Raw genomic sequence first — 57,671 nt, forward strand, 5'->3', positions numbered from 1 at the left:
CCTTGATCATTCCAATAATCTGTTCGTCTGAAAATCTGCGTTTCATGGTCCATCCTTTTCTTGGACGGATTACTAACACCTCGATGGCCTGATTTCAGGGGGTTGGGTCACATCCATAGAGTGCAAGCGCCCGAGTTTGATCGAACCCGGCGGCCTTGAGATACTTGGTAAGGCGTTCTTGTGAGATAATATTTGTGACCAATGACTTACTGCTCCGCGCGGTCCTTATTGGGTCTAGACCGTTTTACTTGACATGTGCCCGTGAGCCACCCTATATAAAGGGCAATCGAAGGCAAAGTTAGGTCTTCAATTTCCAGATGCCCGCGACAGCCTTAACCGGTCCTCGCGGGTTTTCGCTTTTTGATATATATGATCGCGATAATTGGGGCAAAGGCACACACGTCACTTACGATAGCCTTCGGTGCTCATGACCCCCGGCGTACCTTTGGTAGCTCCCTTTGTAGCGCAGCTCGGCAAAAACGATCAGTGCGATCAGTTCGCGAGCATACAAGATGCTATCCCATAGGTTTTCGCCGTCCAGTGCTTTACCTCGATGGGTAATCGAATTGCGCTGCTTGTTCACCCGCCGGATCATGTCGTCATCAAAGTCGCTGGGTGAGAGACCGTACTTTTCTATCAAAGCTTTGAGTTTTCGAGATATTGGCACTCGGTTGATCCCTTTGATACTGCCTTCGAAGACACTTTTTTCTTCGTCGCTAAGGTCGAATTCGCCCAAGGTTTGAATGAGAGCTTCCCGGATCGGTTTGAACTTTCCCTTCGGGATCAAAGTCGAGGGGGCGTCCGGAACAAGGCTGTCCAGAACCGTTTCAATTGCGGTCATGAGCGTCAGGTAGCGTATTTCGTCGATAGTGGTATCGCTGTTCAGCCAGCCAACCGCCTGCCAGACATCATCTGGGAAAGGGTCATCACTTTCAAATCGTGCAACAAGCGCAGCAATGAATTCGGACTGGTCCAAAAAATGGATGGATGACAGGTGGGCAGGACGGCCAGATCCGCTGTAGAATGTTGCAACTACCTCGTCTGATCGAAACTCCTCGATCAATGGCACGTGCAGCCGCCCTCCATGTCCAAACTGAAGTCCGCTCCAGATGAATTTCGCAAGGGATAGCGCTTGTTCATGCCAGTGTTCGCCAGGTTGACCGTCGTTGTTTTGAATGACGATGGTACCGCTCACATCGTCGGGTGCTACGTTTTTGTGTGCACCTTGAACTGTGACTCGGCCAAGCTGCGCATTTACCGGATTAGGCCGAAAGCTCTGGAATCCACGCAACGATAAACGCAATCCCAATTCAGCGTCACCGGCCGTCGTTTCCCGAGGCAGTGTGATAGACGCCTCGCCAGTCGTAAGCTGAACGTGGTGACCATCCGTGCCAGATCTCGAGCCTCGAACTTCCATGTGCTCGGAATAAAATCTGGTCCCGTCGCTGGACGTTCCGGTCAGGTGAATGGATTCCCCGTGCCCGCCGGGTTCGCCCCTAGCCTTGCTCAAAGCCACATAGGTAGATCCAGCTACATTTAGCGGATCGACAACAAGGCGGTGGTCATTACCAGCATGTGCCACGAAGGTAATGGGCTCGTTCAAATCCCCAACAGAAATTCTTCCATCAAAACTTGTTGCCTTGAAGGCCCAACCGCCCCGAACGTGCACAGATGGGGGTTATGAGGAACACAAGGAGAACGCACGATGCAGTGACCATTCGCTGCGCGTTGCTTGAACAGGTAGGATGCGGGACAATCCTGCCGTTAGCTCATCTTCAGTTGTAAAGTCGATCAGGTCGCACCGATCATCACCCTAGCCGGTGTGCTTTCTCCCGCCCTGTACGTCATCTGAATAGAACCAGTCGTCGGGATATGGATACCACCAGTCCGCCTCCTTCGCCTTCGGATCAATCACGACCATCTTGGGTCGTCTGAAAGCCTCGAGGCCTTGAAGGCCTAGCGTACGCCCAAGCCCAGAATTCTTGACGCCGCCAAAAGGCAAGGCATCGTTGTCCACGAGCGGGTTGTTGACCCAGACCATCCCCACCTGTAGCTTGTTCACCCCTTGAAATGCCTCGTCCAAGTCGCCGGTAAACAGGCATCCGCCAAGACCGAATTGTGACGCGTTTGCCAGTTCAAGCGCTTGGTCAAAGTCGCTCACCCGAATGACCGAGGCGACTGGCCCAAAAACCTCTTCCTGAGTTAGCGCCATGTCCGTCGTCACGCCGGTCAGGATCGTTGGTTCGAAAAACCAACCCGGCCCGACGTGATCCGGGGTACCGCCTCCTACCTCAACCACCGCGCCTTTCTCAGTTGCATCGCGCACCAGACGCTCGACCTTGTCGCGTGCCTCCTTGGAGGCCAAAGGTCCGATTTCCGCCACCCCCATTCCGTCGCCGATGCGCAGTTTCCGGGTTCGGGTCACGAATTCATCGACAAAATCGTCGTACACGTCATCCACTACAAAAATCCGTTCAGACGATGTGCAAACCTGGCCCGACTGCAAAAATGCAGCGGTAACCGCCCCGGCAGCAGCGACCGCGATGTCGGCGTGTTTACTGACGATCAGTGGATCGCTTCCCCCAGCCTCGATCACTGCGGGTTTCAGGTTCTCCGCTGCGGCCACTGCGACTGCACGACCTGTCGGCACGGACCCTGTAAAAGCGACCACATGGGTTTTGGGGCTGGCAATCAGCTGTTTGCCCACGTCTGCACCACCCGGCAGGCAAGCAATCAGGTCTTGGGGCAACGCCCGAAAAAACTCCATGAACGCCATCGTGCACAAAGTTCCTGCAGGTGAGGCTTTCAACACTACACCGTTACCTGCCGCAAGTGATGCGGCCATCGACCAGCAACCAAGAATGAGGGGGAAATTGTACGGAACCACATGCACGGACACGCCGTAGGGCTCGTATGTCTGATACTGAAAAGATCCAGTTTGCATCGTGCCGGCAATCTTGCCCGCGTCATTGCGCGCCATCTCGGCATAGTAGCGGAAAACCGGCGGGATGTTCGCAATCTCGCCGATCGATTCAGGGTAAGGTTTGCCCGTTTCCAATGTCATCAAGCGGGCGATCTCAGTCATGTCGCCGCTTTCGATGTCGTTGGCGATCTGGTGCAATACCCGCGCGCGAGATTTGCAGTCCATCGCGGACCACCTCCTTTGCGCCGCATTTACCCGGTCCAGGACCTGGTTCACGATCTGCGGCGACGGCTCACCAAAAACCCCGACGGGCTGCAAGGTAGACGGGTTGACCAGAGTGGTCCCACCACCCTCCAATGGCACATGCTTGGGGTTGAGGTAGTAGGTAGATTTGAACGGGTCACGCATTGGGCAGCCCCCTTGTTTGACAGGCATTGCGCCGTTAGCGGATCATGTACACTTTCTTGACCGTCTCGTGGACAGTGCAAACGCCTTTCCAGTCCTGCGGAAAAAAGGCCGCCGTATCGGGCGTAATCTCAATTACCTCGCCGCTTTCATGGATATAGGTACAGCGGCCTTCCAGAAAGTGGCAGAACTCGTCCTTGGTGACGTGACATTCCCACTTACCGGGAGTGCAGACCCAAAGGCCGCATTCGGACTGGCCGTCAGGCCCCTTGTGGATCAGCTTTCCCGAGGTGCGGGATTGCCCTTCAATCATCGTCGGGATTACCCCCCAATCGACAAGATCAGTCTGCTGGAGCGGGTTTTGCATACGTGGCGTGGTCATGTTTCAGGTTCGCGATCCGTTAGGTAGTAGGTGTTGCGCAATGTTTCCTCGACCGTGCATTCCCCTACCCAACCGGCGAGGAATAGTACGGCCGTTCCGGGCGTAACTTCGATGCTTTCGCCTGCATCCGACCGATAGACCGCGCGGCCCTGCACAAAATAGCAGAACTCGTCACGCGGTATCGTTAGGCGCCAGCGGCCTGGAGTGCAGACCCATGCGCCGATCTCCGGCCGGTTGTCAGGACCCTTGTGAACCAGCATACCCGATGAATGCGACTGGCCTTCAATCATGTCCGGCTGTAGCCCCCAGTCCGTGAGGTCGGTGCGGGTCGAGATTTCCGAAAGATGCGGGGCGCTGCTCATTCCGCGGCTTTCAGGATTTCGTCGAGAATGCCAGCTGCCTTGGTCGGGCCATGCCGTGACTGCATGTGAGCAGAGGTTGCCGCCATCTTCGCCTGCATTCCTGGATCGTTGATACATTTGTCGAGGGCAATAGCCAATTCATCATCGGTCCAGTCGTATCGGTGAAACCCGAACCCGTGGCCGGTTTCCTGAACACGGGTGGCGTTATCGTGGCCGTCCCAGACATAGGGCATAATGATTGCTGTTTTGCCGAAATATAGGCACTCTGTGAACGAGTTGTTACCGCCATGATGTATCACCGCGTCAACCTGCGGAATTACCGAAGGCTGGGGATACCAGCTCTGTATGTGCACGTTGTCGGGAATGTCTGTGTATTCGTCAATGTAATCCCCGACATTTACGAGCGCCCGGTAGGGCAACCTGGAAATGGTCGAAATGATCCTCTTTAGCAGGTCGGTGTCGCCTGCGCCAAGCGACCCGAAAGATACATAGAGAAGTGGTTTGTCATTGTTGGACTTAAACGTTGGCACCTCAAAGGGTTCTTCTTCGCGCACGCAACCTTCAAGATACTGAAACCGGTTTGGGTCCAGTGGGTTCTGCCGTTCGTACTTTGCCGGCTCGGGATAAAGCAGAAGGTTCATTGTGGGCGACGCTTCGAAAAACTCTCCAATCGGATAGGGGTCTTCGTTGCATCTGGCTAGGAACGCATTGTAGTCGTCGTGGATCGGCTTGATCACATCGTGGAGCTTTGCCTCATAGGCCTCCATGCCCTCGCGGTCATCCACCCGACAGCCCGATAAGTGCGGCGGCACAATCGGGTCCGGGATTTCGTTTTCGGAACATGAGATGATCCGCACCCACGGTACGCCGAACTGCTTGATGGCTGGGAACATAATGACATTATCCACGCAGATCATATCTGGTTTGATTTTTGCCAATACCTCGGGCAGATCTTTTTGCGCCCATTTTGCGCTGTCGACGATCGCCTCCCAGCAATCCTTGACGTAGTTATCGATTTGGTCAATCGGGGCTTTGCGAAAATTTGGGATGTGACCGTTGATGAAATCCTCCCAGAACTTTGCCATCGCCTCGGGTTCCATCGGCTCGGACAGGGCAACAGGATGCGCCTCAAACCCATAACCTTCATATACCTCGACAAAGCCGGGATCGCTTAGAAATACAGCCTTATGGCCCAGTTTCTCGCAGGCCTGCGCGATGCCAACCGAATTCAGCGCAGGGCCAAAGGCAGCTTCGGGGAAGAAGGCGATGGTTTTCTGTGACATTGTAGGTCTCCGGTTAGATTTGGCTTAGCAGTTGGGAAGGATGCGGGAATGTTTCGCGTCCCATACGCAGTGGACATCCTGACCCGGCTGGATATTTTCACGGTCGGCTTGGCTGGCGGGAACGCGGGCGGAAAGGGTGCTCCTCCCACCGCGAACGCGCACATGCACACCCAGGTCTGATCCGTGATAGGCGACTTCTTCGACAGTGCCTGGAAGGCAGTTGCGCCCATCTCGAGGGGCGGTCTGCATCAGGCTGACCCGTTCCGGGCGCACAGCAATCGTGGCAGCACCGCGCAGCTCGGAAACGCCCCTCAGCATTCCCGCCCCGTGGACATCGACACCGCCGTCGACGGCGTTACCATCCAGAAAGTTCATCACGCCTATAAAATCTGCAACAAAGCGCGATCCGGGGTGTTCGTAGAGCTCGTGAGGAGTACCGACCTGCGCCAGCTTACCATCATGCAAGACCGCGATCCGGTCGGCCATGACCAAGGCCTCTTCCTGGTCATGGGTCACAATTAGAAATGTAATCCCCACCTCGTGTTGCAACCGTTTGAGCTCCAGCTGCATCTCTTCTCGTAGTTTCTTGTCCAGAGCTGAAAGGGGCTCATCCAGCAACAGGACTTTTGGCCTTTTGACCAGCGCGCGCGCCAAAGCAACCCGCTGTCGCTGCCCACCAGAAAGCTGATCCGGCTTGCGCCCGGCAAATCCCGAAAGTTTCGCACTTTCCAGAACCTCGGCCACTCTCGTGGCAATTTCGTCCTTAGGCAATTTCTCCATTTCTAACCCATAGGCGATGTTTTTTTCGACGCTCATGTGCGGAAACAAGGCATAGGATTGGAACATCAGGTTCAGGGGCCGCCTGCTGGGACGTATGTTTGTCACGTTCTGCCCGGCAACGATTACCTGTCCTTCCTGTGGCGTTTCGAATCCCGCCAGCGTCCGCAATAGTGTGGTCTTGCCGCAGCCCGATGGGCCCAAAAGTGCAAAGAACTCGTTATCGCGAATATCCAGTGAAACATTGTCGATCGCGGTCACCAAACCGTATCGCTTGGTTATATTCCTGAGTTGAACCCCTTGGTTCATCGGCTGAAAACCTCTTTGTCGGTACGCTGTGCGAAGAAGACCAGCGTGAATGAAACGAACATGACGATGGTAGCCATCGCATTGATTTCCGGCGTGACGCCAAATCGGATCATTGCGTAAATCTGCATCGGCAACGTGGTCGAGGATTGCCCAGCACCGGCGGTAAAGAAGGCAATAATGAATTCGTCCACAGACAGGGTGAAAGACAACAGCGCCCCGGCGATAACCCCCGGCGCGATGGCGGGCAGCAGGATGCGGCGAAAGGTGGTGAATTCGCTGGCCCCAAGATCGGCACTGGCCTCAAGTATCGAATGGTCGAAATTGCGCATCCGCGTACGCACCACGGCGACAACAAAGGCTATGTTAAATACGACATGGCTGAGGATGATCGAATGAAGCCCCAACGTCATGTTGAGTAGGGTGAAAAAGGACAAGAGCGCGATGGCCAGAACTATGTCGGGGATGATCATCGGTGCGAACAGAACCGCGTCTAGAACTGAAGAATTACGCCGTGTCTCGACACCGACCGCCAAAAGCGTGCCGATTATTGTCGCCAGAACGGTCGAGATTAAGGCCACGATTAGCGTGTTGCGCGCCGCCGACAGTATTGGATCCGCGGTAAACAACTTGCCGTACCATTCCAACGAAAACCCGGTCCATACAGTTGGAAGTCCGGCCCGGTTAAAGCTTAACGCCATGAGCACAAGGATCGGCACATAGAGAAAGGTGTAAAACAAAACCAGGTGCAGCTTCAGGCCCATGTTGGATCGGTCCCGCATCAGTCCTGCCCTCTCTGTCCCGCTGCGCGATTGGCCAATACCGCCTGTGCGAACAAAAGCCCCATCATAATCGCAATCAGGAACATCGACAGCGTTGCTCCGAATGGCCAGTCGCGGGCGCTCAGGAACTGGTCATAGATCAGGTTTCCAACCATCTGAAGTCGCCCGCCGCCAAGCAAATCGGGCGTAATGAAATTGCCGATCGACAATACAAAAACAAAGACACCACCTGCCGCAATCCCGGGAACGGTCTGTGGCAGTATCACCCGGTAGAAAGTGGTCCAAGCGGGCGCTCCAAGATCTTCCGAGGCTTCTATGGTTTCGACATTTATGCGGTTCAGCGACGAATAGATCGCCAGAACCACAAAGGGGGTGTAGTTGTAGACAAGCCCAACGATCACCGCGAAATTGTTATAAAGCAGAGACAGCGGCTCATCGATCAAGCCTGCCCCCTGGAGAGTATTATTGATCAAGCCCTCGCGGTTAAGCATCACGATCCAGGCGTAAGTGCGGATTAGGTAGTTGGACCAGAACGGCAAGATCACCAAGATCAGCAAACCGGTCTGCCAACGGCGCGGCGCCAGCGTGATGGCATAGGCCGCCGGATAGGCGATCAGGATCGCGATTATCGTGGCCAGAAACGCGATCTTGGCCGAGCGTAAGAAGATCCCGAGGTAAAGAGGATCGGCGGCCCGCACAAAATTTTCAAACGTAAAGACGTGGTCGATGCCGCCATAGATACCGCGTTCAAAGAACGCATAGGTAAAAATAAGGCCACACGGCACCACCATAAGAAGCGCAAGCCAGCCCAGGCCCGGCCCCAGCAAGATCACCGATTTCAGTCGATTGGTCATATACTTGGCAATCTGTGGAGTGATGTCGTACAGGCCCGACCCTTTGTTCGGGTCGGGTTTTGCTCAGGGTTTGATCACTTACTGTGCGGCCATGATTTCGGTCACGGTCCGTGCAAAGGGTTTCTGGCCATTGCCGAGATCGCGCAACTGCTCGTACTTGGTAAGGTCTGCAGGCGACATTCCCATGTTCGGGAAGGTTTCGATCAAGGACGGGTCCAGCGCCTCCATCGCAGCCTTGTTCGGCGTTTTGTAAAGGATATTGCTGGCAACCCAGACACCGACGTCCGCGCCCAAGACATAGTTCACAAAGGCATGCGCCGCATCTTTGTTTTCAGATGCATCCGCGATGACTAGCGCATCTACCCACAGATCCGATCCTTCTGATGGTATCGTGTACTTGATGTCCGCGTTTTCACCGATGCCGTAGTTGCACCAGCCATCCCAGGCGTGAACCATCGTTGCCTCGCCCGATACCAACTTCAGATAAAAAGTTGCGTCATCGTAGGCCAGCAGATCCTGCTTCGCCGCAACCAGCAGGTCCTTTGCAGCCGCCAACGTCTCATCCGACGTATCGTTAAGCGACTTTCCGAGGGCTAGCGCAGCAGCCCCCATCAGCCAGCGATCCGTCGAGAGCATTGTCACTTTGCCTTTAAGGTCTTCAGAGGGTTTGAGCAGATCGTTCCACGAAGTTGGCTCTGCCATCAGGTCAGACCGGTAGCATAAGCCCGTCGTGCCCCAAGCGTATGGCATTGAATAGTTGTTGCCCGGATCATGGGCTAGTTCTTTAGCTTCGTCATACAGGTTAGAGGCATTCGGAACCTTGTCGTGGTCGATTGCAGCCACCAGCCCCAGGTTGTTTAACGCCTCGGCAAAAGGCGACGAGACGAAAAGAACGTCGTAGCCCTTGCCTCCACCGGCTACGACCTTGCCCATGATTTCTTCGTTAGTGCCATGCACCGAGAGCTCGGCCTCGATACCTGTTTCCTTGGTGAAATTCTCCAGCAGGTCCGGCGGCATGTAGCCGTCCCAGTTCGAGATCACGATTTTTTCTGCTTGGGCCGCTCCGGCGAATAAGCTGAGTGCGCAGGCCGCCCCGGTGGTGAGCCAAGCAAATGGCAAACGGAACGAATTGGTGAACTTGTTGGTCATGTCTTCCTCCCTTGACATCCGCGCTCGCTTCTGGGGCGAGATATATGATGCAATCACGGTATTTTTTGATGAAATAAAACTCAACATTTTTTTGAATCATTTTTGTATGGCCCGGAGAAGCCATTTAAGATACCGTTTTTATTGTATATTAACTAGGTATGACGAAAGCCGTCTTCTTATGCCACCAAGCAAATACTTGAAACTTGCTCAAAAAATACTGGATGTTGCGATGGATCTCGATTTGCATCAGGGCGACAGACTGGTGGAAAAAACCCTTGCTGATTCGTGCAGCGTCTCTCGCACTCCGGTTAGATCCGCATTGAGGCTGCTGGAAAAGGAGGGGATGGCACGCAAAGCGGCAGAAGGCGGGTTTGTCCTAGAATGCGAACCCGAAAAGGGGCATTCGATACTCAACCAGCATGCGGTCGGAGCAGGTGTGGATCTCGCTGGTGCCATCCTACGAGATCGCGGCGCCCGACGCCTGGACGGTGCCATCAATGTCACAGACCTGATCCGCAGATATTCGGTTTCCCGCAGCGCTGCACAGCGTGCGCTCGAAGCCCTCCTGGCCCAAGGCGTGATTCAGAAAGCCGAAGGTCAATCCTGGGTTTTCACGCGCATGCCGGGAGACCGCTCCGGACGAATAGAGAGCTACGAATTTCGTCTGATACTGGAACCGCAGGCCATTCTGTCCGACGGTTTCAAGTTGGACACCAAGCGCGCCGATCTGGTCCGCAGCCAGACCGAAGCGCTTCTGGCGCAGTCGGAAAACTCTTTCAATAGCCAGGATTTTCAAGACGCGGATCTTGCCTTTCACAAGCTCATCGCTCGATCGTCCGGAAACCAGTATCTAGCTTCTGCTCTCATGGCCCATCATGGGTTGCGCCACCTGCCGGGCGGATCATTCGGTATGATCGACTTTCGGATGAGGCAGGCGCTCGATGAACATCTGCGTATACTTGATTTCATCGAACAAGATCATTTCGATCTTGCGGCGGATCAGATGAGGGTGCACTTGCGGCTTTCAATGCACCAAAGGCCCAGCGTCGCCAATCGTGGTGCTCCGGCGCTAGTCCAAGCAACCTGCGGGTCAATCCGGTGAGTGAATGATGAACCGCAAGGAAGCACCCGTAATCGCGTTTTTCCCCGAAGCTAGTTTTGGGGCTGCACTGAATTGTGTGGGGATCGCTCAGGAACTTCGCGCAATGGGTGCACACCCCGTTTTCCTGACCCACGGTGGCTTTGGTGGCGTATTCGCAGATTACGGTTTTGACGAGTTCGCCGTCCCTGTTCAATCAGAGTTGACAGAAGAGGAAACCCAGACCTACTGGCAGGAATTCCTGAGCCATCATCTGCCGCATTTTAACATGCATCCAACTGACCAACTGACCACCTATGTAGAGCCCGTTTGGAACGCAATCGTCGAGACAGCGGAATCGGTCGAACAGGGGTTGGAAACGGCGCTAGAGCGGACCAACCCAGATGTCGTCGTCCTCGACAACGTCATCATGTTCCCGGCCATCGTACGATCCGAGCGCCCATGGGTCAGGGTTATTTCTTGCGCGGAAACCGAGTTGCCAGACAACTGCCTACCGCCGTACCTGTCCGGTCTGCCGGCATCTGACGCCGCCGGGTGTGCGGCATTCCGAGACCAGTACCTGGAGACCCTTGGCCCAATTCATGCTCGCTACAACAAATTTCGCCTGGATAAGGGGCTTGAGCTATTGCCTGAAGGTGAGTTCCTAGAAACATCACCGCATCAAAACCTTCTTTTAGCGCCATCTATCATTCGCCATGATCGTGATCAGGTACTGGACTCTGGACAATTCACCTTTCTCGAAGGCTGCGTTCGCCAGGAAGGTCCTTACCGTGTACCTCAAATGCCCCGTAACGACGGGCCTCTGGTGTACGTGAGTTTTGGCAGTCTGGGTGCCATGGATGTCCCATTCTTTGAGAGCCTGTTCGACGTATTCAAGACAATGGACATGAGGTTTCTGGTCAATGTCGGGGCCCAAATCGACGCCTATTCCAGAGTCCCAGACAATGTTCATCTGCAGGAATGGTTCCCGCAGCCTTCCGTGGTTGAACAATGCGATCTGTTTATTCACCACGGCGGCAACAACAGCTTTTGCGAAGCGCTGTATTTCGGGGTCCCGTCGCTGATCCTTCCCTATTGCTGGGACGGACACGATAACGCCCAGCGGGCAGTTGAGACCAGTGTCGGACTCAGGGTAAATCGATGGGATTGGACACCGGAGCAGTTGGATAATTCGATTAACCAACTCCTTGGGGACGCGGAGATGAAGGCCCGGCTGGCTGCGAACTCAGAGATCATGCAGTTGAGAAAGTCGGTTCAGTTAGCTGCTCAGAAAATTCTGGATTGTGTAAATCCTAACCGAATCTAGGTTATTCCCGTCGGTCATCCGTTTTGTCATGAAGGATGGAAGGGTGCATCGCAATGACCTCTAAATCACTGAACCTAAAGTGTCGGTTTGGGCTCGAGACAGACGCTCGCTGAAATGTCGCGAGCGGCAGCAATACGGGCAAAGCGGTCTATGGTTCTCCAAACAAATCGGCCATCCTTGGGTTTACAGTACACGGTTGTGGAGAGTGAGAAGGACTAGTAGTCTTCACTTTCGGAAGTATAGGGTCTCAATTGGCACCCTCATTGCATGCTGAGCAGTCCTTTATGGCTCACGAGCGTCTAGATACCCTCCGGTTAAGCCCTTTTGGGTGTCAGACGGTATCGTCCGCAAAATTTGGTTGTTGGTTGCTCGGGTGCGTCACCCAGAGCCAGCAGCAAAAGGATAGCCAAAAGGGGTGATCCAACCAAACCGATCAGGAACCAGATAAAACTAGATCGGTTGCGCCGTCCCGCCATCGTGATCGGCAGGATATAAAGCCAGATCACGACAACCAGCAAGATGAACATAAAAATCAACTGGATAACTGGTGCGTCCATGAAATTTTGCCTTTCGAATCTTGACGCCATTTTTAAAACGGCTGATCCGGTTAGATAGACAATGGCCCGAAAGCGTTCCCGGGTATTAATTTAGCCCGACACGGGTCCCGGGCGTCCCAATCCTCTCACTTTGGGTTCCTTGGCTATCAGACAGTGCCGTCCAAATGTTTGGTGCTTTCCGGGTCACAAGGTAGCAAGGTCGGCAAAACGGATAAAGTGGGTGTTCAAGGAACCTTTTAAAGAGCCTTTTCAATGAACTTTGAAAAAAGCTCACCCTGCGAGTTGATCCTAAGTTTCGCGTAAATGTTGCGTCTGTGGATGCGGACTGTGCCTGGAGAGATGCCGAGAATTGTGCCAACAGCTTCTGCCGAATGGCCCTTCAATGTGAACTCAACGACTTCTCGTTCTCGTGGCGTCAGAACGCCATCGCCAAATGCCTGGAATGCTAGATCAACGCGACGACTAACGCCATTCGCTGCGGCGCCGCGGGCCATCGTTGGAAAGTCACTCCAATGTTTGCAACAGGCTGCCCGAACGAGCGGCCATAGAGCGTGCAAATGACGAATTTCCTTGGCTGAAAAAGGCTTCGCTGATCGCATGAGCGAGACCACAACCATCCCAGTGCTTGGGATATCGATAAAGTAGCCAATCTCCTCTGCTAACCCAGTCCTTTTGTAATAGCTGCGATAGTATTCGCCCTGATAGAACCTGTCCGGTGCGATATCGCGCATGCGGTACAGACCCGGTGTTATCGGTTTTGTCGCGGCCAAAAAAAATGGATCAAGTACGTAGGGCCCTGCTTGGTAATCCTCAACAAAAATACGCCGTTTGCTTTTGGGAAAATCGTCGTGAAGGTCTATTGGTGCTTCGGTTCCGACATGGCCAAACACCACCGTAAAATCAAATGGTGCGACCTGCCGTAAGCCATCTGCCAAAGCACATGGAAATTCTGGGGTTCCGATCTTCTCTACGACCCTGCCGGCCTCTTCCATCCAATCGTACACACGCCGCTCCAGATTTTCGAAAAGCACCTCTATACCCCAATTGTGGTATATACAGTTAATCCGAGTTATTGTTACTTTTTCCTTGTTTGAGTGGTATGCCAGCAAATGCCAAAAAATCAAGCAAAAGGAAAACAGCAGTATATGAGCTTTGACATGAGCGTCACCATGCAGACGATTGCGGAACTCAGAGGAGTGACCAAGACCTTCGGGAATGTGGTCGCCGCCAAAGACCTGAATCTTTCCATTGGGAAAGGAGAGTTCCTGTCGTTCTTAGGCCCATCTGGTTGCGGCAAAACCACTGCACTTAGGATGCTGGCGGGTTTCGAGAAACCAACCGAAGGTCAGGTGTTGCTCGATGGCGAAGTCGTCAACGACTTGGATGCGCACCATCGCCCAGTCAACATGGTGTTTCAGCACTACGCTCTTTTTCCTCACCTAAGCGTGTTCGACAACATCGCGTACGGCCTGCGCCAACGACGACCACGCGTAGACAAACAAACAATCGCGACAAAGGTTGAGCAAGCGCTGGAAACTGTCCGTCTTGGTGGGTTTGGCCCACGTCGCATCTGGGAGATGTCTGGTGGTCAGCAGCAACGCGTCGCTTTGGCGCGTGCGATCGTAAACGAGCCCAAGCTTTTGCTGCTTGATGAACCAATGGCTGCTCTGGATCGAAAGCTTCGAAAAGAAATGCAGTTTGAACTGCAGAACCTGCAACGACAACTGGGAATAACTTTTGTCCTCGTCACGCACGACCAAGAAGAAGCGCTTTCAATGTCCGACCGAATTTGTGTGATGGAAGGCGGCAGTATTGTGCAGGTTGGCAGCCCACGCGAACTCTATGACATGCCCCGCAGCCGCTACGTGGCTGGATTTGTAGGCACCTCAAATTTCTTTGATGCAACTGTAACTGACGCAGTAGCCGACCAAATCACTGTGCGTTTAGCGAGTGGCCAAAAGGTGCACGGAACTCCGGAGATTCCAATAGATGCAGGGCAGGAAGTTTGCGTCAGTATCCGTCCTGAACAGATCACGCTGACCCGCGCGCTGCCCGCAGCTGAAATTGCTTTGCCAGTTACCATTCAAAATCGGATCTTCCTTGGGGAGCACACAGAATACCTTGCGCGCAACGAAGCACTGGGTGATTTCCACGTACTTGTGCCAAGGCAAGCGGAATTGAACGAGGGGACGTTCAATGCAGGAGAACAGGCCTTTGTTTCATGGGGCGAAGGCGCACTGCTGATCCTGGAAAATTAACAGATCCCGCAATCCAACAACAGAGAGGTTCACAATGACTAAGGATAATGGGACTATTTCCAAGCAAAAGTTCATGGAAGAGCTTCGCCGGTACCAAAAGGGTTCGGTCACACGGCGACATTTTTTGGGCGTGACAGGTCTTGGGATGGCAACGGCCGTTCTGGGCACGGCTATGCCTGGGTTGCGTCCACGCCCGGCATTTGCTGCCGGAGACATTGGCGACCGAGTGATCCTCGCCACGTGGCCGAACTACCATGACGAGATGAACTTCGAAGCCTTCACGGAAGCCACTGGCGCCCACGTTCAGGTCAATGTTTTTGGCTCGAACGAAGAGATGTTGGCAAAACTGCAAGCCGGAGGGTCTGGCTGGGACGTGTTCGTTCCAACCAATTACACGATCACTACGTATGTGGGCGAAGATCTGATCATCCCGCTCGATACGTCCAAACTGCCAAACTACGACGCAGGTTCATTCGAACAGCGCTTTTCAGATGCCGGCTCTGTCGATGGCCAGCTTTACGCGGTGCCGAAAAACTGGGGCACGACCGGCTTTGCAGTGAATACTAGTAAGCTTGACGGCGCTCCGACTCCAACCACTTGGAAAGAGTTCTGGGACCTTACTATGGAAGGTTACTCAGGTCGGACAATCGTGCATGATTACCAACTCACCACCATCGGTAATGCCCTGAAATACTTCGGCTACTCCTTCAACTCGGTCGATGAGAAGGAACTGGCGGATGCCGAGAAATTGTTGCTGGATGCTAAACCGCATCTGTTTGCAATCTCGTCGGATTATCAGCCACCGATGCGTAACGGTGACGCGTGGATGACGATGTGCTGGACAGGTGACGGCAAGCAGATGAATGTCGACATGCCTGAAATCGCCTACGTTCTGGGAGCCGAGGGCGGTGAACTCTGGTCCGACTACTACGCTATTCCTAAGGGCGCACCCCATATGGATGCCGCTTATGCCTTGATCGACTTCCTGCTGAACCCGGAAGTTAATGCGAAAGAAGTCCTCGCTCATGGCTATCCATCGGCTGATGCTCGCACCAATGCGTTGCTGCCGAAGGAATTGCTGGAAGATCCGATCCTTTATCCGGCAGCTGACCTTCTGAATGCGCTCGAGTTTGGCGCGGCGGCTACGCTAACCGATCCAAACCGTGCCGAGTTGCTCGCCCGCTTCAAGTCGGCCTAAGCGGCAAGGCCGCAATATCGGAAAAGACGAGGACAATATGACCGAACGAGGCAGAAAAGCACTGTTGCTGGCACCGGCAGGAATATGGCTTTTGGTAATGCTTGCCCTTCCACTACTGGTCGTCTTCGTCTTTTCCTTTGGCGAACGGGGTGCCGCCGGAGGCTATGTTCCAGCGTTCACTTTGGAACAATATGCCAACCTTCCTGCGCGATGGACGGCGTTTAAGAACACTTTGATCCTTGCACCTCTGGGGACTATCGCTGCGTTGGTAATTGCCTACCCGCTCGCCTACTTTCTTGCGGTGCGTTGTTCACCAAAGTGGAGAACTTCGCTGTTGATCCTGGTGATCGTGCCGTTCTGGACATCGATCCTGATCCGATCATACGCATGGATTTTCATCCTTGGGGGGCGTGGCTTGCCCGCTTTACTAGAGTCGATCGGCATCGATGATGTCCGCCTGATAAATACGCCGTTCTCTGTGCTTGTGGGGATTGTCTATGGGTATCTACCGTTGATGGTTTTCCCAATTTTTGTAAGCTTGGACAAACTGGATAAACGCCTTCTGGAAGCCTCAGCGGATCTCGGCTCTACTCCGTGGCGTACGTTCCGTCAGGTAACACTTCCTCTGTCAATACCAGGTATCGCAACTGGCTGCATGCTGGTCTTCATCCTACTCATGGGCGAATTTCTGATCCCAGCGATCTTAGGTGGCGGAAAAGTGTTTTTCGTCGGAAATGCGCTGGTGGACCTGTTCCTGCAGTCTCGAAACTGGGCGTACGGATCGGCGGTCGCAATGACGCTGGTTGTCGTAATGCTTGTCACTGTCTCAATTTACATGAAATTCATCTCGCGCCTGGGTGGCCAGCGCGAAGATGTCTCGCTGATGTGAGGGTCCGATGCGCTTATACGCGATTTGCGTCTACCTTTTTCTCTATATTCCAATCGGCATCATCGCGCTTTTCAGCTTTAATGCCGGACGACACGCAAGCCAGTTCATGGGGTTCTCGACCCGATGGTATGGCAAAGCGCTCAACAACCCATTTGTTATGGACGCGCTCGAGACCAGTCTGCTTGCGGCATTCATAACTGCTTGCCTCGCATCCACACTCGGAACCATGGCGGCCATCGCTTTACAAGGGGTTAAGGGATGGCTCCGAACTTTATTCGATGCGATGATTTATATTGCGATAATGATACCAGGTATCGTCATCGGTATCGCGACACTCATTGCCCTGGTCACCGTATTTGGCTGGCTAAACCCGCTTCTTGCGAGCCTATGGCCCGATGGAGCAAATCCCCCGCAACTTTCCATGGGGATGCCCACGCTTGTCGCCGCACACACCATGTTCACAATGGCGCTGGTCATAATCATCGTACGTGCAAGGCTATCGGGTATGGACCGTGCCCTCATGGAAGCATCGGCTGACCTCTTTGCGACGCCCTGGGGCACCTTTCGGCAGGTGACCCTGCCGTTGATAGCACCGGCAATTTTGGCGGGCTTCCTGCTCAGCTTCACTTTCTCATTTGATGATTTCATCATAGCGTTCTTCGTAGCTGGCTCAGAAACAACCCTGCCTATCTACATATTCTCATCCATCCGGCGCGGCGTAACGCCCGAGATCAATGCCATCGGCACTATGGTTATGGGCGCGTCGCTCTTGTTGCTCGTTGCAGCGCAACTGCTTTTGCGCCGAGGCGCCTCAAAATCGAATAGTTAAATAAAGGAGCCAAGTGAAATGCGGCTTGCAGGTAAAGTCGCGCTCGTGACGGGCGCGGGATCAGGAATTGGTCGGGCGGGTTCAATGGCAATGGCACAAGAGGGTGCGCATGTTGTGGTAACGGATCGCGATGCAACACTTGCTGAAGCCACTGTGGCCGCGATCGTTGCGCAGGGGAATCAAGCATCTGCCATACAGCTTGATGTGACCGATGACGATGCCCTTACCAAAGCCATAGACGAAGCAGTAAAAAACTTCGGTCGGCTTGACGTGTTGCACTCTCATGCTGGGTTGCAGATCGAAGGAACGCTGGAAGAAGTGGAACCAGATGGAATGGATGCTTCTTGGGCATTGAATGTCCGCGCTCACTTCATTGCCGCGCGCGCAGCCGTCCCCCATATGAAATCACAAGGTGGAGGCAGCGTGATCGTCACGGCCTCCAATTCTGGGGTTCAATACGACCGGGGCATGATCGCCTATGCGACTACAAAGCACGCAGCTGTTGCGATGGTCCGGCAGATGGCAGCCGACTACGCTGTCCATGCAATCCGTTTCAATGCCCTTTGTCCAGGATTTGTAGACACCCCCTTCAATGCAGGCTTCGAAAAGCAGATGGGTGGCCGTGCCAAACTGGAAAGCTACATCGAGCAGGCGATCCCTATGAGTCGGTGGGCGACAGTTGAAGAGATTGGCCATGGGATCGTCTATTTAGCTTCAGATGAATCCGCTTTTATGACGGGGCAAGCCTTGGTTATCGATGGCGGTGAATGCATTTAGTGATGGGTTAGACCGCTCAAGAGAATGTCTATCGCCGCACTTCATTTTTGGTGAGCACATTTCAGTCCGCTTTGGGCTCAGTGTTGCCGTTCTCCGCAGCAAGCATGATTGGCTGGTCCCAGCCTGAAGCAGGCATTCACAATCACGCTTTTCAGTTTTGCACCAAGCCATTGACTAGGACATGCGCGACGTTAAGGAAATCATGTTGTCTGCTGTAAACGACTGAATTGGGCTCGGTGCCATCGTTGTCTGCTGTTAGCATGATTGGCCGCACGTAGCCCGAAGCGGACCTTCGCAACCAAGCTTTGCTAACTCCGAAATACACAACGAAACGGCCAGTTGCAGAGGTTGTATCGGCGGTGGCAACCAACCATTCATGTCGTCGACTAACCTGTTCAACGTCGCACTACAACTTCTCCGAACTGATCCCACGAGGACCTAATCTTCGAAGCGTTCATTTGGCTCGACCACATTTACTTGCTTCGGAACTTGGTCGGTGTCATTCCGGTCTGACCTCGGAAAAAGCGAGTGAAATGGGACTTGTCAGAATAGCCGAGCATCAGTCCGATCTCTGCAATTGTCATCTGGTTTTGTTTGAGGTGCTCCTTGGCGACATCGATACGCAGCCGTTTGATTTCGCGCGGTAGCGTTGTGCCTTGTTTTTGAAGCGCTTTCAGAAACCGTTCCGGTTGTATTCCCAGCATTCCAGCCACCATCTCTGGTCCCAAATCGGTTTCATCCAGTTTGTCGCGTAAGACAGATCGCAAAGCTGCCACCACGGTTACTTCTTCATCTTGTCGAAGTGATGCTATGGGCTTGGCAGAACCCTCAGAGACGTGGTGCAAAAACAACCATTCCACAGGAAAACTAATTTGCATTCCGGGATCAGTCCCAAGGCCAACCTCGATCCCTTTGTAGTCGATAGGCAGCCCATTGATGTATCTGCTTTCCCATCGCACACGGGAAGAGTCCCAGGACTCTCCGACGACGGTCTGCAATAGGCGTACATAGATTGCGGCACCAAAACCGGTCACCTGAATGGGTGGGACGGTTGGTTCCTGTTGCCTCTCGATACGATAAGTCGCTTTGTCTGCTTCAATGACAAGGCTGTGCCGCACAGAATTGGACTCCTGCGGCACGAGCTCAACAAAGCGGGTAAAAAACTCGAACAGCGTTTTTGTAGATTGCAAGGCTTGAGCGAAGGGCGGCCATCCTTGTAGGTCAAACGCTTCCCCTACATTCAGTCCTAGGTATCGATCCCCTGATACTTCTGAGAAAGCATTTACCAAGCCGTAAACCAACTCGGAGTGAACGAACACGGATGGGTTAGTCATCAGTTCAGCTTTCAAGCCGACCTGATCCAATGCTGGTTGCGGATTGATCTTACGTTCGGTGAGATATTGCAGAAAGGGAGCGGCTAAAGAGAGGCGAACAAAGCCCTCGCTATGCTCTCGGGAGGTGGAGTTGAAAGGCAAGCTCATAACCCTTGTTGGATTAGCTTTAAGAAGTGGCCATTTTTGCAGTCACATTCGTACATCCTAATTCAAAAGGGGCAACCGAGCCAATGAATTCCAGACTATAGTTGGCAAAACATGAATATGAAGGGAGTACTTATGTCCGGCTTACGAATGTCTCTTTGCTCGACGGCAATTGTCGCGGCAGTTCTTTCTTTTTCGGCGACCGCGCAGGCTCAGGATCAAGAAGAACCCCAAACGCTGTTTACCAACGTGCATGTCTTCGACGGTGTGAATGAGCAACGCATTGAAAGTGCCAGTGTTCTGGTCGAGGGCAATCTGATCAAGTCCGTCTCAACCGATGCCATTGATGCGCCGAGCGCGACGGTTATCGACGGCGGTGGGCGCACTCTGACACCGGGCTTTATAGAGAATCACGCGCACCTGATGCTCATGGGGCCATCGATTGCCGAGATGGAAACCAACTCGACCTGGGAGGATTTCGCCATCCACGGGACCCGCATGGCCGAAATGTACCTGATGCAGGGCTTCACGACCGTTCGCGATGCCGGGGGCGCTGGCGGCGGGCTGCGGCGCGCAATTGACGCCGGCCAGATCGTCGGCCCCCGCTTTTATCCTTCCGGGGCATTTCTCGGAACACGTGGTGGTCACGCCGATTTCGCATCCTTCACATCTCCGCCGGGTGGGGTGACCAACTTTGGGACTCTGAATATGGCCCAACAGGTCAACGGTGTTGACGAAATTTACATGTATGGCCGCAACAACCTGCGCATGGGTGCCACGCAATTGAAGTTCATGCAATCAGGTGGGGTGATTTCGGCATTCGATCCATGGCAGTTGCTCGCCGGTTCGAAAGAAGAGATCGAGGCCGCTGTTCAGGTTGCCAACGAGTACGGCACCTATGTCATGGCACATTCCTACCGCAAAGAAGCGATCATCAATGCCCTGAATGCAGGGGTCAGAACCATTGAACACGGATTTCACTTTGACTGCGAGATTTCTGCTTTGATGAAAGAAAAAGGAGCGTACATCACGACGAACATCACAGCATTTGATCCAGGCCTACTTGATGTTCCTTCCGTGAAAAACAACCCCAACAGTTTGAGGAAGGCCAAATCGGCCTCGGCGACCTTCGAAGCCTACATTCCAAGTATGAAGGAATGCCCGGCGCCGCGCGGTTTCCAAACCGATTGCGTCGGCTCGGTCGAAGCGTGCAACATCCAGATCGCCTACGAGAAACATCTGAATAACCATTTCTTCGGCCCCTATGCGTCGATGGTAACCCTAACTTCGGTAGGTGGCGAGATCGCGGCACTTAGCGGTGATTTCATGAACCCCTATCCGGAAGGCAAACTGGGTGTGATCGAAGAAGGCGCCTATGCCGACATCCTGCTGATAGACGGCAACCCCCTCGAAGACTTCTCTGTCGTTGGAACAGGCGATCAGTGGTTCGGTGCGGACCCGAGGCCGGACAGCCCGGAAACAATCCGCCTGATCATGAAGGACGGTGTGATCTACAAAAACACACTGGATTGACCAGATAAAGCAGCCGGAGAGCATTCATGCGAAATTGGTTTTGCTCCGCAGTATTCGCAGGGTTGGTTATGTGCGGTTATGATGCTGCGGCGACGCCTGGAACCGCGTTGGACTGGGCAGATCTGCCAGATCCGTCTGCGCAGGTCTTTGATGACCCCTATCGTGAACTCAGCCCCGAACAGTTCGACGATGTTCTTTTCGTTGTGCGTATACGCGGCAGGTTGCAGCAGGAGGTTGGCAGCGCCGAAGAACGGCAGAAATGGCAATTGCTTTTAGCAGAGACCGAAGACGCCTTGGTGTCAGACGGAATTGACGTCGACTGGTTACTCGATCAGCGCGAGGTTGTGACTGAACGTCGAAGAAAGGCTGGAACGAGCGGAAACCCGCAATTCGACGGCAGAACAATCACACTCGCGGGCTTTGCCATTCCTGCTCCAAGCGATCCGGACGGCCGGCCTGTGGCGTATTTGGTGCCAGAAAGAGGGATGTGCAGCCACATGCCTCCACCTCCGCCTAACCAGATGATCCGTGTGCGGTTGAACGGGGACTGGGCGCCTAGCTATTTCCACGAACCCGTTCGGCTGACAGGCACGCTGACTATCGATCCTTCCGTTCATAATATGATGGTTGTGGATGGCCTCATGCCTATGAATGCGACTTTCCAGCTAGAGGCGGAACGTGTCGAAACTCTGGAAACCGAGGCAGACAGGTTGGAATGGAAGCAGCGTGCTGCTGATCGCATCCGCGCGACAGGAAATCGCAAGACCGGTGGGGCACAGGCGTCAAAATGATAAGACTTCTGGTTGCCGCATTGAGCATTGCATTTGCTGGCGCAGCGTCGGCTCAGGGACTATCCGGGCCATCTTCAGTCGAAGCCGATCTTGCGCCCGGAGACGGGCTCACCGATCCGCAATATCGTTCCGATTTTCCACGCAACATCGCACCGGGTTGGTTTCAGCGGAAAGACCGACTGGCTGAGGGTGGTTTTCGGTTCAACATTGACTACCTGGCATTGGGCCAAACCACGGATGCTGATCTGGGAACCGGCGAAGCAGCCAGCGGAATTGCGCGGTTCTACGGCAGTTGGCAGGCAACTGAACGGGGGTCTCTGACATTCAAGATCGAAGACAGGCACAGTTATACTGACGTTGCTCCGCAATTTCTCGGGCTGGATGGCGGAGCCCTTTCAATCACGGGAACAGCCTTCAATGACAACGGTTTGCTTCTGACCAATTTGTTCTGGACCCAAAGGGCTGAGAATGGGTCGTGGGCGCTGCAAGTCGGCCAGATTGATGTAACGGACTTTGTGGATATCTACGGGTTGGTAAGCCCCTACAGTGGTTTTCAAAACCTGTCTTTCAATACCAACCCGACAATCAACACGCCCAACCAAGGCCTTGGTATTGCCGGTGGGGTAAAGCTGAGCGAGAACCTCTACGCCGTTGCCAGCGTATCAGACGCAAACGCCGACCCGTCCGATCCAAACTTTGATGTGTTTAGCGACGGCAATCTCTTCAAGTCGCTCGAACTTGGGTACACGTCCGGCTTTGATCGCATCTACTTCGACAATATCCATCTGACCCTCTGGCATGCGGATGCGGCTGACGATGGCAGTCGAGCAGAAGATTACGGCGCAGCGTTTTCCGCCGCATGGTTTGTTGACAATAAATGGATGCCGTTCTTCCGTGCAGGGGCCTCGAAGGGAACCGCAGCGCTTTATGAACGGTCGATTTCTGCCGGTCTCGGTTACTATGGTCGCAACACCGATTTGGCCGGTCTGGGCCTAAACTGGGCCGAAGCAAGAGGCATAGATGGCGATCAGTTCACGCTTGAAGCTTTCTACCGCTTTTCAATCTCACCCGGACTGCAGATCACGCCATCGGTACAATTCATTTCCGACCCGCTTCTAAATCCCGATCAGGACCGGATTACCCTGTTCGGTCTAAGAACCCGGATCGTTTTCTAATGCGGGGTGAAGGCAGTCACTAAGGGGTGTGCCAAAGGGCAACTAAGAGAGATCAAGCGCGTGCCGGAATTTTCAACGCCGGTCGAATGAAGTTGGGAAGCAAAGGAACAATCTATGAAGATTGCATACGGAATTCTTGCAGCCTTAGCAGTTGTGTTTTTCATCCTTGGAGGCAGCGATGCCCATGCCAAAGACAACAAGGGTAAAAAGCCGAACAAGGGGGGCAAGAACGGTGATGTCAGCATTCAGATAGAAGACAAACCCGGCAAAGGCCCAAAAGCTGTACCACCTGGACAGATCAAGCGCTACACGCGCGGTGCCAAGCTCCCATCTGACCTGGAGTTCGAGGATATTGGGGACCTTTCCAAATGGAAGCTTGGGGAGCCGGGCAAAGGAAACCGCTACATTCTGGTCGATGACGAAGTCCTCGAAGTTACGAATGACCTGTCTACCGTGGTCGATGCCGTCGGCATCGTCGGTGATCTTCTAAATTAGGCGAAAGTACGATGTTTCAGGGCAAGAACTACCTCGTTTGCCCTGACGCTGGCCGGGGCGATCATTTGTGAACCCCGGCCCAAGTTCAAAACCCGGATCCGAGGCGCTACGATGATAAAGGCCCTTCTTGTTCTTTTTGCGCTTGCTACCTTTTCGTCAGCACGCGCCCTACTCGCTCAGGAAAACGGTGCAACTGAAGTCCCGCAAACAATACGCTTTGAGGGCTATGTATAGCCCAGTCGCGAAGCAGAACTGTCGCCTTTGGTGGACAATGTGGTCAACCGGACTTTGCAAAGTCTGCTTTCTGCGCATCGCTGACCTTAAAGCGCGTTGAAGCATTTTGTATTTTGGGCTCTATTGAGACCTTAGCCGCAGCGTTGATGAAGGACCGCTATTCAGATTGGGTCAGAAATGCTTGACGTTTGGGTCAGAATTGAATGACGCGATTTGCAGAATTGTTGAGGTTTTGGCTGTCGATTGAGTCAAATATCAGTGACGTTCCACATTTCCCTAAAAGGCGACATTGGTTCTGCACTGGCGACAGAACTTTTCCAATTTCGCCTCGCGTCCTTGATCCAGCACCTAGACCGATTCCGACTTTACTCAGCGCCGTGAAATTGTCGTATCAAAGAAAATGCAGCATCAAACCGACCCTGATTGGAATGTACGGTTTCACCACTGGTGAATTCCTGCGAAAAGTTCTGAGTGAGCGAGAATGGCACAACTCTGGTTTTTCCAAACAGGTATCCCACGTTTCCTGAGATCCGCAGTTTTCCGCTGTCAGACAGCGATGCGCGAAACTTTTGCGGACGCGACGCATCGGTTCCAGTATTGTCTTGAGCGCTAATAAGTTGAAACCCGGTGGCTGATTTGCGGTACGCCACTCGCAGCGTTTTTTAGGCTTTTCGTCGGCAAGTTCGCCGCCATTGTAACGTGGGTCCGGTCGTCTTTTGAGTTCGATAACATAGTCACCATGGACGGCGTTTTGGGCGCTCTCGTTTGGGGGCGAGTTGGGCAATGCCACCAGTATATGGGGATCTGTTTGTTGGTCGCTCTGCGCGGATGGTTATGGTTTTGCTACATTTTTCAGAACCGCAAAACTTTGTGCTGTGAGGTATCCGGTTCTTTCCGAGCCATTTTGCCCCTGAAACTTTTTCAGAGCTTCACGGGACCGAGGCCCGAAGATCCCATCCACCGGCCCAACTGAAAATCCAAGCGCGTTCAGGCCGCGTTGAATGCTCCGGTAATCGTTTCGGTTCAGATTCAGACTGGCCTCGATGTCCGAATTCGAGCGTGGCAACGGTGCAGGCGCGTCAAGGCGGTTTTCGGTTCCAGAGGGTGAAATCGTCGTTTTCGGGGTGACGAGTGTGGCAATCTTCCGTTTTGTGCGTCCGACCACATCCGTAACCTGTTGAGAATATTGCCCCGCGCGGGTGTCTGGATAAAGCTGCGCGATCAGTTTCAAAGCGCCCTGCTTTGCACTTTCGTCTTCCAGTTGCATGGCCTCGCCCAGAAGACGTTGTGCCGACCGCTCGCGCTCATCGACAGGGCGAACGGCTTTGGCAGCATCTATGGTGGCATCGTTACTATTGATTGGCTCTTTGAGTGCTGCTGGGACAAGGAAAATGTCATGACCGGGCAAAGACCCATAGGTGAATGGCTCCTGATACCCATCTGTCAGTTCGTAAACCGTATCCCGCACCTTCCGGAACATTTTCCCAAGCTCCAGCCCGGGTACCTCGATATGTTCCAAAAAGGCCTCTGCATACGGGCTGTTGCGACCGTCACCATCCAGCGCCAACGTCCCGCCTCGCGCTGAATACCCGACAAGAACCCCACTGGGGTCGATGCGGCCCAACCCTTGACCGATTGATCGGGTTGCAGTGGTTCGAACCATATCGCTCACAAACGGGTTGTTCCGACAGGCATCCACTATGACCAGCTTCAAACCTTTCGCAGTCGAAACGGCGTTGAGCACCGTCTCCAGGCGGATTGCCTCGAATTCTACGTCCTTGTCACTTCTGAGTTCGGCATTGGTCGGTATCAGGTAATTTGTATTGTCGATTTCGATCCCGTGACCTGCAAAATAGACTAACACCATATCGGCATCGACCACATCCTCAGAGAAGTCTCTTAAGGTCAGGCGCAATTCTCGGTAGTCGAGGTTTTGTTTGGAGGTGACATGAAAGCCAATCCTCTTGAGGGCGGCAGAGATATCCTGGGCGTCATTGGCTGAGTTTGGGATATTTGACACATGCTCATATCGTGCATTTCCAATTACCAAAGCCACACGTTTTGCATGAGGTGTTTCCGCCAATGCGGCATTCAATCCGAACATCAAAACGAAGCTCAGACATACCCACGATCCAAAGAAGCCTTGGCGTAATTGGCGCGTTAACATGGCAAAATCGTCCACTGAAACCGGATCTAGTATAGCATAGATGGAGTTGTTGGGCGATGTTGTTGTCAAACCAACTGCTTCACTTGGGCTTTGATGGCCCGTTTTGGCACGCTGTTGAATCTCAACTGGCCAGGCGCAAAAAATGCGCTGGGCCCTATTTGTCTCAGGGCCCAGCCTAAGTTTGAATGGTGAAAAGCTGCTGGTTGAGGGTCAGGCGAGCTTTTGTGAGTTGAGCTTGGTTGGGCTTTCCAGTGTGTCAGGCTGAACGCATCGCTCAGCCTGCCGCCTGACAACATATATTACTCTACAGACACGCCTAACTTCTTAGCTGCTTCGATGTTTGCATTCAGGTGATGTTCGAATGCCGGCAAGACCGCTTCGAAGTGAGCCTTCAATTCGGGCGCATCGGTCTCTGGGATCAGCGCGTCATTCACAGCATCAATTGCGGCGCGGTGAAACGCGATTTCATGCTTGAGGTAAAGAGCGTCGAATTCGGCTGGGTCGGCTTCCCGCAGGGCTGTTGTGACCTTGTCGTGATCCATTGCGGCTTGGATCCGGGATGGCGGAAGAACCGGGACAATTCCCAGGTTCGAGGCAATTTCATGGACTGTCGCACGCACGCCCGAATGATCACCCGATACCATCCTGCCAAGCGCGCGAACCTCTTCGGACTGTCCGCGCAACTCACCCAATAGAGCCGTTTCTATGTCGAAGCTGTTCACCTGCGCGTAAATGCCGATGACTTCGGCATCGCTCAATCCACCTGCGAGGGCATTCGTGGAACTGATCGCCAAGGCGGTTACGATCAAGGGGGCTTCCAATCTTCCAAAGGCCATTTTTGATTTCTCCTGTTTGGAACCAAAGGATGATTTAGGGCTAGCATCGGTCGCATAAATACAGAAATTAGAATAAAAAATGAGATACATGCATGTTTCAAATATATAGGGTGAACTGACTGCCGTTGACCACAAGACCCGCAAAATGCGCCGTTGCCAGACCGTATTCAGTTTTTCGCACTTGGTTGTCGTACCAAGTAAGGGAAAAAGGCCATTCTCTGGCTGCAACCTTTTCAGATGCTTTTCGGAAAACACGCAATCAGCCTGACGAACTGACCTTATGAAGGCTTCCCGAACCTCTGCCAGTGCCCGTTAAATACGGCCCTTCACCAGGTGTGGTACACGTCGCTGCATATGGTCATGAAACTTTGAGATATGTGGGGTAAGCGCCAGGTCTGGTTTCCAAACCCAGTGAAACTCGAATACTGCCGATGATCCGTCATGCGCGATCAAACGATGTGCATGCTCGACCGAGGTGGTCAGCTTGGCGCGCGGCAAAACGCCAGCACCGATCCCGATACTGGCCCATTGCTCGATCACGGGATAGCTGATCGCTGCACCTGGATAAGGTGTGAAATTCTCGGCGTTCTGGGCAAAGAGTATTTCCAATGACCGGTTCAACCCGCAACCGCCGCCAGTCATGATGATTGGGCTCTCTGGCAGCATCGAAATCTCGATTACACCTTTTTCGGGTAGATCAACCCCATCGCTCGGGATGTAGTAAAGAGGATCGCTGTACAGTTTTAGATGGCTCCACCCTGGCTCGATCATGTCGCGGGGAACGATGGCGATATCGACCGATCCATTCGAAAGCCTGCCCGACAGATCATCCAGAAGGCATTCCTTGAAGTAGATGGTCACTTCGGGATTCTCTGCGCGGTAGGGTTGGATCACGTCGTTCAGCAGCTTCATATCGACCAGGGGTGACAAACCGATGCGTAAAACTTTGTGCTCTGGGTAGAGATAGCTTTCGCAAACCTTGCTCATCTCGTCACGGGCGTCGAGGATCGCCTCGAGATAGGGAAGGATATAGGCGCCAAAAGGGGTCAGGTCGACGGCCCGGGTTGTCCGGTGGAAAATCTTCGCCCCGAGCTCTTCTTCAAGCTGCACAAGTGCGTTCGATAAAGTGGGTTGCGTTGCATTACAGATTTCAGCCGCATGGCTGAAGGACTTCGTTCTGGCAATCTCGCGGGCAAACTCTAGATGGCGCAGCTTCACTGGTTATTCCAATTCTTTATCAGTGTCATTTACGATACTTATTTCAAAATAAATATAATCCCTCCTATTTATTTCATCAAGGAAGGAGTGCGACCATGACCCTTACATCCAGTGTCACCCTGCCGACTCTTATCGTCGGGTTTCTGTTAGGGGTTGCAGCCCTTGGGCTTGTTGCCAATGAGCTTGGCAAACGCGCCAATCTGGCGATCCCGTCCCGCTTGCTGCTTTCAGGCGGGCTTGGGATGGGTGTGCTCGCCATCGGCATCAAGGTCGTTATCATGACGGTGCTTTCGCTCACGGACAGCCACGCGATGGCTGCCACCGGAAACGCCATGCGTGATACAACTAAGGAGTTCTTCACCTTTTCAGGAGATGCCTCGGATAAACTCGCCGTCCCGGCAAACCCATCAGGTTTTCGCACTTGGCGTGCGCTGCCCGCAAAACCACATGATCCATCGGGGAATCGGACAACCCCCGAGAAAGTCGCGCTTGGCCGTATCCTGTTCAATGACAAGAACCTGTCGCTTGCGCGCGATCTGTCTTGCGCCTCTTGCCACTCGCTTGCAGATGGCGGCGACGACAATGCCCCTTATTCGACGGGGCATCTTGGTCAAACCGGGGATCGGAATGCGCCTACGGTTTACAACGCCGCGTTTCTGAGCCGCCTGTTCTGGGATGGGCGCGCATCCTCGCTCGAAGATCAGGCCGAAGGCCCATTCGTCAACCCGGTCGAGATGTCGATGCCCACCCTCAGCGCAGTTGAAGAGCGGGTCAAAGAGGACCCACGTTACGAACCGCTTTTTGACGCAGCATTTCGGAGCGAAAACTCGATTACCATCCGCAATATCACCCGCGCGATCGCGGCTTACGAACGTACACTTGTCACGCCCGATACGCCTTATGATCGCTTTGTGAAAGGCGAGGATGAGGCGCTCTCCCAGGCAGCTTTGCGTGGTCTGGTGCTTTTCGACAAGATCGGTTGCCGAAATTGTCATGTCGATCCGATGTTCTCTGCGGCGGGCACTGAAAAGCCACTTGGGATTTACCGAGCATTCCCGGTGTTTTGGGACGGCAATCCCTATCTGGATAAATACGATCTGGTTCTTGATGAGCGTCCCGGCAGGTTTCGCGTGCCCTCCCTGCGCAATGTCGCGCTGACCGCGCCCTATTTCCACAATGGCTCGGTAAGCGATCTGGAAGAGGCGATCAGAGTTATGGCCGTATCTCAGTTGGGACGCACCCTGAGCGATGACCCTTTGGCAGACATTCGCATTGTAGCCGCGAGCGTTGAAGGCACGATTCCAGGGCGGAATACTGACATGTTCACCAATCGCGCGGTAAGCCGACAAGAGGTGTCTGACATTGCCGAATTCCTGCGGTCACTCACGGCGGCCACGCTTCCCGATTAGGTCTTTTGCGTGAAGAAGACCCCTGAAGAGGTGTTAGATCAATCAATCGACTTTGCCGGTTTCGATTGTAGGGGTCGCGATGCCCACCGCTCAGGGTAAACGACAAGAAGGCTACATCCGTGGAGTACGCTCCGAGACGATATTCTCGATCGCATCGGCAAGGTGGACGTCAGCAATCGCAAGATCACCGCGTTCAACGCGTAGCCTGTGCGCTTCGGCCAGAACGTCACCGTGAGTCGCACCTTCAGGTGGCTCAAAGCGGTAACTCGCAAGTTCGATCCTCAATCCCAAGGGGTCGTGGAAATAGATCGAGTTCATGAATCCCCGATCTTTGATTGGTGTATGCTTGATACCCCTCTCGTCGAGCCGTTCCTCGACCTGCATGAGAACTGAACGGGACACCGCGAAGGCCAGATGATGAACCGCGCCAACCTGATCCCTGAGCAAACTGCCGGACGGTTTCCGATCTTCATTGGTGAACACCGTGATCGTCTGACCGTTACCCGCGGCAAAGTACAGGTGACCCTGTGAATGATCGTCCAGGTTGGGTTGATCGAAGATAAGCGAAAACCCGAGAAGACCCTCCCAGAAGTCTATTGACGTTTGCCGGTCTGCACCAGTCAGGGTGATGTGGTGAATGCCCTGTGCCTGCAACTTGCGCATGTTGAGTTCCCTCCCGTTTATTAAGTTTGCATCTCGCCCAGCTAGTTGAAGGTGAGAAGAAAACAAGCGCCTTGATTGCTTGGTACAACACTGAGTTGCCCACCGATTGCTTCCATGGTCGCTTTGACAATATTCAGGCCCATACCCGTGCCACCGGCCTCTCTTTTTGTTGTAAAGAAGGGCTGCAAAATCTTGTCCTTGTTCCCTTCACTGATACCGGGGCCATTATCCGCAATTCTTAGACAGACGACACCGTCGTTTTGATAGGCTGTCAGCACGGCATTCTGCGCGCCGTGTTGCTGAGCGTTCTCGAGCATATGTGTCAATATGATGTGCAGGGTGGGTGCCGCGACGGGCAAGGGCAGGTGATCGTTCTCAGTCTTGATCGCAAGCGCGGGGAAAGTCTGGACGACCTGATCAGTGATGTCGTTCAGACAGCATGTACCGTTAATGGCGCTCTGATCGGCCAGGCTGAAGGCGCGCATGTTGGCCAGCAGATCCTCCATCCGCTTTCCGCCCTTGTCCACAGTGTCCAGCAGGCGGTGTTTCTGCGCTGGTGACAAATCATCGTCGCGCAGCAGCTCTGCCGCGCCTTTCAAGGCGGTGAGGGGTGACTTCAGCTCGTGGGTGACATGGGCGGTGTACGTTTTCAATCCGTCCTGCTTGTCCTGCAAGCGTTCCGTCAGCGATTGAAAACTCTGGCTCAGATCCGCAATTTCCCGCGTGCCAAGCTGGTCTGGTGGTTCCCATGCCTGACCACCATGGCCCGCCATCTGGCTGCGCTGGATCAACAGGTGGATCGGCCGGGTGATGAACCGCCAGAACACGTACCCGATTAGCGCCGCGGACAAAGCAACAAATGCCGCGGCTTTGGCAAGGTTGAAACGTTCGCCGTACAGAAAGCGGAAAATATGGTTCGGGGTACGGCTCAGGTAAACCGCCCCGATAAGGGTCTGATCCACGAACACTGGCATCGCCACGAAAACGCGCACGCGGGCACCGCGGCTGAGGGTATAAAGTGCAGGCGTTGCATCCTCTCGCACGCGGGTGCGCGCGACCGAGACGGTTTTCCCTGAAAGGGCCTCGCGAACCTCGTCAACATGGCCCAGCTTTTGGCCGATTTCCGCAGTACCGGCAAACACGTTCCCATCGAGGTCCAGCATCCGGTAACCCGCAAGGGTTTGCGCCTGTGCGGCGTTGGCGATGCGGTTTAGCGGGGCGGCGATGGCCTGATAAACCGAACCGGGTCGAACGGTTGCCGGTCGCGCGTCCGGGCGCGGCGGCAGAACCGTTTCGCGATTGACCGACAGCGATGGAAACACCGCGTGCTCGGTTGAGATTGCACTCGGGCGGGGCGGCTTGATCCCGGCTGCATCTGCATAAAGCTCGGCATACGCCGCTGACATGACCGCAGCCTGTGTCAGCAGGCTTTCTTCGGTCTGTTGCACCAGTTGACTGTCGTAAAAACGGAACAGGATCAGCCCGGCAAAGGGCAGGCACAGGACAATGCCCAGCACCAGCAGAACGATGGTCCACAATCTGGGGCGCCATTTGCGGTTCAGCCGGGCGTGCATGCACCCATCCTGAGGCCGACACCGTGAATGGTCACGATCCCTTCGGCACAGCCGGCCTGGGCCAGCTTGGCACGGACATTGCGTATATGGCTGTCAATGGTGCGGTCCGAGACGTGGATGTTGTAGCCGTAAAGCGCATCGATCAGCTGCGCCCTTGACAGAACACGGTCGGGACGGGCCATCAGAGTTGCCAGCAGCCGAAATTCCGAACCGGTCAGCGTCACGGGCGTTGAAGCGAACCTGCACAGGTGACGCTCTGCATCCAGGTGCAGGCTGCCTTGCGACAACACCGGATCGGGCTGGGCAGGTGTCGGAGCGCTGCGTTTCAGAATGGCCTTGATCCGGGCCACCAATTCGCGTGGGGAAAAGGGTTTCGTCAGATAATCATCGGCGCCCAGCTCCAGCCCGACGATACGGTCGACCTCGTCATCGCGGGCGGTCAGGAACAGGATCGGCACGTCCGAGGATTTGCGGATGTCCCTGCATACTTCCAGACCATCCTTTTCGGGCAACCCGATATCCAGCACGATCAGATCGGGGCTTTCCTGACGGTTTGTATCAAGCGCGGTCAGGCCGTCGCTGGCCAGAAGTGGCGCATAGCCTGCCTTTTCAATCGCGAACCTTGTTACCTCAAGGATATCCGGATCATCGTCGACAACAAGAATGCGTGCAGGCATCAAATGGGGTCCTTCAACTCTGCTGCCGATAATAGGCTTGGATTCGCCATCTCCGAAAGCCCCATTCGCGCCAGTTGGTGATTGCATCCTTTTTCAGATCATATCGCATCCATACGTCACAGACTTGCTGTCCGGTTCTGGTTTCATGATCGCGGATAGCGGGGTAAGCATCAGCACCAAGGCTGCATATGTAATCGGTATCCTGTTGCGTCAGAGCGCTGCCGTGGCTCAGATTGTAGCTGGCAATGACTGATGCGAAATTCACAAAGTTGCAGATATACAAGACCACCAGAAGCGCTGCAAAACAACGCCGCAGAAGCCAGATTGTACCAAAGCCGCGTTGGATTTGCACCACGATCAGCAGCAAACCGGTGAAAACCAGCGCCATCCATATGAAGGCGGCCACCCGCAAATAGGTAAGCGCATAGGCGTCGACGTAATGATGCAGCCGGATGGCAGCTGTCAGCACCAGGAACACGTTTTGCGCCAACCACATATAGATCAGAATGCGCAACGTCCGGTCCGCGCCGATCATGCTGTGAGTGACCAGAGTGAATACGCCCGCCATCAGGGCCGTCGCCACCAGCGGATAAGCGCCCCGATGGGCATAAGCGGCATAGCTCATCCCTTGAGGCAGGGATACACCGCCGGTCAGGATACCAAGGTCCATCACGGTTTGTACAAGGAACATCAGGTTGAACAGCAACAGCGAATTGCGCACCGAGATTGGATTGATCAGAAATGCAGCCCGGCTTGGGCCTGTCTTCGGCATGGTGGCTGGGCGGGCAATGCCGCCCAGCCATGGATCGCTGAGGTTTAGGAACGGCCACAGCAGCGAGGCCATAACACCCCAGAACAGAAGCCGCAGCCAAAAGTACCCTTCGAACAGAAGACTTGGGTCCAGCTCTGCCAGAAGATCTTCCAGCACCGGATTGGCGGCGGCCAGTAAGGCAAGGAAGACCGTACCCAATAGCAGCGGCAAGGCCAGCGAGGCTGCGTGGCGGCGGCTGTCGGACCCAAGATCGGCGGCCACTGCGGTGCGACATGTGTCGCGCAGCAAAAGCGTCGCGCCGATGGAAGGCAGGCGCAGGGCGGAGCGCAGCAGCAGACGTTCGTTTACGGCCTGACCGAATAGCGCCCAGGTGGCCAGACTGACCAAACCAGCAAGGCTGAACAATAACGATAGAAGCTGCAAATCGATGGCCACCGGCAGGTTGGTGAACAAGGCAAATGCGGCGGCTATGAGCCATTCCGTTGCAGTCGCCCGCCGGGGTTTCATCGCCATGATCGCGGCGGACAAGACCAGCGCGAAGACTGAGACAGAAATGCCTAGCGGTTGTTCCCAAAACAACCAATCAGCAAGCGCTACCAGCGATGCAAGAAGCGGGATCGCATGGCGCATTTTCAGCGTGGACATCAGAGAGCCACTCTGCTGTCGTCTGTTGCCTCTCCATCGGGGGACTTCGTCCATCTTTCCCAGCCACCACGCGTCCAGCACGATGCTGTCCGGCACGCCGCGAATTGTCAGTTCCTGCCTCATGTCCTGTCTCCTGCTTGCAGGTTTCCTTTCCCGGCAGATTGCCTGCGGCGCTTGCATCTTTGGCGCGACGTATCCGCAGCCTTCATGGGGCTTTCGTGCAGAAAATGTGCAGAGGCGGTGAAAGGCATTACCCACCACGGGTTCCGAGCTGCAACTCGCGCCGGGCAATAAAAGCGACGCGATCAGGCATTGAACTGCAAGCAAAAGCGCAGTGTGACACAGTTGAACCTTCCCCTAAGAAGCGGTTCGCCGTTATGGCTGGGGAAACGGAGGATCGAACATGGCTAACCCTCTCTATGATGATTTGTTTGGCATTCACGCCGACAAAGATACGGCTTTCCTGCACCTGACAGACGGGACGACCGTCACCTATCGAAACTTTCTGAGTACAGCCGCCCGGATCGCCCATGTGGCCACGCAACTGGGCCTAAAACCCGGGGACCGGGTTGCGGCTCAGGTCGATAAATCGCCTGAGGCGCTGGCGCTATACGCGGCATGCGCGCAGGCAGGCCTGGTTTTCCTGCCGCTGAACACCGCCTATACCGTGGACGAACTGACGTATTTCATCGAAAACAGCGGCGCGTCACTTGTTGTCTGCGATGGCCGAAGCAAAGACCAACTGACCCTGATTGCCGTGCGTTTTGGGGGCAGGGTGGAAACGCTGAATGCGGATGGCTCGGGCTCGCTGATGGATCTGGCGGTTGCAATGCCAGACAGCTTTGCGACCGTGGATCGGGACGGTGAGGATCTGGCGGCGTTTCTTTACACGTCGGGCACCACCGGACGTTCAAAAGGCGCGATGCTGACCCAGAACAACCTGTTGTCCAATGCGCGGACACTGGTCAAAGAGTGGCGGTTCACGTCGGAAGACGTTCTGTTGCACGCGCTGCCGATCTTTCACACGCATGGGCTGTTTGTGGCCACCAATATCATTTTGGCTGTCGGCGGAAGCATGATCTGGCTGCCAAAATTCGACCCGGATCAGATCATTGACAGGATGCCTGACGCCACGTCGATGATGGGCGTGCCGACCTTCTACACGCGCCTGCTGGCAGACGCGCGTTTTACCAGCGAGCTGACCAAACATATGCGCTTGTTCGTATCGGGTTCAGCCCCATTGCTGGCGGATACCCATACACAATTCCAGGAGCGTACCGGGCATCGTATCCTAGAGCGCTATGGCATGACTGAAACCAATATGAACACCTCGAACCCCTATGACGGCGAACGTCGCGCGGGCACGGTCGGGTTTCCCTTGCCGGGGGTCGAACTGAAGATATGCGATGCAGACGGTAACCCTTTGCCGCAGGGTGAAATCGGTGAGATCGAAGTGCGTGGCCCGAACGTGTTCAAGGGATATTGGCAGATGCCGGAAAAGACGGCCGCCGAGCTGCGCGAAAACGGGTTCTTCATCACCGGTGATCTGGGACGGGTCGACGAAGATGGGTATGTCCATATCGTCGGGCGCAACAAGGACCTGATCATCTCGGGTGGCTACAATATCTACCCCAAGGAAATTGAGCTGGTTCTGGACAGCCACCCCGGTGTTCTGGAGAGCGCAGTGATCGGCGTGCCGCATCCCGACTTCGGTGAAACCGTGCTGGGCCTGATTGTAGCGGAACCCGGGCAGTCTCCGGATCTCGACGCGGTCATGGTTGCAGTGCGCGACAGCCTGGCGCGGTTCAAACATCCCCGCACGCTTATTCAACTGGGTGAATTGCCCCGCAATACAATGGGAAAAGTCCAAAAGAACATTTTGCGCGACCAGTACAGGGATATGTTCAAAGCTGGGTCATAAGCACATAATGGCAGAGCCTAGATAAGCGTCGGAAACTTGATATAGTCCTCAAAACCAATGGGGACAGAAGAATATGAACAATCGTTTGCGCAAAATCACCATCGTAGGTGGCGGCACGGCAGGTTGGATGACCGCGTTGATCCTGGACATGGTGTTTTCACGCACTTCAGCAACAAAAGACCGACCACATATCTGCCTGATCGAAAGCCCCAACATTTCGACCGTGGGTGTGGGTGAGGCTACGGTGCCACGCATGCCGGTCACGCTCCGTCAGGCGGGCATTTCCGAACGGGATTTTTTCCGCGAGACAAACGCGTCCTTCAAGCTGGGTGTGAAGTTCTGCAACTGGAACAAAGACCCCAAAGGAAAACGCATCGATTACGTGAACCCCTTTGCCCATGGCCAGATGCTGGAAGGGTTGGACGCCGCCGAGTATTTCCTGCGCTTTGGCAATGGAGAGAGGGACTTTACACAGTCCATCTCGCCCCACGATCATCTGGGACGTCTGTGCAAAGGCGCGCGGCAGCTGGGTCAGCCCGAGTTTGAACAGCGTTTTGGCTATGCCTATCATCTGGATGCGGTGAAGTTTGCGGGTATGCTTACCACGGTCTGCACAAAGCGCGGCGTCGAGCATATCCAGGACGAGGTACAGAAGGTCGAGCTGGATGAACAAGGCAACGTCAGCCATCTGATGCTGGAGCGGGCAGGACGTCATGACATCGAAATGGTCATCGATTGCACAGGGTTCCGCGGCCTGATCATCAATCAGGCACTGGGCGAGCCGTTTTTGGATTATTCGGACTATTTGCCCAATGACCGCGCCATGGCGTTGCAGGTTGAACACCGCAATCCCAATAAAATCGAAAGCCTCACGCGGTCGACCGCGCTGGGCGCGGGGTGGACGTGGCGGGTGCCGCTCTACAATCGAGTGGGTACGGGCTATGTGTTCTCCTCGGCGCATCGAACGGATGATCAGGCGGCCGACGAATATCTTGAATGGCTGGGTGACAGCGGCAAGGGTTTGACGCCGCGGATCATCCCGATGCGCGTCGGGCGCGTGCGCAACGCCTGGGTCAAGAATTGTGTGGCAATCGGTCTGTCAGGCGGGTTTATCGAGCCGTTGGAAAGTACCGCGATCCACATGATTGACCACGCAGTACGCTGGTTTGCAGAACACTTGCCGACGCGCGACGTCGCCTCGTCACTGCGGGCAAGATACAACCGGCAGATGGACAAGCTGTATAACGAGGTTCTGGAATTCATCTGTCTGCACTACCGATTGGGCAACCGAAAGGATGATCCCTATTGGATCGACGCGCGGACAGAGATGAAGATACCGGATCGGCTGGCCGAGAATCTGGAGTTGTGGCAGCACCGTCTGCCGATGGATCACGATGTGGAATTTGCCACGCTGTTTGACCATCGCGTTTATCAGACGGTTCTGTTGGGCAAACAGGTCTATGATACGGGTTACGGTACCGGCATACGAGATCGTTTGCGGCCGTTGAAGAAAGTGATCTGGTTCCAAGGCATGCAGCGCGCGAAAGAGGATCTTGCGCAGATAGTCAAAGTGATGCCGGATCATAAAACGCTGCTGCGCGATATCCGGGGTGAGCTGGAAAAACCGGTCTTTGGAATGGCGAACGTGGCGAAACCGACGGTTGCGATGCCGGGCACGAAACCCGCACCTGTTACGATCCAGAACATGCCGAACTTTGCTGAAATCCAAAGCGGCGCGAAGGATTTGCAACTGTTCTAACGGTTCTCTGCCCTTACGAAGGAATTCAATAAACTGAAGGGCGAGGCATTCAGGCCCCGGCCTTCAGGGCGGTTTAGCGCCAGTTTATACCCCGATCAGACAAGTGTCTTTGAACCCGACCCGGATAATCAGAAACAATGGCATCCACACGCAGGTCGATCATCTTGGCAATATCTTCAGGGTCATTGACCGTCCAGACCGCAACGCAAAGGCCCAAATCTTTGGCCAGTTCGACGTTTTCGGCAGTTACATCCGCATAATACGGGCACCACAGTGAGCCGCCCGCTTGCTTGACCAATCGCGGAATATCGCCCTCGCAGCTGCGAAAATCCGGGCAGACTGCTTTGGAAGAATCCTCCCCAACATCCTCGGCGTTTTCGGGAAGTTGGGTCAGATAAGAAGAAGGCATATCCGGTGCTTGCCGCTGACATTCTTCCAACAGATTCCAGTCGAAACTGTGAAGCACCGCGCGTGACGACAGGGCCTTGGAACGAACTTCTTGCAGGACAAGACTGACAAACGTCTCTCTGTAGCACGCGTCATGGGCCAAATCGGGGTCCGATTTGAGCTCGAGCATCAGACAGGCATCGCTATGTTGGGGGTCACTCACCAGATCCAGCAGGTCAAGCAGCCTTGGAACGCGAACGCCATCCATTAGCGCCTGATCTGGAAATCGCCGACCATAGGCAGAATTCCCATCCAACCGCCCGATATCGAACTTCTGAATCTGCTCAAACGTCAGAGTTGAAACCTTCGGCTCTTCCCCGGTCAAGAACTGGCCGTCAGCATCGCGAAAACTGGGGGCGTGCAGCCGGTTATTATGGGTTATGACGGGGATGTCGTCAGCCGTGAGGACAACATCAAACTCCAGAAGCGGCACACCAATGGACAGCGAAAAGTCGAAGCCAATCATGCTGTTTTCAGGCAACACACCTCGCGCACCCCGGTGGCCTACGATGCGGATCAGGTTGTAGCCGCCCCGGAAAGCCTCGACCTGAGGGAATGCCATCAGCCTTCCAGCCTTTCACCGGTGGAGCGGTCAAACAGATGTATATGGTTTGAGGACACAGAAAACCGCATGTTCGGATGCCGTCCTTCGATCGGATGCACACCCGGAAGGCTGATCGTGATCGAATCGCCCGAGCCGGTCAGTTGACCGTGCAACAACGTGTTTGCCCCCAGTGGCTCGGCCATCTGAATCGTGGCCTCAATCGGGCCATTGTCATCCAGCAAAAGATGTTCGGGTCGTACCCCCAGCTTGAAGGCAGTACCAGGGCCCTGTGACGAACCAACCGCGACCTCACCAATCATGACGGTTCCGTTTTCACGTCGGGCCTCAAAGACATTCATCGCGGGGCTGCCGATGAACTGCGCCGCAAACAGGGTTCTTGGTGTTTCGTATACCTCTAGCGGTGTGCCTACCTGTTCGGCGATACCGCCGTTCATGACGATCATCCTGTCGGCCATTGTCATGGCTTCAACCTGATCGTGGGTTACATAAAGCGACGTGATCCCCAGTTTTTCCTGAAGCTCACGAATCTCAAGCCGCATCTGCACGCGAAGCTTGGCATCCAGGTTCGAAAGAGGCTCGTCAAACAGGAAAACCGCAGGTTCGCGGACAATCGCGCGACCCATAGCCACTCTCTGACGTTGGCCGCCTGACAATTGTCTGGGTTTGCGATCCAGCAATGGTTCAAGCTGCAATAGCCTGGCCGCCTCGGTCACTTTTTGATCAATCTGGGCTTTGGGCAACCCTGCGATCTTCAGGCCATAGCCCATGTTCTGCCGGACCGACATATGCGGGTAGAGCGCATAGTTCTGGAACACCATGGCAATGTCGCGATCCATCGGTTCTTTTTCGTTGGCCCGTTCCTCGCCAATCCGGATTTCACCCGAAGTCACGGTCTCAAGCCCTGCCACCATCCGCAACAGCGTGGATTTTCCGCAGCCCGAAGGGCCGACGATGACAATGAACTCACCATCTTCAATGTGGATGTCGATGCCATGTATGACATCTGTCGGGCCAAAACTCTTTTTGACATTCTCCAGGGTTACTGTTGCCATTTCTTACTTCTCGCTATCGACAAGGCCGCGGACAAAAAGCTTTTGCATCGACACCACCACGATGACCGGTGGGATCATCGCCAGAATGGACGTCGCCATAATGACGGGCCAATCAGCCACATCATCGCCAGACGGGAACATCTGCTTGATGCCCATCACAATGGTGTTCATTTCAGGGTCGGTGGTGATAAGCAGCGGCCACAGATACTGGTTCCACCCATAGATAAACAGGATGACGAACAGTGCCGCGATGTTTGTCCGGCTCATCGGTACGACGATGTCGATGAAAAACCGCATCGGCCGGGCACCATCCACACGCGCAGCTTCGGCCAGCTCGTCCGGGATTGTCAGAAAGAACTGACGGAACAGGAAGGTCGCCGTGGCCGAGGCGATCAGCGGAAAGATCAGTCCGTAATAGCTGTTGAGCATGCCGAACCCGGCGACAACTTCGAACGTCGGAACGATTCGCACTTCAACCGGCAGCATCAGGGTCAGGAAGATCAGCCAAAAGAACGTTGTTCGACCGGGAAAGCGGAAATAGACGATTGCAAAAGCCGAAAGCAGTGAAATGATGATCTTGCCCACTGCAATCCCGATGGCCATCACAAGGCTGTTGAACAGCATCGTTGCGACGGGGACATTCACGCCGGAAAACAGGGCTGCCTTGTAGTTCTCCCAGAACTGATCACCCGGCAAAAGCGGCATGGGTGGTGATACAACTTCCGGCTGGGTAACGGTTGAGGCGACAAATGCCAGCCAAATCGGAAAGAAGATGACCAGGACGCCAAGGATCATCAGGGCATGTGTCAGCCAGATACCCGCTCCACGCTTTTCGACCATTCCGTGCTGTTGGGCTGCCATCAGTAATGCACCCTCTTTTCCACGTACTTGAACTGAATGACGGTCAGAAGGCCGACGACAATCAGCAAAATGACCGATTGCGCCGAAGACGAGCCTAGATCCTGACCGACGAACCCGTCTGAAAAGACTTTGTAGACCAGAATGGTCGTGGCCTGCTGCGGTCCACCACCGGTGATTGTGTGGATTACGCCGAAAGTTTCAAAGAACGCATAGACCACATTCACTACAAGCAGGAAAAACGCTGTCGGTGACAGCAACGGCAGGACAATCGTGAAAAACCTGCGCCAGAACCGTGCGCCATCGATCGCGGCGGCCTCGATGACCGACCGCGGAACCGACTGAAGTGCGGCGAAGAAGAACAAAAAGTTATAACTGATGCGCCCCCAGGCCGAAGCGACAACCACAAGCCCCATCGCCTCGGTGCCATTCAAGACGTGGTTCCAGTCATAGCCCAGCTGTCCAAGATACCACGACACGACACCGACGCGCGTGTTGAACATGAACAGCCAGAGCACACCTGCAACCGCGGGAGCGACTGCATAAGGCCAAATCAGCAGCGTCCGATAAGCTCCGGATCCTTTGATCAGCCGATCTGCAATGACTGCCAGAAACAGGGCCGGGATCATGGAGCAGAGCGTAACAAGCGTCGAAAACACCGCCGTGGTTACGAAGGATGCGCGATAAAACTTGTCGCTTAGCAGAAATTCAAAATTGCCCAGACCGACGAACTTGGACGACAACCCGAACGGATCTGGGATGAACAGCGACTGCCATACAGCTTGGGCAGCGGGATAGAAGAAGAATACGGCAGAAATGACGACCTGTGGGGCGATCAGCGCCAATGGCAACAGCCAGCCGCGGAATGTGACGCGTTTTTCCATCCTGATGACCCGCCGAGAAAAGTGGATGCGGGCTCTGCCGAGCCCGCACCGGATTTCAGAGGTTTATTGATTTGCCGATTCGAACCTGCGCAGAAGCGCGTCACCGCGTTCTTTTGCGCTGTCCATAGCTTCCTGGGCGGATTTCTCGCTGGACCAGATGGCCTCAAGCTCCTCATCGATGATACCGCGGATTTGATCGAACGATCCCAGACGCAGACCTTTCGAGTTTGCTGTCGGCTCTTTCGCGGTCATCTGGATCACAGCGATATCGGTGCCCGGGTTTTCATCATAGAAACCGGCCGCACGGGTCGCTTCACCGGCTTCTGCGGTAATCGGAAGATAGCCGGTATTCTGGTGCCATGCCGCCTGAACGTCGGACGAGGACAAGAAGCTCAGGAACTCACCAACGCCTTTATATTCTTCGGGATCATGACCTTCCATAACCCAAAGGGATGCACCGCCGATGATGGTGTTTTGAGGCTCGCTTGTGACCGCTTCCCAATACGGCAGCGGACGCACATCAAAGTCGAACGCGGCCTCGGCTTTGATCCCGGCATACCCGGCCGAGCTTTCGGTGAACAAGGCACACTCACCCGCCCGGAAGTTTGCGCCGCCTTCATTTCTGCGACCGGTATAGATGAATTTACCATCCTTAGCCCAGTCGCCCATGGCGCTCAGGTGCGCGACCTGTACCGGGCCATTCAGCATCAGTTCTGTGTCCAGACCGGCAAAACCATTGTCCTGCGATGCAAATGGTACGTTGTGATAGGCAGACAGGTTTTCCAGGTGTATCCAGCTTTGCCATGCCGTCACCAGCGGGCAGTCCTCGCCTCCGGCTTTGAGTTGCTCCAGAACGTCGCCAACCTTTTCCCAAGTCGACAGGTCGGTGTCGGGATCAACGCCTGCTGCCTGCATGGCATCTCGGTTGACCCACAAGACCGGCGTGGAAGAGTTGAACGGCAGCGACAACATATCTCCGTCGGTGGTGGTGTAGTAACCTTTCACCGCACCGATATACGCGTCGGGATCAAAAGACGCGCCACTTTCAGCCATGACTTCGTAGACCGGCTTGATCGCGCCTTTTGCCGACATCATCGTTGCGGTGCCAACTTCGAAAACCATCAGGATGTGTGGCTGTTCGCCGGCACGGAACGCGGCAATGCCAGCGTTCAGGGTTTCCGAATAGTTGCCCTTGTGGCTTTCGACCACGACAAACTCATCCTGACTGGCGTTGAACTCTTCAACCTGCGCTTTGACAAGTTCGCCAAGGCGACCGGTGAAGGCATGCCAGAATTGAACTTCGGTTTGCGCCATTGCCGCCAAGGGTGACAAGGCAGTTGTAACGGCAAGAGCGCCAAGCAAATTCTTTTTCATGATTCCTCCCATGCATCAGGTTTGATGCTTCGTTGAGTGACGACCGCAACGCGTATTCGACACACATGACGATTTCACGACGTTACCGTTACAGAAATATAATTCAAGCCCTACTTATTGGCAAAAAACATAATGCAATGTTATAGACGTGAATGAAAAAGCGGAACTGGGTCTGCAATGAGACAAACTTTGAGAATTCGGCAACTGGAAGCGCTTATGGCGGTGACCACCAATGGTTCGGTCACAGCAGCGGCCGCCGATTTGGGGGTGAGCCAACCAGCTGTCAGCAGGTTGCTGTCGGATCTTGAAAAATCGTTTGGCTTTCAACTTTTTGATCGCCGCAAGGGCCGATTGGTTCCGACACAGGAAGTTCGCTATCTGCAACCCAGCGTGGACCGAGTTCTGGAATTGATGAAGCAGATATCAGACGCCAGTCAGAATATCACGCAGCGAAAAGCCGGGCATATCCGCGTCGCCTGCCTTCCCGGTTTTGCCACCAGCCATCTGCCGGATGTTGTGGCAAGTTTTCTGAAAGACCGGCCAGGTGTCACCATGACGATCGAACCGGACAGGCCGGAACGGATATTGGAATGGATGGTAGGCGAACAATATGACTTTGGAATCACTGATGGTTTTAACGGTCATCCGGGGGTCGAAAGCAGAAATGTCGATGTGCGCACGGTTTGCGTATTCCCGAAAAATCACGCGCTTGAGAACCTCTCGGAGGTGACGCCATCCGATCTTGCAGATGAGAACATCATACATACGCGGCGCGACAGCGACTTTTTCGGACGGCTTTCGAAGGCATTTCAGCAGGCCAATGTTACACTCAACTCTCATATCGAAGTCCGGCAATTCACGGCGGCATGTGAATTGGCCATAAAAGGCGTTGGTGTCTCAATCGTCAGCGAACTGGACGCTGTCCATTACACAGACCGGGGGCTAAGCTACAGGCCATTCAAGCCGTTTTTGCCGCATACACTTTCGCTGGTACGCCCGGTTCTGAAGCAGCCGTCTTTGATAACACTGGAGTTCATCGAGCATTTCAGCGAAAGTCTGAATGCGTTCAGAACACTTGCGTGAGGCTGCGGTCACCGGGACGAAGGATACCTGCCCGCGTTTCCAGCCAACACTCTCCAGAAAAAGCAGGAGCCAAGGGATCGAATACGCCCAAAGTCGTCGTTATTGTGAGGCTCCGCGTATCTGTTCAATGGCTCGGGCGGCAAATCTACCCGACAAAGACCCGTCTGCGGCTGCTTCCAATGCAGGCAAAGCGGGGGATGCTTTCCCGCCGATTTCACCCAATGCGTTGGCGGCTTCTTTTCTGACAAAAACCGAAGGGCTGCCCAACAGCATGATCAGTTCCGGAACGGCTGGGGCTGCGTCAGCTCCAAAGAGCGCCAAAGACTGAGCCGCGTCACGTTGTTCCTTGGCATCTCCGCGCATCAGATCAGCTTTGAGGCTTGCAACTGTGGTGCTCGGCGGAAGCGCGGCCAATTGAAGGCCGTTTTTCAAGCGGTTGTTTAAGTGCTGATGCACGCCGATCCATCGCACGATAAAGAAATACTCTCGTACAACTTCATCCAGAACACTCTCATTCTCTCCTTTCTGCCATCGTTCGATCATTGCCCTTGCGGCATTTCGGTCGCCGTTTAAGGCCAAGATCGAGGCCGCAAATGGCATCAACTCAACTGCCTGCGGGTTTCTATCCAGCTCAGACATAATGACCGCCTCTGAGCCTGTCAGATCATTCATGGCAAACAGCGCGGCACCTTGAAATAACGCATAGTGACTGGGGTATTCCGGGTCGAGGCGCATCGCAGCCTGCACAAACGCCAGCCCTTCCTCTGGCTCGCCACCCGCGATCAAAGCCCATCCCATTGTCAAATGCGATTCTGGGTCGCTTGGTTGCAGGGCGATGGCCTTTGCGGCTTCTTGTCTCGCTTCTTCCGTTCCCCGACTTACACCCTCGGCACTGTCCCAATCCGGAAGGTTGAGAGCGACAATTGCCCTGATGACGTGGATGAGCGAGGTGTCCTGATGCGTCAGTTCGCGGTAATATTTATAGAACAGCCCAATATGCATCTGTTCGTCAGCATTCGCAAAGCCTGACCAGTGGTGGAAGATGTGCGGTCGCAAATGTACCATAGCTAACATCGCCCAGGCTCGCGCGTAATTCGGGTCCAGTTCGACCGCGCGCTCAAAATGCGGAATTGCAGCCTGATTGTCCTGTTCATTGAAGCGTGAATAAAGCTCCCACCCGCGCTGGAACGCTTCGCGCGCCTCGATCTTTTCAGTTTCTATGTTTTCGATAGCAATCCGGCTTTCTGTGTCCAGTGGAACATCCAACTCGTGCGCAATCGCCAGTACAATGTTGTTTTGCAGATCAAAGACCTCATCGATTTCACCGTCGAAACGTTCCGCCCAGATCAATCTGCCGTTCAACGTGTCCGTCAGGCGGATGTTGACCCGAAAACCCTCTCCGCTACGTCTAAGACTCCCATCGACGACATAGCGAACGCCCAGTTTCTCGGCAAAACCTGCCACATCAATGTCGCGGTCCCGAAATGCAAAGGAAGTGTTTCCGGCGATGACAAATAACCCAGATATGCGGGACAAATCCGTTATAAGATCCTCGGAAACACCATCTATCAACATCTTGTTGGACGCGTCGCTGGTGAAATTCGTCAACGGAAGCACGGCGATCGAAGGCAGATCCGGCAGAGGATAGGCCATCTGCGCCTCAGAAGCGCGCAGCTGACCCTTTTCCCATATCTTCACTCCGAAAAATCCTGTCGCGCCTATTGCGACGATTACAGCCAGAACTATGAAATGAGGAACTTTCTTGGTTTTGTGCTTTACAGCCGGGGTCAACGCATCTGTTTCGACGCGGAACGCCTCAATAGGGTCCGCAATATTCTTGACCGATTGCGGACCAATTGGCGTAAAGGCGAAGGGCACCTTGTTGCGCGCGTATCCGACAATCGCTTGCGAGGCGATAATCCCACCTGGTTCTGCCAGCGCCTCAAGCCGTGCGGCCACGTTGACACCATCACCCAGGATGTCGTCGGCGTTCGAGACGACATCGCCAACATTCAAACCGATCCGAAAAACGATTGCGCGGTCAGGTTCGGTATCCGAGTTTCTTTTCAACAGTTCGGTCTGTATCTCGACGGCGGCGCGAACCGCATCGACTGCGCTGGGGAATTCGATCAGAAAACTGTCACCCGCTGTGTTCGCAATGCGCCCTGAATACCCGGCGATCAAGGGCTCGATAACTTCAGCGCGGATCCGGCGCAGCTTGTCGATGGTGCCTTCTTCATCCAAGCCAACCAATCTTGAATAGCCTGCGATATCGGCGGCTAAGATGGCTGCTAATCGACGATTTGGCCGGCTTTCCATAGTCTCGCAGCCTACCATTTAGCCATTTTTCTGGGAACCGGTTTTCAAGGTACCGGTTTTGCTCCGGTTTTTGAAATCCCCCGACCTGTTATCTGGATGGCAATGGAAGCCCGGACTGCTGGGTTTTCAGACAAAAGCGGTCTGGGCAATCTGTCGGCTCTGCGTGTTGTCGGATTTGCATGGCGTCGCGCGTCCTTGCACAATGCGACCAACGCATGGAGGCGAAAATGATCTACGCAATCACAATTTATGGGGAACCGGGCGTGTTCGAGGCATTGCCGAAAGATCGCCAGGACGAAGTGATGTCAGGCCATCGCGCCCTGCAAGCGGTTTTGTCGGAACGCGGAGAGTTTGTGTCGATAAAACTGATGCCGCCAACGTCAGCGGTAATGGTCGAACCGGCGGCGTCCGAAGGTGCTGCCCCCCTGATCACCGATGGCCCGTTTTCCGAGACCAAGGAAAACTTCCTTGGGTTTTACGCCGCTGATTTCAAAGATCTTGAAGAAGCGTTGGAACATGCAAAACTGATCTCTTCACCGGTCGCGCGGCTGGAAGTTCGGCCTGTGGCCTGGGCCGGGGGTGCCATATCGTCGGAATAGATCATGTCAGTCTGGCTGGAGGCCACATTTGCTGAACAACGCCCGCGCGCCATTGCTGCCCTGACGCGGGCTTTTCGGGATTTGGACACCGCAGAGGAGGCCTTTGCCGACGCCTGCCTGAAAGCCTTGGCGGTTTGGCCCCAGGATGGGGCACCTCGTGATCCATTGGCATGGCTTCTGGCCACGGCCCGGAATTCGGGTCTGGATGATTTACGCAAATCCCGGCGGCGCGCGGCAATCCTGTCGCGCCACGCAGAAGAGTTTCAACCGATGCCGGCGGAAACACCCGACCCTGACGAGATGCGGGACGATGTCCTGCGCTTGCTGTTCATCTGCTGTCACCCGGAACTGGATCGGCGGGATCAGATCGCCATCGCCTTGCGGGTGGTCGTGGGGCTGAGCGTCGATGAGATTGCCAGCGGATTTCTGGTCAAATCCAAGACCATGGAGCAGCGTATTACTCGCGCCAAAAAGAAGATAGCAAATAACCCGGTCGCCTTTGAAACGCCAAGCCCGGCTGAAAGGCAAGCCCGGTTGGGCGAAGTCTCGACAATGGTTTACCTGATGTTCAGCGAAGGGTGGTCGACCTCGGCCGGGCCGCAGCAAATCAAACTCACGCTGTGCAAAGAAGCGATCCGGCTTGCCCGTCTTCTAGTTGCATTGTTCCCTGCAATGGGCGAGCAGGCCGCACTGCTGGCGTTATTGTTGTTTCAACACGCCCGGCGCCGGGCCCGTATTGACGAGGAAGGCAAGCTTGTCGCTCTCGACGATCAGAACCGTGACCTTTGGGATCGTTCGAATATCGCCGAGGCTACATCGCTGTTGCAAAAAGCCCAACGAACTGGCCACCGCGGGGTCTATATCATCCAGGCTGCAATCGCAGCGGCTCATGCCTGTTCTGCCTCATCCAAAGAAACCAACTGGGCGTTAATAGAAAGCCACTACGCCGCCCTTTACGCATTACAGCCGACACCCGTGATCCGGCTCAACCAGATTGCCGCACAGGCCAAGCTATTCGGCCCACAATATGCGCTAAAGGCGATGGGCCCGCTGTCACAGGAGTTGCCCAACTATCGTTGGTTTCACGCGATGCGAGGTGGCCTTTTGCAAGAAGCGGGGGATCATAAAGCCGCCATTTCCGCCTTTGAAACCGTGTTGGCGCTTTCTCCCACCGCGTTGGAGTGCGACGTGATCAACGAAAAAATCAAAATCAGTCAAAAAGAATTGGAGGGCCTGTAGGAACACACACTCCTCGTACGTCCTTGGGTCAGACCCGCATGTGGCGGGCGTAACCAACGGAGGTACCCATGAGTATACTTGAGATGACGGCTGTCGGAAATTCAGGATGGATCGGGCATTCTGGGCCGGATCAGAGCAAGGCCAAATCCTTTTATCAGGATGTCCTGGGCTGGACGATCAGCGATATGCCGATGCAGGATGGGTCCAGTTATTCAGCCGCAGTTGTGGGCGAGACCGCTATCGGAGGCTTTTCACCAATGCCGGAGGAGCGTGGAAGCTGGACGATCTTCTTCACAGTACCCGATGTGGATGCCAGTGTTGCAAAGGCCGAAGCCAAAGGCGCCACAGTTCTTCAACCCGCGATGGATATGCCGGGGGTCGGGCGCATGGCCACGCTGAACGACCCGCAAGGTGCCCGATTTGCATTGATCACCTATGAAAGCATGAGACCCTGAGAACTGTCTGAAAGGAGGGCTCAGATGGAACAATATTCGCACATCGTGCAGGTTTTTGCAGCGTTATTAGTCTGGGTGTGCATTCCACTGGCGATTGCTTTTGACCTGCGTCGATTCAGGGCGGGTGCCCATCCTCTATGGGATGGGGGCGACAGGCTCTTGCGCGTGATGTGGCCCCACGGAAACTTCGTCGATTATGTTCCGTTCGCGCCTTCGATCCACCGGCAACTTGAGGCATCCAGCTGATGCCGGTGGATGAGACCCTCAACGCCCGCATTCGCGACGCTTTGGCCGCGCATGTGGGCATATCCGAAAAGCGCATGATGGGTGGTAATTGCTTTTTCTTGAACGGCAACATGCTGTGCGGGGCACGGCGGCATAACGACGGGCTGGGCCGGTTCATGTTCCGGGTGGGCAAGGACAACGAAAGCATGGCGCTGGCGGATCCCACGGCCCAAGAAGTGATCCACGGTACACGCAAACTGAGTGGCTTTATCCGCGTGGATGAGAGTGATTGCGATGACGCCGCTTTGCTGCGCTGGTTACACCTTTGTCTCGAACACGCCGCGGCCCTTCCCGCGAAAGACTGAACGGAGAAAGCAATGGCTCAGTTTGAAAGTTTCTCACCCGAAGCGCTTGGTTTTCTCAGGGATTTGCGGGCCAATAACACGAAGGAATGGTTTGCAGCCAACAAATCAACTTACGAGACCCATTTGAAGCAGGCAGGCACGCAGTTCGCGAATGACATTGCGGATGCCTTGCGTGATCTGACCGGCCAGACCCATAGCAGCAAGATTTTTCGTATTCATCGGGATGTCCGATTTTCCAAGGACAAAACACCTTACAACGCACACCTGCATATTGCGTTTATTCCAGACGGGAGTGCGGATCAGCCGCCGATGTGGTTCTTTGGGCTCTCGCCCGACGATCTGGCGCTTGGCTGCGGAGTGTTTCAGTATGACAAGGAAGCGTTGGGTGCCTTCCGAACTGAGATGGCAGGCCCAAAAGGGGCTGAGTTGACCAAGCTAACCGCTGAGATGCGAAAGCGTGGATTCCGGGTCGGGGATCCTGAATTGAAACGTGTCCCCTCCGGTTATGACAAAGATCATCCAAACGAAGAGGCATTACGCCGGAAAGGCTTTACCGTCTGGACGGATTTAGGCAATCCTGCCTTTGCTATCGAACCGAACCTCATTGAACGAACTATAGAATTGTTCGAGGACCTCTTACCTGTTTTTCTGCTGCTTTCTCGGGTCGAGTAACCCATCTTTCCGAGAGTCAGGAATGGAGATTTGATGGCCTGCACAAAATTGTCGTTCCTTTCCAAATTTGTGTTCCATATATGATCGGAGGCCGTGCATCCGGTCACACATGAATAAATCACTCATCCCAGCGACATTGTGAAATCGCCCTTGAGTATTAATCAGAACTGGTTTGGTTCAATTACTCAACAGACCTCCGAAAGAGGATCAGGCTTGTTGCCAGCAGGACAGCGCCCAGCAAAGCCATCCAGATGAACTCTGGCCAAACTGTTTCGAGACCGGCGCCCTTGAAAACAATCGCCTGACTGGCGGCCATATAGTGACGAGATGGTAATAGCAGCGTCCCGACCTGCAACCAGTCTGGCTGCCCTTCAACCGGCGTCTCTCCTCCGGACAGCATCAGCATGGGAAGGACGATCAGCATGACCAAAAGCGCAAACTGCGCCATCGAACGCGCAATCGTTGCCAGAAAAACCCCGAGTGCGGTCGCGGTGAACAGAAACAGGGCGGTGCCAAACAGGAACAGTCCTTTTGATCCCGAGATTTCAATTCCCAGCGCACCCTGCATGACAAAGGTTAGCGACAGGCTGGCAGCAATCAGGACAATTGCTGCATTGGCCCAGATCTTGGCTGCTGCAATGTCAAACGGGGTCAGTGGCATTGCCAGCAGATGCTCAATCGTCCCGTGCTCTCTTTCTCGGATCATGGCAGCGCCGGTCAGAATGGTGGTAAGCCACATGATCTGTCCGATCAGGGCAACGATCCCGGCAAAACGCACGGTATCACGGTTGGGGTTGAAAGCGCTTCTTAGGATGACATCGACCAGAGGTGGATCGACAAGATCGACACCGATTGCAAAGCGGCGAATTTCCGCGCCCAAAATATTGGTGATATAGCTGGCACCGATCCCGGCCTGCTCCATCGCCGTGGCGTCGATCAGAACTTGGATTTCAGGCTTGCGCCTTGCCCTCAGGTCTTTTTCGAATCCCGGTGGAACAACAACTATGAAGATGAATTCTCCGGCGTCCATTTGCGCTGGACCGCTACCTGGTTCGATTTGCACGACCGGCTGGAACTCGGGCGGAAAAAATGCTGTGGCAAGCGCTCGGGACAGTGGAGAATTGTCCTCATCAGAGAATGCAATCGACGCGTTGTTGACCGAGGTCGCTACGCCGGTTGCCTCCATCATGGGCGCCAGCGTGAAAGACCAGACCAACAGCGCCATCATCACCCAGTCCCGGCGCAGGCTCATCACTTCTTTCAGGCCAAGCCAGAATATGCAGGACAATCGCTGCATTCATTTCTCCTGCGCGCGAAGGCAAAGCGCGGCGATCAGTGTCAATGCCGGCCCGAAGCAGGCAAGTGCCAAAATGTCCGGCGCGAGTGCCTCCCATCCCAGCCCTTTGGTGAAAGCCCCGACATTGAGGTGCAGAAAGTAGGATGAGGGCCAGAGAGAGCCGATAAGCTGCGCACCATCCTCAAGCGTTGATACGGGCTGCAAGAGGCCCGAGAACTGAATGGTGGGCACGACCGAAGCGATAGCAGTGGCAAAAGTCGCTGCCACCTGGCTGGATGTCATGGTTGCGATCAGCAACCCATAAGATGTCGTCGCCCAAACGTACAAAAACGCACCCAATGCCAAAGGCAGAGGATCGCCCTTAAGCGGCACATCGAAGACGAAAATAATCATTGCCGCCAGCAACAGGAAATTCACGTAGGCAATCATGATATAGGGTATCTGTTTGCCGATCAGGAACTCGAGCCGCGTTGTCGGTGTCACGTAGAAATTGACGACCGAGCCCAGCTCGCGCTCTCGTGCGACGCTGACCGCAGCCAACACGGCAGGCAGCATGATCAGCAGGATGGCGGGCATGGCCGGGGCCATCGCTGCAATGCTCTCAAAGCTCTGGTTATAGCGAAACCGGGGCTCAATACGGGCGATCTCAACCGCGTGTTCGCCTTTGGTCCTCGACTGCCCGTCGAGAAACGACTGGTGCAACCCTGCGACATACCCCTCGACTGTTTCCCCCTTGAAGGGGATCGCGCCATCTGCTGTTGCCAGCACTTGGGTAGGTTCACCTGTGCGCAGCTTGCGCCCGAAATCAGGTGGCAACTCGATCACCATCGAAACGTCCCCGGCCTGCAACCGTCTGCGCCCGTCTGTGGCGCTGATCAAAGGTGGCGTCTGCTTGAAATAAGGCGATCCCGATATTTCTTCCGTGTAGGCCCTGCTTTCCGGGCTTTGAGACAAGTCCAGAACGGCAAACTCAAGATCTTCTATGTCGAGGGATATGCCAAAGCAGAACACCAGCATCAAAATCGCCGAGCCTAGAAATGCAAATGCCAGACGAACGGGATCACGGACCACTTCAACCGCTTCGCGTCGTGTGTAAGTCAGGGCACGACCGATACCTTGTCCGGTGACCTTGGTCTTGGTGGCAAAGTCAACTTTGGGTGCCACGACAGGTTCTGGTTTTTCTGCGGTCTCCAAAACTGAAATGAATGCTTCCTCAAGGCTGCCGGTGCCTTCTGCGGCGATCAGGTCTGCGGGCGCACCTTCCGCGAGAACACGGCCTGCATGCATGAACGATACGCGGTCGCAGCGCTCTGCCTCGGCCATGAAATGGGTAGAGACAAAGATCGTCACCAAGTCTTTGTGCGATAGTTCGACCAACAAAGCCCAAAAGACATCGCGTGCTTCGGGGTCTACACCCGAAGTTGGTTCATCAAGAATAAGAACACGGGGACGATGGATAACAGCCACCGCCAATGACAAACGTTGTTTGATCCCAAGTGGCAGCGCGGCGGCCAGTGTGTCGCGATGGGCCGTCAAACCAAAACGTTCGGTCAATTCCGCTATCCGCTCCTCTCGATCAGGGATTGCAAATATTCGGGCATGAAGCTGTAGATTCTGATGGACGGATAACTCGCCATAAAGCGAGAAAGCCTGGCTCATGTATCCGATGTCGCGGCGCATCCTGCGATCACGCGCATCAACCGGGTTGCCAAACAACAATGCCTCGCCAGAACTGACTGGCAACAGGCCGGTCAGCATCTTCATCGTGGTGGATTTGCCACAGCCGTTTGACCCAAGAAAACCGAATATCTCTCCGCGATGGATCGCGAAATCGACATTGTCGACAGCGGTAAAATCACCGAACCGACGTGTCAGCCCTCGGGCAGAAATCACAGGGTTCGGGTTGATCTGCCGTACAGGTGCTTGATCCGACGCCAACCTAAAACCATCGTGTGCCCGCAAGCGCCGATATGCGGTTTCGAGATCCCGGTCCTGCCCTTTCAGTTCAGCAGGTTTGCCTTGAAAGATGACGTGACCGCCGTCCATTGCAACAATTTGGTCAAAGCTTTCCGCCTCCTCCATGTAAGCAGTGGATACAAGGACAGACAGTCGGGGATGCTCTGCCCGAATGGCATTAATCAATGCCCAGAATTGACGGCGTGAGAGTGGGTCGACACCAGTTGTCGGTTCGTCCAAAACCAGCAGCTTCGGATCATGTATGAGAGCACAGCACAGGCCGAGCTTTTGCTTCATCCCGCCCGAAAGCTTGCCCATAAGCCGGTCTTCAAACGGTGCCAACCCCGTTGCCGACAACAGCGCATTGATCCGGATGTCACATTCTTCTTGCCCTTGGCCAAAAAGCCCTGAAAAGAATTCAAGGTTCTCGCGTACTGACAACTCAGAATAAAGGTTTCGACCCAAGCCCTGTGGCATGAAGGCAATGGCCGGGCAGATATGGCGTCGGTGCGCGGCGTCGTCGATCGAGCCACCTAAAACACTGATCGATCCGGTTTGCAGTTTCTTTGCACCGGTGATCAACCCAAGCAGTGTCGACTTTCCAACCCCATCCGGTCCGATGAAGCCGACCAGCTGGCCTTTGGGAAGATCAAGCGAAATAGACTCCAATGCGACATTGCTGCGATACCGGTGCGTGACACCCGTAATGCGAATCTCAATGTCGGCCTCTGGCGTCATTCGAACAGCTCGGGCGGAATACCCTGTTCCAACGCGGCTGGCCACGCAAGGTTTGGATCGATCCGGATCACGGCAACACCGCGAAGCCCGGTTTTGACGTGCTCAATCCGGCTTTGGACCAGATCCTCGGGGATGCGTACACGGACGCGGAACACCAGTTGTTCGCGTTCATCCAATGTCTCGACCTGCTTGGGCGTGAACTGTGCTTCAGGAGAGACAAAGGTTACAAAGGCTGGAATGGAATAGTCCGGCAGGGCGTCAAGAACGATGCGAGCTTCGGCGCCAATAGGCAGCAATCCGGCTTCGCGCGCTGGCAGGAACACCTCCATATACACATTCTCAAGGCTGAGCAGGGTCAGGATTGGTTCACCCGCGGCAACGACCTCGCCGGGTTCCGCCAGCCGATAAAGCACACGCCCGCGCGTCGGAGCCAAAAGCGAGCTGTCTTCGATCAGCGCCTCAATACGGCGCACTTCGGCCTCTGCGGCCGCAATCTGACTTTCTGCGGTGGCCACGCGCGCCTGCGCGGCACCCAGAACCGCCGCAGCAACCTGATGTATGGTTTCGCGTTCTTCGAAAACCGTTTTAGAGATATTCTGCCCAGTCAGAAGCGCCGTTGCGCGCTGAAGCTCCTGCGCGGCCCGGCGCAGTTCGCTTTTCCGCTGCACAACAAGTGCCTCTGCTTCCACTTTGGTCTGATGTGCCAGCGCCACCTCGGCCTTGGCACGATCCAGCGTGGCGGACAACTCATCAATGTCCATTTCGGCCAGCACGTCACCGGTGGCGACCATACCGCCTTCAACCGCCATGACGCTTTCGACACGTCCGGCTAAGGTTGGCGCAATTTCAATCTGCTCGGCCTCGATCCGACCATTCCCCTGCGCAAATCCATCAGGCAATTGGCTTCCATTTTCAGAGACCAGGGAATAGACCACCACGCCCACCATCGCGAGCGCAGCCAAAGCAAGAAAAATCAATGAGTTTTTCTTCATTATTCACCGCCTGAAAACTCGCTGCGGGTATTCCTCTATACTGCTGCTGAACCGTGGGCTTTGCTTTGGATCAAGCCAAGGACGTCAGGGCAAAGAAAGACTCTGCGCGCCTGTCGCGGACATGTTCAGCCTTAGTTGCCTGAAACTTTATCACAAAAGAGAAAGAACATGGCATGCAAACCAATCCTGAGTTCCTGCGCCTAGGCAATGCGCACCGCGTTGACCTGCAAGCTGAACCGTAATCGAGTGGCAGCTGATTTCAGAGTCAATTTCTCGCCCCTGAACCGATAGCTTTAGCAGGTTCCTCAAAAGTCCGCCTTGTGAAGTTCACCCTCAAATACACGGGTTGAGCGGCGTTCAGCCCTGCAAACTCTCGGCTGGTTTTGAGAAAACAACGAACGTAAGTTGCTATTTACCTTCGAACAACTGCAAACTTGTAAGATGAACAGAAGGCTTCTTAGTCCGGTGCAGGCGCTTTTGGTGGCGGGTCTTGCCGCGCTTGGAGTTTTCACGATCCTAGCAGGCCTTCGTTCTGAAGGTTACCTGCAGCGGCCCGAGCTTGCACATTACGATTGGGTTTTGGCCCGCAGGGCCAGCGATGCGTTGGCACAGGATGTAGTCGTGGTCGCGGTCGATGACGAGGATTTGCGCAGCTGGGGCTGGCCCCTCTCAGATGGTCAGGTTGCGAACATTATCGACGCACTGTCGTCGGCGGGCGCCGCTGTAATCGGTATCGACATCTATCGCGACAACGAGGTGATCGAGGGGCGGCAGCAACTCGAAGCGGCGTTCCTGAAGACCAATGCGATCTGGGTTGTGAAACTGAACGATCGAGGCGGGCTGAGTATCGAGGCGCCGGATTTCGCGCAAAACGACGGCAGCGTGGGGTTTGCTGATATCCCCGTCGACGCGGATGGTGTCGCCCGGCGCGGTATTCTGCTGGTCAGCGGCACCGATCGCATTTCTTTGGCGTTCAGCACACAGTTGGCCCTGCGCGCCACGGGTCAAAGCAGCCTGAAAGCCTGGCGGGACGATCCCCGGACCCTGTTGTTTGGTCAGACGCCGGTGCGACGGCTGGAAGACGGGTTCGGCAGTTATCGCGGGCTGGATGATACAGGCTATCAGGTGCTGCTGGATTACACCAATGCATTGCCGATGGCCCCAATCGTACTGGCCCGCGACCTGCTCTCCGGACAAGCAGACGCTGACATGATCGAAGGAAAGGTCGCCCTGATCGGGGTTACCAGCAAGTCGATCAAAGACGATTTTCGCACACCGCTGAACAACCCGCCACAGACGCCATTCAGCTATGGCGTATTGGTGCATGCAGCCACCACCCAGCAATTGATCGATTATGCTGCGGGCCGCAGCGAACCGATGCGCAGCCCCGGGCAAAGTGCGCACCTGGCGATAATCTTCGCCGGCGCATTATTCGGGGCATTAGCTGGGGTTCTGTCGCGCACTGTGCTGACCGTCATACTACTTGGACCCGGCCTTGCCATCGCTATTGGAGCAGCGCTTTCAACCCTGTTGTCTCGTGGAATATGGTTGCCGGTCGTTCCGACATCGGTTGCTTGGTTTGCCGCCTTTCTCTTAGCTCTTCTCACCGTCGGGATCATCTCGCGTCGGCAACGCCAGGCCATCGCCAAACTGTTCTCGGATCATCTGTCCCCGGAGCTCACAGCCGAGATATGGAACGCGCGTGATATCCTTTTTGCTGGCGGTAAACCGCGCCCCCGTCGCTTGCGCGTCAGTGTCCTTCTTGCTGATCTGGAAGGCTCGACGACCGTCGGCGGCTCGGCCGAGCCGGGAGCCTTCATGGATTGGACAAGCCGAATTCTGGATGTGATGAGCCAGGTCGCGCGCGAAAACGGCGGGTTCATTGAGAAGTTCACCGGTGACGGAATCCTGGTGGTGTTCGGTGCGCCGCTGCCTCGAACAGCCGAAGAGGACATCCAAAAGGACGCTGTCGCGGCCTGCCGGACGGCACTGCAAATTTCTGACCGGATTGACAGACTGAATGCAGAAGGTGGTCTGTTGGCACCTTATGGTCTGCGGATCGGGCTCCATAGTGGTGTGGTTTTGGGCGGCACGTTGGGCAGCGCGGGCAGCCTTCAATACAACATCATGGGCGACACAGTGAACGTCGCAGCCCGTATCGAGGCATTCGGAAAGGCGTTGCAAGACAGAGGAACGTCGGCAACCACGATCTGTGCCAGTGCTGATCTTCGGGAACTCGTCGGAGGCGATTTCATGTTTCAGCCGGTCGGACACCTCATACACGACGACAAGTCGCGGGAAATTGGGTTATTCTTGCTCACAGGATCTGCACAGAAGGGGGCATCGTAATGATGACACCGGCATGTTCGGGAAACACTCTTGGCGCTTTGATAACCGGTTTGCTGCTGCTTCTGGGCTCGACCATTGATCTGTCGGCGCAAGAAAGCGAAGGCAGTCAGCAGGCTGATCCAGACGAGGTCATCTTCATTCCGCCCACCATCGGTGCCCCGGCGGACCGCGTCGGTGCTGCCACCCGCGATGTCGGGCAAGAGGCTGGTGTGCTGGCCGTGCTGGCACCGGCTGGCGGCGGTGTGACTACATTAGGTAAACCCCCACTGATCTGGCACTTGGCTGAAAACTTTTCAGGTCAGATGACCGCACAGCTGGCCCCGATCGGAGCGCCGCAGAACGGGGTCGGTATTTCCGGCAAAGGTCGGTTCAGAAAAGGGTTCTACGCGCTTGACCTGTCGCGCTCAGAATTCGTGCTGGAGCCGGGGAGTATCTATGTCTGGACAGTCGTTTTGGCGGAACCTGAGGCGGGGACCGTTATCGCGACGGTAACGACTTACGTGGAACGGGTCACCGCCCCAGAGCCCGCCGCAGAGGATGTGTCGGCCTTGGCCGCCGAGGGATTATGGTTCGATGCCCTGCGACCCTTTGTCGAAATCGAGTTGTCGGGTAAAGTAAGGGTCAACCGGAATGCGGGGTTTGCGAGCCTTGTCCGGTCTGCTGGCATTTCGCTGCCATAGGACACGCTCCAGCCCCTCGGCCGACACGCGGGGGACGCT

At 54.8% G+C, this 57,671-nt stretch carries 51 protein-coding genes; 23 read left to right on the forward strand and 28 right to left on the reverse strand.

Going from position 1 to position 57,671, the window contains the following annotated elements:
- Positions 1-406: 406 nt before the first annotated feature.
- The 9 genes from ACR0AP_RS18015 to ACR0AP_RS18055 all read right to left on the reverse strand — a co-directional run bounded on the left by ACR0AP_RS18015 (position 407) and on the right by ACR0AP_RS18055 (position 9,223).
- Positions 407-1,195 carry a HEPN domain-containing protein gene (locus ACR0AP_RS18015; RefSeq protein ID WP_480508398.1) on the reverse strand — a complete coding sequence of 263 codons (789 nt, stop codon included), beginning with the start codon at positions 1,193-1,195 and terminating at the stop codon, positions 407-409.
- Positions 1,196-1,813: 618 nt separating this feature from the next.
- A complete protein-coding gene (locus ACR0AP_RS18020) occupies positions 1,814-3,331 on the reverse strand; it encodes an aldehyde dehydrogenase family protein (RefSeq protein WP_170463253.1) in 1,518 nt (505 codons plus the stop codon).
- Between the two features lie 34 nt (positions 3,332-3,365).
- Complete coding sequence (locus tag ACR0AP_RS18025; RefSeq protein ID WP_170463252.1) at positions 3,366-3,710, reverse strand: cupin domain-containing protein; 345 nt, start codon at positions 3,708-3,710, stop codon at positions 3,366-3,368.
- Positions 3,707-4,072 carry a cupin domain-containing protein gene (locus ACR0AP_RS18030; protein WP_170463251.1) on the reverse strand — a complete coding sequence of 122 codons (366 nt, stop codon included), beginning with the start codon at positions 4,070-4,072 and terminating at the stop codon, positions 3,707-3,709. Before ACR0AP_RS18030 ends, ACR0AP_RS18025 begins: the two co-directional genes overlap by 4 nt.
- Entirely contained in the window at positions 4,069-5,355 is a 1,287-nt protein-coding gene (locus ACR0AP_RS18035) for a glycosyltransferase (protein ID WP_480508400.1), read from the reverse strand. Before ACR0AP_RS18035 ends, ACR0AP_RS18030 begins: the two co-directional genes overlap by 4 nt.
- 24 nt (positions 5,356-5,379) lie before the next feature.
- Positions 5,380-6,441, reverse strand: coding sequence for an ABC transporter ATP-binding protein (locus ACR0AP_RS18040; RefSeq protein ID WP_170463249.1), 1,062 nt, complete (start codon positions 6,439-6,441; stop codon positions 5,380-5,382).
- On the reverse strand, positions 6,438-7,220 hold the full coding sequence (locus ACR0AP_RS18045) for an ABC transporter permease (protein WP_170666106.1): 783 nt from the start codon (positions 7,218-7,220) through the stop codon (positions 6,438-6,440). The genes ACR0AP_RS18040 and ACR0AP_RS18045 overlap by 4 nt, the downstream gene beginning before the upstream one ends.
- The gene (locus ACR0AP_RS18050; RefSeq protein ID WP_170463247.1) at positions 7,220-8,074 is read right to left on the reverse strand and encodes an ABC transporter permease; all 855 of its coding nucleotides are present in this window, start codon (positions 8,072-8,074) and stop codon (positions 7,220-7,222) included. The genes ACR0AP_RS18045 and ACR0AP_RS18050 overlap by 1 nt, the downstream gene beginning before the upstream one ends.
- A 78-nt stretch (positions 8,075-8,152) precedes the next feature.
- Positions 8,153-9,223 (reverse strand): polyamine ABC transporter substrate-binding protein, encoded by a 1,071-nt coding sequence (locus ACR0AP_RS18055; protein WP_170463246.1) that lies wholly within the window; start codon positions 9,221-9,223, stop codon positions 8,153-8,155.
- Between ACR0AP_RS18055 and ACR0AP_RS18060 the strand changes: the two genes are divergently transcribed.
- Both ACR0AP_RS18060 and ACR0AP_RS18065 read left to right on the forward strand, forming a co-directional pair.
- Positions 9,207-10,325: a GntR family transcriptional regulator gene (locus ACR0AP_RS18060; RefSeq protein ID WP_170666104.1), complete on the forward strand. Its 1,119-nt coding sequence runs from the start codon at positions 9,207-9,209 to the stop codon at positions 10,323-10,325. The genes ACR0AP_RS18055 and ACR0AP_RS18060 overlap by 17 nt on opposite strands.
- Before the next feature lie 4 nt (positions 10,326-10,329).
- Positions 10,330-11,628: a nucleotide disphospho-sugar-binding domain-containing protein gene (locus ACR0AP_RS18065; protein ID WP_480484405.1), complete on the forward strand. Its 1,299-nt coding sequence runs from the start codon at positions 10,330-10,332 to the stop codon at positions 11,626-11,628.
- Between the two features lie 314 nt (positions 11,629-11,942).
- On the opposite strand, the gene ACR0AP_RS18070 is transcribed toward ACR0AP_RS18065, so the two are convergent.
- Positions 11,943-12,185 (reverse strand): hypothetical protein, encoded by a 243-nt coding sequence (locus tag ACR0AP_RS18070; protein WP_480508402.1) that lies wholly within the window; start codon positions 12,183-12,185, stop codon positions 11,943-11,945.
- A 236-nt stretch (positions 12,186-12,421) separates the two neighbouring features.
- Entirely contained in the window at positions 12,422-13,189 is a 768-nt protein-coding gene (locus ACR0AP_RS18075; RefSeq protein WP_371810850.1) for a helix-turn-helix transcriptional regulator, read from the reverse strand.
- A gap of 153 nt (positions 13,190-13,342) precedes the next feature.
- Between ACR0AP_RS18075 and ACR0AP_RS18080 the strand changes: the two genes are divergently transcribed.
- From ACR0AP_RS18080 to ACR0AP_RS18100, 5 genes are read left to right on the forward strand one after another with little or no spacing between them, the layout of a single operon-like run.
- Positions 13,343-14,443: an ABC transporter ATP-binding protein gene (locus ACR0AP_RS18080; protein ID WP_253282989.1), complete on the forward strand. Its 1,101-nt coding sequence runs from the start codon at positions 13,343-13,345 to the stop codon at positions 14,441-14,443.
- Positions 14,444-14,477: 34 nt separating this feature from the next.
- Positions 14,478-15,641, forward strand: coding sequence for an ABC transporter substrate-binding protein (locus ACR0AP_RS18085; RefSeq protein ID WP_480508404.1), 1,164 nt, complete (start codon positions 14,478-14,480; stop codon positions 15,639-15,641).
- Positions 15,642-15,678: 37 nt separating this feature from the next.
- Positions 15,679-16,530: an ABC transporter permease gene (locus tag ACR0AP_RS18090; RefSeq protein WP_171176820.1), complete on the forward strand. Its 852-nt coding sequence runs from the start codon at positions 15,679-15,681 to the stop codon at positions 16,528-16,530.
- A 7-nt stretch (positions 16,531-16,537) separates the two neighbouring features.
- On the forward strand, positions 16,538-17,359 hold the full coding sequence (locus ACR0AP_RS18095) for an ABC transporter permease (protein ID WP_171176822.1): 822 nt from the start codon (positions 16,538-16,540) through the stop codon (positions 17,357-17,359).
- 18 nt (positions 17,360-17,377) lie between these two features.
- On the forward strand, positions 17,378-18,136 hold the full coding sequence (locus tag ACR0AP_RS18100) for an SDR family NAD(P)-dependent oxidoreductase (RefSeq protein WP_170463241.1): 759 nt from the start codon (positions 17,378-17,380) through the stop codon (positions 18,134-18,136).
- A 473-nt stretch (positions 18,137-18,609) separates the two neighbouring features.
- On the opposite strand, the gene ACR0AP_RS18105 is transcribed toward ACR0AP_RS18100, so the two are convergent.
- Positions 18,610-19,617 carry a helix-turn-helix domain-containing protein gene (locus ACR0AP_RS18105; RefSeq protein WP_170357373.1) on the reverse strand — a complete coding sequence of 336 codons (1,008 nt, stop codon included), beginning with the start codon at positions 19,615-19,617 and terminating at the stop codon, positions 18,610-18,612.
- A 132-nt stretch (positions 19,618-19,749) separates the two neighbouring features.
- Here ACR0AP_RS18105 and ACR0AP_RS18110 point away from each other — a divergent pair, with 132 nt between their 5' ends.
- The 4 genes from ACR0AP_RS18110 (at position 19,750) to ACR0AP_RS18125 (ending at position 23,608) form a co-directional block, all read left to right on the forward strand.
- Complete coding sequence (locus ACR0AP_RS18110) at positions 19,750-21,147, forward strand: amidohydrolase family protein (protein ID WP_480508407.1); 1,398 nt, start codon at positions 19,750-19,752, stop codon at positions 21,145-21,147.
- 26 nt (positions 21,148-21,173) lie between these two features.
- Positions 21,174-21,938: a DUF3299 domain-containing protein gene (locus ACR0AP_RS18115; protein ID WP_480508409.1), complete on the forward strand. Its 765-nt coding sequence runs from the start codon at positions 21,174-21,176 to the stop codon at positions 21,936-21,938.
- Positions 21,935-23,113 (forward strand): carbohydrate porin, encoded by a 1,179-nt coding sequence (locus ACR0AP_RS18120; RefSeq protein WP_171363496.1) that lies wholly within the window; start codon positions 21,935-21,937, stop codon positions 23,111-23,113. The genes ACR0AP_RS18115 and ACR0AP_RS18120 overlap by 4 nt, the downstream gene beginning before the upstream one ends.
- A gap of 114 nt (positions 23,114-23,227) precedes the next feature.
- The gene (locus ACR0AP_RS18125) at positions 23,228-23,608 is read left to right on the forward strand and encodes a hypothetical protein (RefSeq protein ID WP_170337130.1); all 381 of its coding nucleotides are present in this window, start codon (positions 23,228-23,230) and stop codon (positions 23,606-23,608) included.
- Positions 23,609-24,674: 1,066 nt separating this feature from the next.
- Here the strand turns inward: ACR0AP_RS18125 and ACR0AP_RS18130 are convergent.
- The 3 genes from ACR0AP_RS18130 to ACR0AP_RS18140 all read right to left on the reverse strand — a co-directional run bounded on the left by ACR0AP_RS18130 (position 24,675) and on the right by ACR0AP_RS18140 (position 28,063).
- Positions 24,675-25,946: a caspase family protein gene (locus tag ACR0AP_RS18130; protein ID WP_480508411.1), complete on the reverse strand. Its 1,272-nt coding sequence runs from the start codon at positions 25,944-25,946 to the stop codon at positions 24,675-24,677.
- A gap of 362 nt (positions 25,947-26,308) precedes the next feature.
- A complete protein-coding gene (locus ACR0AP_RS18135; protein WP_480508413.1) occupies positions 26,309-26,845 on the reverse strand; it encodes a DUF4142 domain-containing protein in 537 nt (178 codons plus the stop codon).
- A gap of 312 nt (positions 26,846-27,157) precedes the next feature.
- A complete protein-coding gene (locus tag ACR0AP_RS18140) occupies positions 27,158-28,063 on the reverse strand; it encodes a LysR family transcriptional regulator (protein ID WP_480508415.1) in 906 nt (301 codons plus the stop codon).
- A 95-nt stretch (positions 28,064-28,158) separates the two neighbouring features.
- Between ACR0AP_RS18140 and ACR0AP_RS18145 the strand changes: the two genes are divergently transcribed.
- Positions 28,159-29,472 carry a cytochrome-c peroxidase gene (locus tag ACR0AP_RS18145; protein ID WP_480508417.1) on the forward strand — a complete coding sequence of 438 codons (1,314 nt, stop codon included), beginning with the start codon at positions 28,159-28,161 and terminating at the stop codon, positions 29,470-29,472.
- 111 nt (positions 29,473-29,583) lie between these two features.
- Here the strand turns inward: ACR0AP_RS18145 and ACR0AP_RS18150 are convergent, their stop codons facing one another.
- From ACR0AP_RS18150 to ACR0AP_RS18165, 4 genes are read right to left on the reverse strand one after another with little or no spacing between them, the layout of a single operon-like run.
- Complete coding sequence (locus ACR0AP_RS18150; protein WP_209505961.1) at positions 29,584-30,135, reverse strand: VOC family protein; 552 nt, start codon at positions 30,133-30,135, stop codon at positions 29,584-29,586.
- A 41-nt stretch (positions 30,136-30,176) separates the two neighbouring features.
- Positions 30,177-31,709, reverse strand: a complete 1,533-nt coding sequence (locus tag ACR0AP_RS18155) for a sensor histidine kinase (protein WP_480508419.1) — start codon at positions 31,707-31,709, stop codon at positions 30,177-30,179.
- The gene (locus ACR0AP_RS18160) at positions 31,694-32,386 is read right to left on the reverse strand and encodes a response regulator (protein WP_480487262.1); all 693 of its coding nucleotides are present in this window, start codon (positions 32,384-32,386) and stop codon (positions 31,694-31,696) included. Before ACR0AP_RS18160 ends, ACR0AP_RS18155 begins: the two co-directional genes overlap by 16 nt.
- Positions 32,387-32,399: 13 nt before the next feature.
- On the reverse strand, positions 32,400-33,926 hold the full coding sequence (locus ACR0AP_RS18165) for a DUF4153 domain-containing protein (protein WP_480508421.1): 1,527 nt from the start codon (positions 33,924-33,926) through the stop codon (positions 32,400-32,402).
- A gap of 280 nt (positions 33,927-34,206) precedes the next feature.
- On the opposite strand from ACR0AP_RS18165, the gene ACR0AP_RS18170 reads away from it, so the two are divergent.
- Both ACR0AP_RS18170 and ACR0AP_RS18175 read left to right on the forward strand, forming a co-directional pair.
- A complete protein-coding gene (locus tag ACR0AP_RS18170; RefSeq protein WP_480508423.1) occupies positions 34,207-35,724 on the forward strand; it encodes a malonate--CoA ligase in 1,518 nt (505 codons plus the stop codon).
- A 73-nt stretch (positions 35,725-35,797) separates the two neighbouring features.
- Complete coding sequence (locus tag ACR0AP_RS18175; protein WP_480508425.1) at positions 35,798-37,483, forward strand: tryptophan halogenase family protein; 1,686 nt, start codon at positions 35,798-35,800, stop codon at positions 37,481-37,483.
- 73 nt (positions 37,484-37,556) lie between these two features.
- On the opposite strand, the gene ACR0AP_RS18180 is transcribed toward ACR0AP_RS18175, so the two are convergent.
- From ACR0AP_RS18180 to ugpB, 5 genes are all read right to left on the reverse strand, one after another.
- On the reverse strand, positions 37,557-38,492 hold the full coding sequence (locus ACR0AP_RS18180) for a glycerophosphodiester phosphodiesterase family protein (RefSeq protein ID WP_480508427.1): 936 nt from the start codon (positions 38,490-38,492) through the stop codon (positions 37,557-37,559).
- Positions 38,492-39,547, reverse strand: coding sequence for a sn-glycerol-3-phosphate ABC transporter ATP-binding protein UgpC (gene ugpC, locus ACR0AP_RS18185; protein WP_480508429.1), 1,056 nt, complete (start codon positions 39,545-39,547; stop codon positions 38,492-38,494). The genes ACR0AP_RS18180 and ugpC overlap by 1 nt, the downstream gene beginning before the upstream one ends.
- Before the next feature lie 3 nt (positions 39,548-39,550).
- Positions 39,551-40,387: a sn-glycerol-3-phosphate ABC transporter permease UgpE gene (gene ugpE, locus ACR0AP_RS18190; RefSeq protein WP_209506351.1), complete on the reverse strand. Its 837-nt coding sequence runs from the start codon at positions 40,385-40,387 to the stop codon at positions 39,551-39,553.
- A 20-nt stretch (positions 40,388-40,407) separates the two neighbouring features.
- Positions 40,408-41,289, reverse strand: coding sequence for a sn-glycerol-3-phosphate ABC transporter permease UgpA (gene ugpA / locus ACR0AP_RS18195; protein WP_209505975.1), 882 nt, complete (start codon positions 41,287-41,289; stop codon positions 40,408-40,410).
- A 63-nt stretch (positions 41,290-41,352) separates the two neighbouring features.
- Complete coding sequence (gene ugpB / locus ACR0AP_RS18200; protein WP_480508431.1) at positions 41,353-42,663, reverse strand: sn-glycerol-3-phosphate ABC transporter substrate-binding protein UgpB; 1,311 nt, start codon at positions 42,661-42,663, stop codon at positions 41,353-41,355.
- 177 nt (positions 42,664-42,840) lie between these two features.
- Here ugpB and ACR0AP_RS18205 point away from each other — a divergent pair, with 177 nt between their 5' ends.
- Complete coding sequence (locus tag ACR0AP_RS18205) at positions 42,841-43,746, forward strand: LysR substrate-binding domain-containing protein (protein ID WP_209598847.1); 906 nt, start codon at positions 42,841-42,843, stop codon at positions 43,744-43,746.
- Between the two features lie 99 nt (positions 43,747-43,845).
- Here ACR0AP_RS18205 and ACR0AP_RS18210 read toward each other — a convergent pair whose 3' ends face one another.
- On the reverse strand, positions 43,846-45,999 hold the full coding sequence (locus ACR0AP_RS18210; RefSeq protein ID WP_480508433.1) for a HEAT repeat domain-containing protein: 2,154 nt from the start codon (positions 45,997-45,999) through the stop codon (positions 43,846-43,848).
- A gap of 293 nt (positions 46,000-46,292) precedes the next feature.
- On the opposite strand from ACR0AP_RS18210, the gene ACR0AP_RS18215 reads away from it, so the two are divergent.
- From ACR0AP_RS18215 to ACR0AP_RS18240, 6 genes are all read left to right on the forward strand, one after another.
- Positions 46,293-46,664 carry a YciI family protein gene (locus tag ACR0AP_RS18215; RefSeq protein ID WP_480483831.1) on the forward strand — a complete coding sequence of 124 codons (372 nt, stop codon included), beginning with the start codon at positions 46,293-46,295 and terminating at the stop codon, positions 46,662-46,664.
- 3 nt (positions 46,665-46,667) lie between these two features.
- The gene (locus ACR0AP_RS18220; RefSeq protein ID WP_480508435.1) at positions 46,668-47,903 is read left to right on the forward strand and encodes an RNA polymerase sigma factor; all 1,236 of its coding nucleotides are present in this window, start codon (positions 46,668-46,670) and stop codon (positions 47,901-47,903) included.
- 68 nt (positions 47,904-47,971) lie between these two features.
- Positions 47,972-48,358: a VOC family protein gene (locus ACR0AP_RS18225; RefSeq protein ID WP_209598843.1), complete on the forward strand. Its 387-nt coding sequence runs from the start codon at positions 47,972-47,974 to the stop codon at positions 48,356-48,358.
- A gap of 24 nt (positions 48,359-48,382) precedes the next feature.
- The gene (locus tag ACR0AP_RS18230; protein ID WP_209505989.1) at positions 48,383-48,604 is read left to right on the forward strand and encodes an MAPEG family protein; all 222 of its coding nucleotides are present in this window, start codon (positions 48,383-48,385) and stop codon (positions 48,602-48,604) included.
- 5 nt (positions 48,605-48,609) lie between these two features.
- On the forward strand, positions 48,610-48,948 hold the full coding sequence (locus ACR0AP_RS18235; protein ID WP_480508438.1) for a TfoX/Sxy family protein: 339 nt from the start codon (positions 48,610-48,612) through the stop codon (positions 48,946-48,948).
- Positions 48,949-48,960: 12 nt separating this feature from the next.
- Complete coding sequence (locus ACR0AP_RS18240) at positions 48,961-49,620, forward strand: DUF2461 domain-containing protein (RefSeq protein WP_480508440.1); 660 nt, start codon at positions 48,961-48,963, stop codon at positions 49,618-49,620.
- A 181-nt stretch (positions 49,621-49,801) separates the two neighbouring features.
- Here ACR0AP_RS18240 and ACR0AP_RS18245 read toward each other — a convergent pair whose 3' ends face one another.
- From ACR0AP_RS18245 to ACR0AP_RS18255, 3 genes are read right to left on the reverse strand one after another with little or no spacing between them, the layout of a single operon-like run.
- Complete coding sequence (locus ACR0AP_RS18245; RefSeq protein WP_480508442.1) at positions 49,802-50,917, reverse strand: ABC transporter permease; 1,116 nt, start codon at positions 50,915-50,917, stop codon at positions 49,802-49,804.
- Positions 50,918-53,611, reverse strand: a complete 2,694-nt coding sequence (rbbA, locus tag ACR0AP_RS18250; protein WP_480508444.1) for a ribosome-associated ATPase/putative transporter RbbA — start codon at positions 53,609-53,611, stop codon at positions 50,918-50,920.
- Positions 53,608-54,603 (reverse strand): HlyD family secretion protein, encoded by a 996-nt coding sequence (locus tag ACR0AP_RS18255; RefSeq protein WP_480508446.1) that lies wholly within the window; start codon positions 54,601-54,603, stop codon positions 53,608-53,610. The genes rbbA and ACR0AP_RS18255 overlap by 4 nt, the downstream gene beginning before the upstream one ends.
- A gap of 441 nt (positions 54,604-55,044) precedes the next feature.
- Here ACR0AP_RS18255 and ACR0AP_RS18260 point away from each other — a divergent pair, with 441 nt between their 5' ends.
- Together ACR0AP_RS18260 and ACR0AP_RS18265 are read left to right on the forward strand one after the other, a co-directional pair.
- Positions 55,045-56,952 (forward strand): CHASE2 domain-containing protein, encoded by a 1,908-nt coding sequence (locus ACR0AP_RS18260; RefSeq protein WP_480508448.1) that lies wholly within the window; start codon positions 55,045-55,047, stop codon positions 56,950-56,952.
- A complete protein-coding gene (locus ACR0AP_RS18265) occupies positions 56,952-57,632 on the forward strand; it encodes a DUF928 domain-containing protein (RefSeq protein WP_209506004.1) in 681 nt (226 codons plus the stop codon). Before ACR0AP_RS18260 ends, ACR0AP_RS18265 begins: the two co-directional genes overlap by 1 nt.
- The last annotated feature ends 39 nt before the right edge of the window (positions 57,633-57,671 follow it).

This window comes from Ruegeria sp. AF7 (assembly GCF_056541885.1).

What these genes read in the sequence shown, in the direction of transcription:
- ACR0AP_RS18055 (WP_170463246.1), bottom strand. Translation starts at nt 9,223, where the DNA reads ATGACCAACAAGTTCACCAATTCGTTCCGTTTGCCATTTGCTTGGCTC.
- ugpC (WP_480508429.1), bottom strand. Translation starts at nt 39,547, where the DNA reads ATGGCAACAGTAACCCTGGAGAATGTCAAAAAGAGTTTTGGCCCGACA.
- ACR0AP_RS18265 (WP_209506004.1), top strand. Translation starts at nt 56,952, where the DNA reads ATGATGACACCGGCATGTTCGGGAAACACTCTTGGCGCTTTGATAACC.
- ACR0AP_RS18220 (WP_480508435.1), top strand. Translation starts at nt 46,668, where the DNA reads ATGTCAGTCTGGCTGGAGGCCACATTTGCTGAACAACGCCCGCGCGCC.
- ACR0AP_RS18180 (WP_480508427.1), bottom strand. Translation starts at nt 38,492, where the DNA reads ATGGCATTCCCTCAGGTCGAGGCTTTCCGGGGCGGCTACAACCTGATC.
- ACR0AP_RS18175 (WP_480508425.1), top strand. Translation starts at nt 35,798, where the DNA reads ATGAACAATCGTTTGCGCAAAATCACCATCGTAGGTGGCGGCACGGCA.
- ugpB (WP_480508431.1), bottom strand. Translation starts at nt 42,663, where the DNA reads ATGAAAAAGAATTTGCTTGGCGCTCTTGCCGTTACAACTGCCTTGTCA.
- ACR0AP_RS18125 (WP_170337130.1), top strand. Translation starts at nt 23,228, where the DNA reads ATGAAGATTGCATACGGAATTCTTGCAGCCTTAGCAGTTGTGTTTTTC.
- ACR0AP_RS18135 (WP_480508413.1), bottom strand. Translation starts at nt 26,845, where the DNA reads ATGGCCTTTGGAAGATTGGAAGCCCCCTTGATCGTAACCGCCTTGGCG.
- ACR0AP_RS18020 (WP_170463253.1), bottom strand. Translation starts at nt 3,331, where the DNA reads ATGCGTGACCCGTTCAAATCTACCTACTACCTCAACCCCAAGCATGTG.
- ACR0AP_RS18050 (WP_170463247.1), bottom strand. Translation starts at nt 8,074, where the DNA reads ATGACCAATCGACTGAAATCGGTGATCTTGCTGGGGCCGGGCCTGGGC.
- ACR0AP_RS18110 (WP_480508407.1), top strand. Translation starts at nt 19,750, where the DNA reads ATGTCCGGCTTACGAATGTCTCTTTGCTCGACGGCAATTGTCGCGGCA.
- ACR0AP_RS18115 (WP_480508409.1), top strand. Translation starts at nt 21,174, where the DNA reads ATGCGAAATTGGTTTTGCTCCGCAGTATTCGCAGGGTTGGTTATGTGC.
- ACR0AP_RS18095 (WP_171176822.1), top strand. Translation starts at nt 16,538, where the DNA reads ATGCGCTTATACGCGATTTGCGTCTACCTTTTTCTCTATATTCCAATC.
- rbbA (WP_480508444.1), bottom strand. Translation starts at nt 53,611, where the DNA reads ATGACGCCAGAGGCCGACATTGAGATTCGCATTACGGGTGTCACGCAC.
- ACR0AP_RS18255 (WP_480508446.1), bottom strand. Translation starts at nt 54,603, where the DNA reads ATGAAGAAAAACTCATTGATTTTTCTTGCTTTGGCTGCGCTCGCGATG.
- ACR0AP_RS18225 (WP_209598843.1), top strand. Translation starts at nt 47,972, where the DNA reads ATGAGTATACTTGAGATGACGGCTGTCGGAAATTCAGGATGGATCGGG.
- ACR0AP_RS18165 (WP_480508421.1), bottom strand. Translation starts at nt 33,926, where the DNA reads ATGAGGCAGGAACTGACAATTCGCGGCGTGCCGGACAGCATCGTGCTG.
- ACR0AP_RS18205 (WP_209598847.1), top strand. Translation starts at nt 42,841, where the DNA reads ATGAGACAAACTTTGAGAATTCGGCAACTGGAAGCGCTTATGGCGGTG.
- ACR0AP_RS18240 (WP_480508440.1), top strand. Translation starts at nt 48,961, where the DNA reads ATGGCTCAGTTTGAAAGTTTCTCACCCGAAGCGCTTGGTTTTCTCAGG.
- ACR0AP_RS18085 (WP_480508404.1), top strand. Translation starts at nt 14,478, where the DNA reads ATGACTAAGGATAATGGGACTATTTCCAAGCAAAAGTTCATGGAAGAG.
- ACR0AP_RS18215 (WP_480483831.1), top strand. Translation starts at nt 46,293, where the DNA reads ATGATCTACGCAATCACAATTTATGGGGAACCGGGCGTGTTCGAGGCA.
- ACR0AP_RS18155 (WP_480508419.1), bottom strand. Translation starts at nt 31,709, where the DNA reads ATGCACGCCCGGCTGAACCGCAAATGGCGCCCCAGATTGTGGACCATC.
- ACR0AP_RS18070 (WP_480508402.1), bottom strand. Translation starts at nt 12,185, where the DNA reads ATGGACGCACCAGTTATCCAGTTGATTTTTATGTTCATCTTGCTGGTT.
- ACR0AP_RS18245 (WP_480508442.1), bottom strand. Translation starts at nt 50,917, where the DNA reads ATGCAGCGATTGTCCTGCATATTCTGGCTTGGCCTGAAAGAAGTGATG.
- ACR0AP_RS18090 (WP_171176820.1), top strand. Translation starts at nt 15,679, where the DNA reads ATGACCGAACGAGGCAGAAAAGCACTGTTGCTGGCACCGGCAGGAATA.
- ugpE (WP_209506351.1), bottom strand. Translation starts at nt 40,387, where the DNA reads ATGGTCGAAAAGCGTGGAGCGGGTATCTGGCTGACACATGCCCTGATG.
- ACR0AP_RS18025 (WP_170463252.1), bottom strand. Translation starts at nt 3,710, where the DNA reads ATGACCACGCCACGTATGCAAAACCCGCTCCAGCAGACTGATCTTGTC.
- ACR0AP_RS18160 (WP_480487262.1), bottom strand. Translation starts at nt 32,386, where the DNA reads ATGCCTGCACGCATTCTTGTTGTCGACGATGATCCGGATATCCTTGAG.
- ACR0AP_RS18100 (WP_170463241.1), top strand. Translation starts at nt 17,378, where the DNA reads ATGCGGCTTGCAGGTAAAGTCGCGCTCGTGACGGGCGCGGGATCAGGA.
- ACR0AP_RS18105 (WP_170357373.1), bottom strand. Translation starts at nt 19,617, where the DNA reads ATGAGCTTGCCTTTCAACTCCACCTCCCGAGAGCATAGCGAGGGCTTT.
- ACR0AP_RS18170 (WP_480508423.1), top strand. Translation starts at nt 34,207, where the DNA reads ATGGCTAACCCTCTCTATGATGATTTGTTTGGCATTCACGCCGACAAA.
- ACR0AP_RS18030 (WP_170463251.1), bottom strand. Translation starts at nt 4,072, where the DNA reads ATGAGCAGCGCCCCGCATCTTTCGGAAATCTCGACCCGCACCGACCTC.
- ACR0AP_RS18145 (WP_480508417.1), top strand. Translation starts at nt 28,159, where the DNA reads ATGACCCTTACATCCAGTGTCACCCTGCCGACTCTTATCGTCGGGTTT.
- ACR0AP_RS18080 (WP_253282989.1), top strand. Translation starts at nt 13,343, where the DNA reads ATGAGCGTCACCATGCAGACGATTGCGGAACTCAGAGGAGTGACCAAG.
- ACR0AP_RS18040 (WP_170463249.1), bottom strand. Translation starts at nt 6,441, where the DNA reads ATGAACCAAGGGGTTCAACTCAGGAATATAACCAAGCGATACGGTTTG.
- ACR0AP_RS18120 (WP_171363496.1), top strand. Translation starts at nt 21,935, where the DNA reads ATGATAAGACTTCTGGTTGCCGCATTGAGCATTGCATTTGCTGGCGCA.
- ACR0AP_RS18045 (WP_170666106.1), bottom strand. Translation starts at nt 7,220, where the DNA reads ATGCGGGACCGATCCAACATGGGCCTGAAGCTGCACCTGGTTTTGTTT.
- ACR0AP_RS18260 (WP_480508448.1), top strand. Translation starts at nt 55,045, where the DNA reads ATGAACAGAAGGCTTCTTAGTCCGGTGCAGGCGCTTTTGGTGGCGGGT.
- ACR0AP_RS18065 (WP_480484405.1), top strand. Translation starts at nt 10,330, where the DNA reads ATGATGAACCGCAAGGAAGCACCCGTAATCGCGTTTTTCCCCGAAGCT.
- ACR0AP_RS18130 (WP_480508411.1), bottom strand. Translation starts at nt 25,946, where the DNA reads ATGTTCGGATTGAATGCCGCATTGGCGGAAACACCTCATGCAAAACGT.
- ugpA (WP_209505975.1), bottom strand. Translation starts at nt 41,289, where the DNA reads ATGGAAAAACGCGTCACATTCCGCGGCTGGCTGTTGCCATTGGCGCTG.
- ACR0AP_RS18230 (WP_209505989.1), top strand. Translation starts at nt 48,383, where the DNA reads ATGGAACAATATTCGCACATCGTGCAGGTTTTTGCAGCGTTATTAGTC.
- ACR0AP_RS18035 (WP_480508400.1), bottom strand. Translation starts at nt 5,355, where the DNA reads ATGTCACAGAAAACCATCGCCTTCTTCCCCGAAGCTGCCTTTGGCCCT.
- ACR0AP_RS18150 (WP_209505961.1), bottom strand. Translation starts at nt 30,135, where the DNA reads ATGCGCAAGTTGCAGGCACAGGGCATTCACCACATCACCCTGACTGGT.